The organism is Vibrio sp. 10N.286.51.E5 (assembly GCF_041469125.1).
Taxonomy (GTDB): Bacteria; Pseudomonadota; Gammaproteobacteria; order Enterobacterales; family Vibrionaceae; genus Vibrio; species Vibrio crassostreae_C.
In genome coordinates, this window is the sequence record NZ_JBFRJZ010000021.1 from 57,672 (window position 1) to 115,342 (window position 57,671).

The window sequence follows — 57,671 nt, forward strand, 5'->3', positions numbered from 1 at the left end:
GTTGCTTAATTTATAAAGCACCTCTGCACCTGTCACGTTAAGTTCAACTTCGTGATCATCGATGTTCTCATCCTTGTTTCTGAACATCAGCAGGTGGTTAGCGATTCGAGCGATATCTAAGTAAGAGACTTCACGCTGTTCGTGGTTATTGATGGTATTGCTGCACACATCAATAAAGTCGCTGTCGAAGCCCCAACGGTTAAGCACCAATTTACTGGTAGCAGAACATTGGCCTTGGAAGATTTGTAGAGCGATGTCGTGATCTAGGTAATTGCCATTTTCGAGGTAGAGGTGGTATTCGCTAACCAAACAGAACAAACCAATATCAGCCAGTAATCCAACAAGCAGCGATTTTTCATGCTCAAGGTAACGGTATTCAGTAGGGGAGAGCTCTTTGAAGCTGTTGGTAACAAGCACCATAGTAGCGCCCAGCTCTTTTGATACAGAAGCGCTCTGAACCAATACCTTATTACATTCTTTACTGAGGTTGACTGAGTGTTTGAGTTGCTCAATAGCCTGAGCCGTCACGATGTCACGTACTCTTAATATGCCAAGGCGCGACACCGCCGTCATAATATCAACACAAGTAATATTACGTCGGTTAAAGACCACAGAGTTAGCCACACGAATGACAATAGCAGCGAGGCCTGGGTCTTCGAGTAAGCACTCGGCAACGTCAGCAATCCCAGTTGATTCAAGGGTACAAAGCGATTGAATCTTCAGTACAACGTTAGGGATAGGAGGAAGTGTTATTTTTCCCGCTGAGATAGAATGTCCAACAAGTTGGGCAAACTCTGATTCTAGACCCTTTAAGAGAAGAGTCTTATTTTGAGGTAGCCAGAAAAACGATAAATGATTCATATAAAAAGTAAAAACAGGTCTGTCCTGCCATTTTACAAGCCACGATGCTGCGAGGCAATACTCACCCGTCTACATAACCTTTAATAATTTGAACCGGTGTATCACTAGGTGTCCAAATTCAAGCATGGTTTGATAGTTTACTGTGAAGTCAATCATGAAAAACCGGAATACTCAATTGATTGATGTGAACTAAGTCCAGACTTATTTTTCTTTTCGAAGTATCATTTATTTAAAGGTGGAAAACGAAACCATAATATTCACCTATAGAATAAAAAAATAGATTTAAAATTTTCGCATAACAAGCTGCTTGTCTGGTGATCAACCTAATCGGGGTAATTTGATTAAGGATCAACGGATATGACCGAGACAGCATTTATTAATTACGTGAATCAATTTGGTGAGCATCAAAAACGTTCTATGTTCGGAGGTATTGGCCTCTTTCAAAATGACGCTATGTTCGCTTTATTGAGTGAAGGTTGTTTATTCATTAGAGGTGGAAAATCATTAGATAAAAAACTGACCGATCTTGATTGTGAAAAGTATCGTCATGTAAAGAAGCAGACAACAGCAACCGTAAACTATTACGACATTACGGATCTGTTTACCTGTGAACATCCTGAATTGGATAGTATTATTCGTACTTCAATCGATAATTCAATTCAGCAGCGTAGCTTCAAGAAGTCATCAGCTAGCCGTAGATTAAGAGATCTACCAAACATGCAGCTTACGTTAGAGCGCATGGTTAAAAAGGCGGGTGTGGATGATGTTTCAATGTTTATGCAGTTGGGCGCACCTGAAGTGTTTAATAAGGTTCGCGAAGCGTACGGAAACGATGTTGACCTAAAACTACTTTGGAAATTTGCGGGTGCAATTGATGGTATTCACTGGAAACTATTACAAGAGCCACGCAAGCAGCAATTACTAAAGAGCTGCCACTAAAGAAGTTTACCTTATATGCTTAAGATTACTGTTAATAAATAAAAACCGAGGAATGTCCTCGGTTTTTTTGTTTCTGTCTTAGCCGGATTTCTTAAAAGACTAAGTATCAAAAGGCTAAGTGCTCATAGAGAGCTTATTTGCTAGGGCTTGAGCTTTAAGTATTAGTACTTGAAGCGAACAGTGAACATAAGTTGGTCACCGTAGAAGTCGTTAATACGAGCTTCAGCACCTAAAGAGAAAAGCTCTGTAGAGTGGAAACGCGCGTAAACAGAACCTGTCCAATCATCGTTGTCATCGATAGAAACGTAACCACCTTTACCACCAACTTCTAGTTGTGGACCAAGCCATTGGCGAACACCAATGTTGATTTCCATACCGATATCAGTAGAGCTTGAGTTCTCAGGTTGAACGATACGAGCTAGCATTTCACCTGTTAGGTCTGCCCAGTTGTTTAATGGAGCGTGGAAACCAAGACCTACAGCTGAGTCGTAATCGCTTTCAAATTCTGAATCGATACGTGCTATAGCGTGAGCGTTCGGGTGAATGGACTTACTGAACGCACCACCAAATGTTACTGGGCTAGCACCGATACGTGCTTCAAAGTAATCATAGTTAAAGTTGCTCATTACCTGTGGTTGTTCATCAACAGCTAGTGCTTGACCAGAAGCCAATAGCATAGCGGTAGTAAGTAGAATTTTGCGCATAACGACCGTAAACCTATATTAGTGTTAATTCCTTTGGTTTGAGACAAATCGGCAAACCATAAACATTGAGACAGTTTAATCTAACTCACGGAAAAGTAATCCTTTAAAATGTAAAACCTTACTCATTTAGTTAAAAAACAAGCAAATTAAGGATCAGTATGTAACGGAGATCTCATGTTTAGGGCGAATGAGAAAAATAGACGAGCGAATTATCCAAAATTTGTATACATTCGGAAGGTTTTTATATCGGATGACGCTATTCTCAGTATCCATTAACCAATCAGTGCTATTCACCAAAACTGGTGCGTTTATCCGCCATTGAAGTCAGTATGCGCTCGGTATCTAAGATGGAAATCCAGTTTAGCAATTGCTTGTCGTTGGCAATGACATAGTCAGTCAATTGTTGAGTAATCGTGTCTCTCAGTTGGTCGCCTTGCCAAGGTTTTGAAATATAGAAATCAAGTGCTGCGTTGTTAATGGCTGTGACGGTATCTTCTAGCCCAGCTTGCCCGGTGAGCAACAGCTTACGCGTTGGTTTAGTAGCGTCGTGTTGGTTGAGTTCGATCAGAAAATCAATGCCGGTTTCTTCTGGCATGATGTGGTCGCATAAGATTAACGCGAGCTTAATACCATCTTGTCCCATTTCTTTGATTACTTGCTTGGCTTCATCGACCGACTCTGCACCTTCAACCAGAAAGTTCTCTTCAAATATCGCCAAGTCCTGAAGGACACTATTGAGAACTTCAGGTTCATCATCGACACATAAAATTAGGTACTTATTCATGAGGTGCTCCTTATTGTTTGAATGGAAGCCACACTTGCATGTTTGTATGGCTGCCTACCTCTGACTCCACCAAAATAAACCCTTGATGAGCCGAAACGATTTGTTGAGAAATGGATAACCCAATCCCTAAACCAAAGTTGCCTTCTTTTTTAGTCGTGAAATTTGGGTTGAAAATGGTGTTGATGTCTTCTTTGGCAATGCCGTGGCCAGTATCGGAGATTTGCACCACAAGAAACGCGTCGTCGCCTTTTGTCTGTTGAGAAGTGGTGATGGTCACTTTTCCTCGTTCAGATAGGGCATCGAGCGCATTGGAGATAAGGTTGGTCCACACTTGTTGCAGCGAGAGCGACTGGCACAATAAAGGCGGTAAGTCGGTATCGTAATGCTTTTCGAGTTGGTGGTGTTTAAGCCTGTTTTCGAAGATCACTAAGGTATCTTCAAGCCCTTCGTGGATATCTGTGTAGTGGCGAACTTCTTCATCTTCTCTAGCATAGCTTTTTAAGCTTTTGACCATATCGGCAATACGCTTGCTGCACACTTGAATTGAGCGGATAGAGTTTCCAACATAATGGTAATGCTCTAAGTCATTGAGCAGCTCTTTGCCTGCGACAGGGGACGCCTTTAATGTGTTTAGAACCGTAGAGTCTTGGCTTAGGTTTAGTCTCACGGCTTTTTTTGCTAAAGCACGGTCATTAATCGTCGACGTAAGATGCTTTACGAGCTGTCTTTCTTGGGCTGTTGATAGTGGCTTAGCTAACTTTGAATGTGCCAGTACGTCAGTCCCTTTATTGGACTCTGGAACGGATAGGTTTGCCAATATTTGGTCGAGATGGTCTGACAGAGTTTCGATGCTTCTTAATATGGCAGCAATCGGGTTATTCAGCTCATGTGCGACTCCCGCGACTAGCTGCCCGAGCATCGCCATTTTCTCTTTCTCGATCAGTTGTTGATGTGCAGACTCTAATGATTCTAGTGTCTGCTGCAGTTTGATCTTATTGGTGATGCTGCGTTGCAAACGTCGATTAAAATGACGGAGCAATAGATTGGTAAATAAAGGCAGCAGGGTATTGTTTGAATGCATCACCTGAGCAAAGCTATCTTTATCCAGTTTGATAACGCGAGTCTGCGTTAGGGTGATCGCCGTAGAAAACGAAGGCTCGCCTGTTACAAATGACATCCCGCCAACAATGTTCCCTTTGGAGTGACGTACCACTTCCCGCTGTTGCCCAAGTTCATCTTTCTTATAAAGAGCTGCTTCACCCTCAATGATCAGCCATAAAAAGCGATTGTCTTCGCCTTCCACAGTGAGTAGATGCTCGGGGGAATAGTCACGAATGGCCTTAGTTTTGTCATCTTTTGAAAACACATCTTGTAAGGCACTGACGACACGTTCTGCAAGGGCATTATCAGAAAGCTGGTGGTAGTCGTGAATGAAACCCGATTGGAAAGAGTGAATCTTTTGCTCAATGTGCGCTCTGAGTAAGCGTTGTTGATCCAATGCATCGCTGTAAGAGAGCAGGTTTTCTGAGTCGTATTGGATAACAAAAGAGGTCAGCTCTTTTTGCGCTGATTTGAACAGAACCTGATCTTGAACCGGTTTGGTTAAACAGTGGTTGAGCCTACCTTCATTCACAGCGGTTAAAATGGATTGAATGTCTGACGAAGCGCTGACTAATATCGTTCTTGCGGTATTACTATGGGGCAGCTGTTGAAGTTCAATCAGGAATTGCACGCCATTAAATTCAGAATGATGATGAGTGATCACCAAGGCAACGGTTTGGTTGTGATCATGAATATCTTCTAATGCGTGATGTGCGTCTTCTATGTTCTCGGCAGTATAAATATCGAATACAGAAGCCAACGGAGCCAGCTCCGAACGTATTCTTTCAATGCTAACCGGATTATTGTCCAAACAGATAACAGCGTATTGATTCACAGCTCAACCTTAATAGTAGCGACGTCTTTAGCCTAGCAAGAACCGCCGAATAAGGATGAGAGCTAGCCGTTAATTTATTGAGGCAATTGAAGTATCGAGCAATAGACTGATTTAACTCAATGTTTCTTGTTTGCTACTGATGGGTTAGACTAAAAAAAACAGACACGTGTAGAAAGAGAACTCATGGAACAGTTAAGAAAAATTGGTGCAATTGGCGGAGCAATCTCACTGGCACTTTGTTGGCCGCTAGCGGTTGGGCAAATTGGACAAAATGCGATTACCGATGGCGTTGCAAAGCTTAACAATTCAAGCATTCAAGCTGAGATCGTGGAATACGATAGAGGTTACTTGTCTTCCAACGTAACCACTCGTTTAACTGTGACGGATGAAAACCTGAAAGAGCAACTTGCGATTGATGGGTTGCCGAGTGAGTTTGTCATAAATAGTGCGGTTAGCCATGGTTTGGTGAGTCTAAATGCACTGTCGACGTTTGAGAATACCGATATTCTGCCTTTAACTCTGACCACTAGTACTGAGCTAAACGGCAACACTGACTTTAACTTTGAGTTAAGCCAGTTCAATCACCAAGGTTCTGATGAGAATGGGACTTCGGTCTCGATCACTAAATCGAATCTTTCTGGCCATGCGACTGTTTTAGGCCAAGTTGATTACGAGCTTTCAATCCCTTCAGTTCAAATTGATTTTGAAACCGGTGAAGAGGTAACGCTGTCTAATCTGAAAGGTGTGGGTTCAGGCCAACAAGCGAAAGGCTACTGGTTAGGTACTCAGAATTTTACTATCGATAGCTTCTTGGTTTCAGATTCTGCAATGCAGCCTTTCATGACCATTGAAAATTCTAAGTACGATTTTGAATCACATCTAGATGAAGCAACTAAGCGTCTGCGCAGCAACCTCAAGCTGGATATCGCAAACATCGAGACCAGTGAAGGCCAGTTGAACAACCTAAACGTCGATTTTGAAATGTCGAAGTTGGATAGCGAGTCGTTTGAGAAAATCTTTGAGATTTACCAATCTAATCCTGTGATGACGCAAGAAGACGTTGCAGAGATCATTCCATTTATCGATATCCTGTTTGCTAAAGGTTTCGACCTTTCAATGAACAACATGTCGTTAGAGTTAGGTAAGGGACAGTTCGAATCTAAGTGGTTGGTGAGCGTGCCGGAAGGGACCGAAAACATCAGCAGCAACCCTTCGATGATCATGCCTGCATTAACGGGCAACGTTCACTCTAGCTTCTCAAATGAACTTGTTGAAGAATACCCATTCATCCGTGAAGGTATCGATGAATTGCTTGTGATGGAAATGATCAAGGAAACAGACAGTGGTTATGAAATCAGCGCTGACTTAGAAAATGGAAACCTAGTGTTCGAAAATGGACAAGAAATTCCATTAATCGCTCTACTTATGCCGGTTTTGGTTCAATAAACAGAGCAGGCGTGAATACTGATAGGGTGATTTAGCAGGTTAAGCTTAAACATTTTATACGGTACAAAACAAAAGAGGTCTTAAGACCTCTTTTGTTGTTTTTATGTTGGGTAAAACATGGTATTACTTGCATAGTTATTATTTAGCAGGAGCAATCATCCCCATGGAACTTACATTAGATAACGTATTCAACTTCAGTGCTGGCCCAGCTGCACTGCCTAAACCGGTAATGAAACAAGCGCAAGCGGACTTTATTGATTGGAATGGTTTAGGGACTTCCGTGATGGAAATCAGCCATCGCAGCAAGGAATTTATTCAAGTTGCTGACGAGTCCGAACAGGACCTACGTGATCTTCTGAACATCCCAGACAACTACAAAGTTCTTTTCTGTCAGGGGGGCGCTCGTGCTCAATTCGCTGCTGTTCCTCTAAACCTTTTAGGTGATGCGACGAAAGCGACTTACATTGATGCGGGTTACTGGGCAGAAAGTGCAGTGACTGAAGCGAGCAAATATTGCGAAATCGATGTATTCAACGCGAAGACGTCAATTGATGGTAAAGCAGCGGTTGTTCCAGCTAAAGATTGGAAAATTGACCCGGAAGCTGCGTATGTACATTTCTGTCCGAATGAAACCATCGATGGTATTGAAATCAGCGAGCTTCCTCAAACGGATAAGCCAATCGTAGCGGATATGTCATCTAACATTCTGTCTCGTAAGATTGATGTGTCTCAGTACGGTGTTATCTACGCGGGCGCGCAAAAGAATATCGGCCCTGCGGGTATCTGCATTGCAATCGTACGTGATGATCTACTCGAACTCGCAAACGACGTGTTGCCGAGTATTCTGAACTACAAAGTACTTGCTGAAAAAGACTCAATGTTCAACACACCACCAACGTACGCTTGGTACCTATCAGGCCTTGTGTTCAAGTGGCTGAAAGCTCAAGGTGGCGTTGAAGCGATGGAGTTGGTGAACAAAGAGAAAGCAGCGCTGCTTTACGATGCAATCGATAGCTCAGCTTTCTACAAAAACGATGTTCACACTGCAAACCGTTCTAGAATGAACGTGCCGTTCCAACTGGCGAAACCTGAGTTAGATGGCAAGTTCCTAGAATTGGCTGATGCTGCAGGTCTGAAATCACTGAAAGGGCATAGAGCAGTAGGTGGAATGAGAGCTTCACTTTACAACGCAATGTCTCTGGAAGGCGTTCAAGCGCTGGTTAGCTTCATGAAAGATTTCGAAGAGAAATACGCTTAATCGATGATAGGGCTTTGACTGATAAATTGCTTATTTGATTTTTATTGTGTCGAATGCACCGAACGAGATAGATGCCGCTTTTGCGGCATTTTTTTTGTCGTTAATAATAAAGGGTATGGTATGTTGATTTATTGTAAGAACAGTCATCCAGAGATATGACGGATGTATCAGAATGAGCAGACCTTTCTCTTAAAGCGAGAGTATCAACTGTTATTTAGGCACTTTTTACTATATAACGTGTCGCCCAAAGCTAGGTCTCTAATCATGAGCAGTGAGCGATAAGCCGCATCGCCCGGTTTATTGATGGGCGATTAAAATCCAACGTCTAATTTTTACCACAAGGAACCAAGTGTGAGGTTATTGAGTCTATTTGCGATGCTATTTCCGGCCGTTGCTTGTTCGTCCACACTTGAAATATGGGCTGGTATTAATTATGAAACGGCCGATTATGTAAAAGAACATATCGAAGCGATGACTGATCATCGTGTAGAAATTCGTTCGTTTGACGTCAACAGTATTCGTTCTGAACTGCTTGTTGCTGATCCTAGAGACAATACCTTTCCCGACGCCATCTGGGTTCCTTCTGACTTCTTAGGTCTAACTGAATATATCGATTTAGCGACGCTTCCTGATGCTTGGGTCGATACCCAACGCTATGAGAAAAAAGCGCTCGATGCAGTGGTCATCAACGGTGAGCTTAAGGCGTTACCGGTTGGTATTGGAAACCAAGTCGTTCTGTATTCGAGCAAGCCTCAAGCGCAAGTCGTGACATGGGAGAGCCTAATTGAACGCTCTGCTCAGTCCGATCAAGTGAGCGTGCTTTTTCCCAATCCAAACATGTACTTCTATCTAGCTTTCTATCAGCTTTTTTCTGAAGACTTATTATCGTCGAAGAATGTTAATGGTGAAGGGTTAGTTGCTATCTTTGATTTCATCGACATGTTGCAGCAGAAAAAAGTCATCGAATCATCGTGCAGCGATATTTGCGCGAGGCAGAGGTTCATCAATGGGGAAGTCGAGTTTTTGATTGACGGTGATTGGGCGTTCAGCGAACTCGATGCCGCCTTTGGTCGAGATTTGTACATCAATTCGTTGCCGACCTATCGTGGTGAAAGTATGTCTTCATTTAGTGGCGCAAAGGTTTTTGCTTTCACGGAAAAAGGCATGCAAAACCCAGATAAGAAATTGGCTTTGAAAGAAGTCGTTCAATACCTGCAATCAAACAGTTTCACCTATTTAGCTCACTCGAGTGCCATGGTTTCGCCGTTTTATGAGGTTAATCAACGCCGTGTTGAGGAAGGTAACCAGACACTTTCAAATATGTACGATGAGTTTCAAGCATCGCAAATGATGTCGAGTGACTACAAGATGGCGATCGTTTGGGAGGCATCGGCTCGGGCGTATCAGCGTTACAAGTCAGGGATGCCAAAGAGTGAACTGCATAAGTTTTACAATGATTTTGTTCAATATTACTCGGCGAATATGAGGGTAAGAGATTGAAGCTATCATTAAAATACACCATGGGCTTGGTGTTGCTGGCTTGCTCAATGCTTCCTGTTTACCTAGCGGGACAGTTGATTCTCAATAAACAAAACCAAAGTTCTTTAGAGCAAAAAGAAACCAAGCTGGACAACTCTACGACCGGTATTCGTCAAACCGTACAAGAGCAAATTAAGCTGACGGCGAGCCTAACTCAATGGTATTCGCATGACCGATCATTGATTAAAGCGGGTGGTAATATCTTTTTCTCGAGTGTTGTTTGGGACAAGATGGATAGCTTCAATGCGCTAGCGGAGAGTGTGTCCGCGACTTATATTCTGGACCAAAACTGGAAGCCCATTTATGACAGCCAAGGCAGCTTGTACCATTTTGAGCAGAGCCAGTTATTAGAAAGCTTGAAGCGTCCTCAATCGGTTTATGGGCAAGGGAAATTGTTCCACACCGAGTTTACCGAAACTGAAGTGGCGGATAATGCCGCTGCAGGTATCGCTTTTGTCGCGCCGATTTTACCTTATCGTTTGATAGAAGGTTCTACATACACGCCGCAGGGTTATCTTGTGGTTCTTATGGGGTATGACAGACTTAAGACTAAAGTGACGCCTTTCCTTTATCAAAATGAGTCGGTTGAGTTTAACTATATTGATTCAACGGATGCTCAATCTTCTGAACAAAGTGCGAACATTATCTCTATCGACAGCACATTCTTTACCGACAAATTGGTACTGAACGTCAAACATCATATTTCCGACAGTGAGCGTTTATTAGAGATGCAACAAGCTCAGGTGGTCTTTGTCAGAATATTGGTGGCGACGCTTGCCATCTCGATTGTGTTTGCTCTGTTCCTAAGCCGCTGGTTCTCAGGGCAGTTAAACTTGTTGGCTGAATCTGTTACGTCGTATTCGCACAACCAGTCACCGACTCATAGTGTGGATGAACATCGTTTTACAGAGTTCGTCACGCTGAGTCGTTTATTGGAAACCTTGTGGGGTCGCATACAATACCAAGTCCGTGAGCTTACCGAAAGTAACGATAAACTCGAAAGATTTAATGTTCAGCTAGAGGACTTAGTCGAAGAGAAAACCAGCAAGTTAACTAATTCGCTCGCGCGTGAAGAATCCCAGAAGCATCGTATTTTGAAGATCGTTCAGTTTGCATCATCAAGACACGCGGCTGAATATCGGTTGATTCCTCAAATGGTCGATCAAGAGTTAAAGACATTACTTGTTCAACATTCGATTCAGTTTCATTTTAACCGGACTGGCGAGGCTGACCTGATACTCTGTGACTCACAGGGGACGGCGATCGGGTATTTTTGTTCAAGTTCATTTGATGTCCTCAGTGAAGAAGATCTTCTGATTTTTGACATGTACCAAAAACAGTTAGCTGGTTGGCTAGAGCTCGAAAATATTACACGGATTAACATGCCGACTGGCTGTTTGAATCGTAAAGCTTTTAATGAAGATCTCGAATTCAGTAAACGCAGCATTAACGACAATCAAAATCAGATTTCTTTGATCATTATTGATATCAATGGCTTGAAAACGACCAATGATGTTCATGGGCATGAGATCGGGGATGAGCTGATACAGCGCTGCGTAGACGTAATCAGCCACGAATTGACACCTGCCAGTAATCTATACCGTTTGGGTGGAGATGAATTTGCGGTGCTTACCTTAACGTCTGGTGAGTCGAGTTCGCTCAATGTCGCAAAGATGACTGAGCAGTTGTGCATTGCTCAGGAGCAACAGGCAATCGAGACTAAAGCGGGTATCTCTATTCCTGTCAGATTCTCGATTGGTGCAGCCTCTAGTAATTCAACAGACGTTGAGCAATTGTTCTCAGTCGCTGATGAGAATATGTATCAGCAAAAGCGTCTTTATTACCAAACGTTGTCTGTGGTTGGGAAGTAATAATGCCAATCACGCTGACAAATAGCGATCACGATTTTCGACGTCCATTAGAGCGGAACTGCTGCGGTGTGACGTTATAATATGTTTAAACGCTTATGGGAAATGCGCTTAGTCGGGCCAACCGTTGCTTAAACACAGACGATAAAAATGAAAAAGCCCACCAATGGAAAGTTGATGGGCTTTGTGTTTGTATTTAGCTTACGTAACTCAGCTAGAACCAGAAACTCTTCAGAGGCATCTCAGAGTCAAAGTGATGAGCAATTTGCGCTTGGAGTAGCTCAGCGGTCGCAATAGCGTCAGTTAATGCATGATGCGGCGTGTAGTCGGGCAGATGGTATCGACGACGACTCTGACCCAGTCTCACTGAAGCTGGCTTCTTACCTTTCAGCTTGTTCCACAAGCCGCCAGCCAGTTTATTTTGGATCTGAGATTCAATCTCCAGCGTGTCGAGGACTGGGAACTCAATGCCTTCACCGAGTCGCACTTTCAATGCATTGTCCAAAAAGTCACGTTCGATACGACGATAGTGAACCACAGGGATATGTCCCGCCATTGATTCTAAGATCTCGCCCAACACTTCGCTAAGGTCTGGCGCATCAATGATGTCATTGTGAGTGATGCCATGAATCACGACAGACTCTTCTTCAAGTTTCTGTTTTGGTCTTAGAGTCCAGTGTTTGGCTTGTCGCAAGTAGATGCGATTGAGCGTAAATGGCACTAAACCAATGGTAATGATGCCGTCTTTGTTTGGGTTTAACCCCGTTGTCTCAAAGTCGACAGCCAAAAACATCACTTCTGAAAGTGGCGTATCAGGCGCAGGAAGAGGCTGGCTATAAAAGTGCTTTAAGCGCTCGTCTCTCGCTCGTTCAAGCTTCTGAGCAAACTTAAATGGCCAATCGACCGCAGGTGATCTGAATAGTTTGTTCATAGGCCCTACTTAAACTTGTTGCTGGCTTGATAACGGAACTTAAGGAAGTTTTGCGCATTACTTAATATTTGGAATGCATCCTTTAGGTTACGTCGTTCGAAGTCAGACAGGTTCTCTGGCTCGATGTTGTTATCAGGCTCGATGTTGTTGTCGACATCGTGTGCTTGGTGGCGAATACGAACCAGAGAGATAAACTCCATCGCATCTTTCAAATCTTGAGCTCGGCCTTTTGGCAGAATACCGGCGTCAATAATGTCATCTAAGCGTTCGAACGAGTTCTTAGAGCGAGACGCTACCGCGAGCGAGTGAACACGAATCAAATCGGCGAGTGGCGCAGTACCACGACGCTTAAGGTTGATAGAGTTGTTGTGACGGCCATCTTTCTCCATCACGAAATCTTTGAAGAAGCCGAGCGGAGGTGTACGGTTGAGTGCGTTACGTGCAAGGCACGCCAAGAAGCGATTGTTCTTACGTGCGCGTCGAACAATAAAGCTGTTCAATTGCTCGGCCCATTTCAGACGACCATAAACGCCATCTAAGTCGAAGAAGATTGAAGCATTTAACAGTGCTTTCGGGTTTGGATCATCAATCCAATCGGCAAAGCACTCTTCCCATTGTCGACGAGTCATACGCCACGTTGGGTTAGTCGCCATGATGTCGCCAGTACAGTACACATAACCACACTGATCTAAGCCATCACAAATGAAGGTCGACAGCTCTTCAAAGTATTTACCGTGTTTTGCTTCGTCGTAGGTATCATCAAGAATGATTGCGTTATCTTGGTCTGTAACCAGCAGCTGCTCATCACGCCCCATAGAGCCGAGTGCGAGGAAACAGTAAGGAATAGGCGCCTTGCCCAATTTCTCTTCGCCCAGTTCGATAATACGTTGCTTAAAGCTACGGCCAATTACCGACATTGCAGTACCCACCATGTGGGCATTCGCATCTTCGTTAACTAAGCGCACAAAGCTGTCTTTCACTTGCTCGGATAGTACCTTCAGGTCTTCAATACTTTGTTGCTGGAAGATACTACTTACCAATAGCAGTGAGTTTTGAGATTCGTAACGAACAATATCGGTCGCTTCGATAATGCCAATCGGCTTCTTATCTTTAAGCACTGGCAAGTGGTGCACGTTGTAACGAAGCATGGTCATCATGGCTTCGTAAACATAAGCATTGTGGTCGAGTGAGATAACCTCTGGTGTCATTACGCTAGAGACTTCATCCGACGGGTCTAAGCCTTCAGCGAGTACACGAGTACATAAATCTCGGTCGGTGATGATGCCAATCACGGGTGTTGAGTCATCTTCATCATCTTCAACGATATCTGGGTCGATGATCAACAAAGAGGAAACATTATCCTGTGCCATCATGGTCGCAGCTTGCTGAATCGTGCGCGTTTTTTCGATCATTGGTGCTTCGCTGGTCAGCAGCGTTTTAACCTTGGATGTCGTTAAGTCGTTAGCGTCGTTGCTGTCTGAGTTGGCTTGGCGCAGTCGCGCGTTATCTTCTACTTCTACGAAATCGGCAAAGGAGTCGTAGTTGTCGTAGAGCTCTTGGAAGATAGGCTCAGGAATACAGTAGAGTAGGGTGTCTTCAGTCGCTTTAACTGGAAAACGCACCTTGTTGTTGGTCAGTAGGCCCATTTGACCGAACAAGTGGCCTTCATCCAGGCGGTTATAGAGTTCGCCTTTACGGCGGTAGACTTCGACTTCGCCACTTCGAACGATGTATAAGTCATGAATTTGATCACCAAAGTGAATGATAGGGGTATCTTGGCGGTAATAAGAAATTTCCACGCTACTGGTCACTTTCGCCAACATCTCCTCAGGGAGTTCTGTGAAAGGGGGGTATTGTGCCAGAAAGTTTTGAATCTCTAATAACTCAGCATCCATAATGATCATCCATTGGTTTGTATGATTTCATGGTACAACATTTGATAATATTTTGCCGTCACAAATCAATCTGTGAGCTAAAACCTTTTTAAAGTCTTATGGATAGACTAACCTTTCAATTAATGGAGTGACAGTTTAAGGATGATAAGAATGTCGAAGTGGAAGCTTAGTTTTGTATCTGCGGTTTTTATGTTTTCTCCAAGTTTGTGGGCGGACACTAACGCGGTGGATATTTTAGATTACGACCATATTTATGCCACGGCGCATTCGGGCAGTTTAAATGAAGATGCAGGCAGTAATAACAATGCCTCGTCTTATGGATTAGGCGTCAGTTACGCGATGACGGATGATTGGTTGCTGCTGGGAGACTACAGCGCACGCTTCATTCACCCTGATGACACCACAACTCGAATTGATACGCTGATGCCAGGTGTTGGTTACCGTTACAGCATTAAGAAAGATTTAGATATAGTGGCTTACTACCTGCTTGGTATCACGAAAGGTAAGGTTGAAGATAATGACACCAACCGAACTGAATCTTCAGACACCGAGTTCATCCAAGGGGTAAAAGCTGAGCTTAACTATGGATTTGCGAAACGTTGGATAGCTAACGGGAGTGTGCAAGTGAATCGAAGTGACCTGTTTGATGAACAGATCTATCACTTAGGTTTACGTTATCTAGTGACCAACAAGTTTGCGATTGGTGGGTCATACCAACATCGAGATGGTGAAGGTAAAATTCGTAGCGAACGTACTAACGAGCTAGGTGTGGAATTTTTCCTAGAGTATTAACTTACAAAGTATCTAAACCTGAAAGTGGAGACACAAAAAAGCCAGCTTAATTGCTGGCTTTTACACATCTATTGGTCTGTAAGTGCAAGCTTGTGGTCTGCAAATACAGGTTTCGCTTTTCGATTAAAGAACCGCAGCGATACCTTTACATAGAGGACCCATGTTTGACTTAGTCATACCAGCAACACTGATACGGCCAGAACCAACAATGTAGATTGCGAATTCGTCTTTTAGGCGAGTTACTTGCTCTTTGCTTAGACCTGAGAACGAGAACATGCCGTTTTGACGTTCGATGAATGTGAAGTCTGCATCAACACCTTCTGATTTCAGTGTCGTTACGAATAGTTCACGCATCTCTTGGATACGGTCACGCATTTCTGCCACTTCTGCTTCCCATTCAGCACGTAGATCAGCATCACCAAGGATGTGAGTAACGACAGCACTGCCGTGGGCTGGTGGGTTAGAGTAGATAGAGCGGATAATGCTCTTAACTTGAGAGAATGCTGTCGTTGCTACGTCTGCTGATTCAGCAACCAGAGTGAATGCACCAACACGCTCGTTGTACAAGCCGAAGTTCTTAGAGAACGAGCTAGCAACAAGGATCTCTTTGTTGTATTGAGCAAAAATACGTAGGCCAGCAGCATCTTCTTCAACGCCTTTTGCAAAACCTTGGTAAGCAAAATCGAATAGAGGAAGCAGTTTCTTCTCAGCAACCAGTTTAGCAAGAACTTCCCACTCTTCAGTTGTTGGGTCGATACCTGTTGGGTTGTGACAGCAGCCGTGAAGAAGAACGATATCGCCTTCAGAAGCTTTCTCTAGGTCAGCAACCATGCCAGCGAAGTCTTTGTCTTTAGTTTCAGCGTTGTAGTAGCTGTATTGAGCAGTTTCGATACCCGCAGCTGCGAAAACGCCGTTGTGGTTAGCCCAAGTTGGGTTACTGATCCAGATTTTCACTTCGCCCAGTTGGCGCTTGATGAATTCACCCGCTACGCGAAGTGCACCTGTACCACCTGGAGCTTGTGCTGTTTTAGCGCGTTGAGATGCAACGATCTCTGCGTCTGAACCGAAAAGAAGTTTCTGAACCGCTAGACCGTATTCAGCTGTACCTTCAATCGTTAGGTAAGATTTGGTTTTTTCGTTTTCAAGAAGTGCAGCTTCTGCTTTCTTTACTGTTTTAAGTACTGGTGTTTGACCATCTTCATTTTTGTAGATGCCAACGCCAAGGTTGATTTTCTCTGCACGAGAGTCTTTTTTAAACTCTTCAGTAAGGCCGAGGATAGGATCGGCGGGAGCAGCTAACACTTTTTCAAACATAATCTTCATCCATGTCAATTGAGAGGGGATAGTATCTATGGGTAGTTATACCTGTATGGAATTTTTAAGACAATACGAAGTGAACAGAAAGACCAAAAAAAATCCATTTCAATCAGATTTATTGACTAAAGAGGATATTTGATAACAAAACACCCTACGGATTAACCTATAGGGTGCAAGAAGTTAGTGGATTTTGAATAGATTACGCTGGTTGAGCAATAAAGCTTTCGCGCTCGAGTTCACTCGCTACATTTTTGCCATCTTTGTAGGTCGCAGCAATTGAAACAAACGCTTGTTCTACGACCAGAAAAGCTTGGACAACTTGCGGATCAAAATGCGTCCCATTGCCCTCTAAGATGATCTGTTTAGCTTGTTCATGAGTAAAGGGTGGCTTGTAGACTCGCTTCGAGATGAGCGCATCATAAACATCAGCTAATGCCATTAAACGGCCAGATAACGGGATATCTTCACCAGACAACTGATTAGGATAACCACTGCCATTCCATTTCTCGTGGTGAGTCAGAGATATCTCCTTTGCGACTCTTAAGAAAGAGCTACTTCCCAACTGCTTTTCTGCAATAGATAACGCTTCAGCCCCAATCGCGGGGTGACCTTTCATTATCTCAAACTCTTCGTCCGTCAATTTGCCCGGCTTCAATAACACACTATCAGGAACACCTACTTTGCCCACGTCGTGCAAAGGCGCAGATTTGTAGAGCAACTCGATGTAGTTTGGAGTTAACAAGCTTGAGTGGGTTTCTGATTTGCTGAGCTCTTGTGCGAGTACCTTGACGTACTCTTGAGTTCTTAGGATATGTGCGCCCGTTTCATTGTCTCGAGATTCAGCCAATGCCGATAAGCTCACAATGGCCACGTCACGTGTGGTTTTCACTTCGTTTTGCGCGGTTTCAAGGCTATCAAGCATGGTATTGGTCATAGATGCCATTGATCCAAGCTCGTTGTAGCCGAAAATAGGTAAGCGAACGCCTTGCTCGCCATTGGTGACTTTGTTTAATGCGTGCTCTTGGCTTAGGAGAATACGCTTAATTAGCTTACTCCAAAGCGTCATGATGGTTATCGCGTAGCCACCCAGTACCACAGCCAAATAAATAAACTCTTTGATCACGCTGATCTTGCCGGTGCCATCCAATAAGCGGTCAGGGTTGTGTTCTAGCCAGAAGATGTCTTTAACGGCAATCATCGTCAACATAGTCGTCAGTGTTACCAGAAGCACGATAACCAAGCCTATCATCTGCTTGACCAGTGAACTTCTTTCACCAACCAGTTGGAAGTCGAATTGTCCAGTCGTCTCCATTTTATCCATTTGGCTGAGCTTGGCATTCAATTGAAGAATGGTTCCGGTAAAGAAGCCGAATAGACTCATGCCAAACAGCACCTTCAAATTACTATCTATGGTGAATTCATAGCTTAAGTTGTAGTAGAGCGCGAAAGGCACACTTGCAGCAAAAAATAGCAGGGTATCGAGTTGCGTGAATCGGCCTTGCTTGACCAAGGTATGTTGCGCCAATGGGTAACGACGTGCGAGCCATAATAAGATAAACACAATACTGACTTGTGTGAAAATCTCTAACGTCGTTAAGCTATCGAGCATAGGGCACACCCGACTGCCATAGGTGCCAAACAGCACGCCAGCAATGACGTATAACTTAGTCGTTAGCGATTGATTGTAATTTGAAGTATCCATCGGTAAGCCTTTGTTCTCATTCTTATTAGATTTACGCATTCATTGATTCACGACTTTAGAATTGCGAATAATTAGCATAACTGACGTGAATAAGACCGGAGATTCTATCGATAGCTTTCGTGGATTGATACAAGAAACTGGTTTGTGTTAGAGATTTGTTAGCTAGGTGGGGGTTATTGCAGCATTTTTATGAAGATACTTGAATAGCCTCGGTCGAGGTTCGAGGCTATTCAGTCTGTGTATTGGGTTAGAATCGCGCGTGATTGAGTTTGCTATCTACTTTACCCCGTTACTTTTTGAGATTGATTTCAGCTTCGATTGAGCCGGTTTCAATCTCAGGGTGAGACGCTAGTTTGTCTGCAGCCCATTGGTTGATGTGTTTCAGAATAGCAGACACCGCGTGTTTTTCCGTTGGTGCTTGGTCTTGTTCGACATCGATCTTTTGCTTTGGATGTGAGCCTGTCGCATCTTCAGCAATATGGAGCCAATCTGGGTGCCAGTAATATGGCTGACCGCTCGGTGTTGTCCAACTGTGAACACCGTTTGACTCTCCTTTATAACTTAATTGGTCTGCTTCTATTTTTTTCATTGTTATCTCGCATGTTTTTGGGTTACATCAAATTATTGAGGTAGAAAGCCAACTTAGCTCCTACCTTGGGTACAAACTTAGCAAAGCTTACAAAGTTATCTGTGAATTAATTCACACTATTGTGGAAATTAGGTGCGATCATATGGATAGCAGCAATAGTTGTTGGCGTAAGTGATAAAATCACCGGCTCACAGAATTTCTCTAGGTAGTACAATTAGATGGCGCGTTATGAAGAGCTTGCAAAGGATATTCGAACTCAGATAGCCAACAATACGTGGCGATCCGGAGAGAAGATCCCTTCGGTACGCATGAGTTGTCGAAATTACAACGTCAGCAATAGTACTGTCTTACAAGCCTACCAGTTGCTAGAAAGCGAAGGGTGGATCATCGCTAAACCTCAGTCGGGCTACTTTGTAGCGCCAAGGCTGGACGGCGTTGACTACGCACAGCCACTCGTTAGTGAAAAGAAAGCCATTAATGACCGCTTATTTGATTTCTTGAAGTCGAGTTCAGCCGAAGGTGTGATTCCTTTCGGCTCTGCATTCCCAGATCCCGACCTTTTCCCGTTACCTACCTTGACTCGAAACCTTGCCAGCGCGGGTAGGAAGATGACTGGCGCGAGTGTGATAAATAATTTACCACCGGGCAGTGAGTCCTTGAGAAGGCAAATCGCACAGCGTTATCTGCAGCAAGGGATCACGGTTAATCATCAAGACATCGTGATTACGTCGGGTGCTATGGAGGCGCTCAACTTGAGCCTGCAAACGGTCACCAAGTCGGGTGATAACGTCGTGATTGAGTCTCCCGCATTCTATGGTGCTCTGCAGGCTGTCGAGAGGCTCGGGCTTAACCCGATCGAAGTGGACGTTTGCCCAATCAATGGGTTGAATATAGAGCAGTTTGAAAACGCGCTACAAAACCAAGATGTTAAAGCGTGTTGGCTGATGACGACTTTTCAAAACCCAACGGGAACCAGTTTGTCGGAACAGGCAAAGCGCCGTGTGGTAGAGATTGCAGAACAGCATGGAACCTACATTATTGAAGATGACGTGTATGGCGATCTTTATTACGAAGGGCATAAGCCGAAGCCACTAAAGGCCTTCGATAAGACCGATTCCGTCTTGCTTTGTGGGTCGTATTCAAAAAGTTTGTGTCCTGGTTATCGAGTAGGGTGGGTTGTGAACACGCGTTTTAACGACGCGATTCAAAAGTTACAGCTTCTTTCTACGTTATCGAGTAGCGCTCCTGTTCAACTTGGTGTCGCTCATTTCTTAACGCATGAAAGCTACGACAATCACCTTCGTAAACTGCGTAAAAACCTTGTCGTCAGGAAAGAGCGATTTATCGATGTCATTAAGCAGTGCTTTCCGCATTCAATAGAGATTGAAGAGCCGGCTGGTGGCTACTTGATATGGATTCGCTTTTCTGAAAAATTCGACAGCCAACAGTTTCATCAACTGGCTATCGAGCAAGGCATTAGCGTTGCATCTGGCGATCTGTTTAGTGAGCATGGCAGAGTGGATAACGCGATACGATTGAACTTCTCTTATGAACTGACAGAAGAGAAAGAACAGGCGCTCATCTGGCTTGGCAAACTGGCACATCAACTTACGCACTCGTAAAACCTTAAGTCCCTCATAAAAAAGACAATCATTCCAACTGTACGGGTTGTTTGTGGGGTAACTGTACGCCTAATTGACCAAAGAGTTGTGATTCAATAACGGTAGACCAAATATTGGAGATACCGTTATGTTGAAAATGACTATGGGAAATGAAGTTAAGCTGATTATTGTCGCTATTGTGTGTGCGCTTCTGCTTATTCTCGGCCACGTACTGCTGGCAAAAGCATTCGCTGATATGGCGTGGGCGGAATACACCACTGCCGCGATCCCATTCGTTATGATGGCAATCTGCGGTCTTGCAATAAAATACGCTATCGACCAAGATGTGGATTAGCTTTTGAAATAATGAGTCTCAGATAGTGGCACGCAGAAGCATCTGGACTCGTTTTATTCCGAACATAAAAAAACCTCCGCAAGTGCGGAGGTTTTTGTTTGTTCTTAACTTTTAATATCGAATAGGTTTCGAATTAGAAGTTTGCAGAGCGTGGTGTACGTGGGAATGGAATCACGTCACGAACGTTACCCATACCTGTTACGTAAGATACTAGACGCTCGAAACCAAGACCGAAACCAGCGTGTGGCACTGTACCGTATTTACGTAGGTCGCGGTACCAGCTCATGTGCTCAGGGTCGATACCCATAGCAATCATACGCTCGTCTAGAATGTCTAGACGCTCTTCACGTTGTGCACCACCGATGATTTCACCGATGCCTGGTGCAAGTACGTCCATTGCTGCAACTGTTTTGCCGTCGTCGTTTAAGCGCATGTAGAAAGCTTTGATGTCTTTCGGGTAGTTCTTAACGATAACAGGTGCTTTGAAGTGCTCTTCAGCTAGGTAACGCTCATGCTCAGAAGACATGTCGATGCCCCACTCAACGTCAAACTCAAATTTCTTACCAGAGTCTAGTAGGATTTGGATTGCGTCAGTGTAGTCAACTTGTGCGAAGTCAGCGTCAACGAATTGCTCTAGACGAGTAATTGCTTGCTTGTCGATGCGAGAAGCGAAGAATTCAAGGTCGTCGCGGCGCTCTTCAAGAACAGCAGCGAAAACGTACTTAAGCATGTCTTCAGCCAGTTTCGCTACATCGTTAAGGTCTGCAAACGCAACTTCAGGCTCAACCATCCAGAACTCAGCTAGGTGGCGGCTTGTGTTTGAGTTTTCAGCACGGAACGTAGGACCGAACGTGTAAACCTTGCTTAGTGCACAAGCATAAGCTTCAGCATTAAGTTGGCCAGATACTGTTAGGAACGTCTCTTTACCGAAAAAATCTTCGTTGAAGTCTACGTCGCCTTTTTCAGTGCGTGGTAGGTTTTCCATGTCTAGCGTAGAAACACGGAACATTTCACCAGCGCCTTCTGCATCAGATGCAGTAATAAGCGGAGCAGAAGTCCAGAAGAAACCTTGCTCGTGGTAGAAACGGTGAATCGCTTGAGATAGACAGTTACGTACACGTGCTACTGCGCCAATCACGTTTGTACGTGGACGTAGGTGAGCAACTTCACGAAGGTACTCGATAGAGTGACGCGTCTTAGCCATTGGGTAAGTGTCAGCGTCTTCAACCCAGCCTACAACTTTAACGTCAGTTGCTGCTAGTTCGAAGTCTTGACCTTTCGCAGGAGACTCAACAATCTTACCCGTTACTTCAACAGAGCAGCCAGTTGTTAGCTTTAATACTTCGTTTTCGTAATTATTAAGATTATTAGGAACCACGGCCTGAATCGGGTCGAAACAAGAGCCGTCATAAATGGCAAGGAAAGAGATTCCAGCTTTGGAATCACGACGTGAACGGATCCAGCCGCGAACAGTTACTTCACTGTCTACCGCTAGCTTGCCGCCAAGTACGTCTGTTACAGGCGCGTAAGTCATGTTGATTTCATTCTCCATTGAGGGACAAATTCAACTCAAAGTCTCTGGCATTGCTGCAAATAAATATACATTTGCACAATAATTAGCCGAAACATCAAGTTGTATAAACTTTTTAAATCGATTGAACATATTACCTGTCATACCGACAGCTTCAACCTTTATTCTTGCTTGGTGAAAGAAATATTGTGTCTACTGACGATAAATAGGTTTGAGGGTGTGTTTTTTGTTCGATCTTAGCGTCAGCCTTACCTTTCACCCTATGTGAGCTGCTGAACGAGCATGGCGTAATCGAAACCTTTGTTTTCAATAATGGGAGTGTGATTGTGTTGAGACTCACTCTATATTGGCGCGGATTCAGTCATTTTGGACTTGATCACCTTCTTAATTTCCCACTAAAGTACAAGAGGAGTTTAATATCTACGTGTTAATTACGCCGCCTTAACCCCTGCATTCTCTCTACACCCGCACTTTTCGAGCGCTCGCTCATTCAAGAAAAACAGTCGATCAAATTATGTCTCAACAAGGCAGGACTGGCTGTACAAGTAAAAGAGAATTACATGCTTAATTATTTAAAAAAACACTGGTTATCAAACGTTAAAGGAGATTCATTATCTGGGATTGTGGTTGCACTCGCATTGATCCCTGAAGCCATCGCATTTTCAATTATTGCAGGCGTTGACCCTAAAGTAGGGCTCTATGCCTCGTTCTGTATTTGTGTCGTCACTGCTTTGGTTGGCAGTCGTCCGGGAATGATTTCCGGTGCAACAGGCGCTATGGCGCTACTAATGGTCACTTTAGTGAGAGAGCACGGACTAGAATATCTACTCGCCGCTTCATTTCTAGCTGGCGTCATTCAGATCGCAGCTGGTTATCTCAAGCTTGGTAACCTGATGAATTTCGTTTCCAAATCGGTGATTACTGGATTTGTTAACGCGCTCGCCATTCTAATTTTCATGGCCCAACTTCCTGAATTAATCAACGTCCCTTCAAGCGTTTACGTGTTAGTCGCTTTGGGTTTGGCGATCATTTATCTGCTTCCTTATTTCCCCAAGTTTGGTCGCGCAATACCTTCTCCACTGGTCGCGATTGTTACCCTGACAATCATTAGTTTGCTCTTCGGCTTAGATGTGAGAACGATTGGCGATATGGGCAAGCTTCCCGATTCACTGCCTGTGTTCTTGATTCCTAATATTCCATTCACGTTTGAGACGCTTGCAACCATCCTGCCATATTCGATTGCTCTGTCTCTGGTTGGCTTGTTGGAATCCTTGATGACAGCGACCATAGTCGATGACCTGACTGATACTGAAAGCAATAAAAACAATGAGTGTAAAGGGCAGGGCGTTGCGAACATCGTGGCTTCCCTTTTTGGTGGAATGGCGGGCTGCGCAATGATCGGTCAGTCGATCATTAACATCAAATCAGGTGGCTTAACCCGATTGTCCAGCATGATCGCTGGGGTGGTTTTGTTGCTAATGGTGGTGTTTGTTTCTGATTGGTTGAAGCTGATACCGATGGCCGCTTTAGTGTCTGTGATGATCATGGTTTCTATCGGCACATTCTCATGGCGTTCCATTGTTGAGCTTAAAGATCACACACTGCCAACCAATGTAACCATGCTAGCAACCGTGGCGGTGGTGGTGTTTACTCATAATTTAGCAATAGGTGTTGCGGTTGGCGTGGTGCTGTCGGCTCTGTTTTATGCACATGCCAGCAAATCCATGGTGTTTATATCCGATGAAGTCGTGACAAACGAAATGCACACCATTCACCGAGTAAAAGGCCATGTCTTCTTTGCTTCGTCAGATGCGTTTGTCGACTTATTTGATTATGACAACGCGACCTCTTTAGTGACCATCGATATATCGGATGCGTCATTCTTAGATAATACCTCGGTCGAGGCGCTTGATAAGGTTGTGTTCAAGTTCCGTAAAAAAGGGGCTAACGTTGAAGTGTCAGGAATGGATAGCGTGAGTGCGAACCTGATAGTCAAACACGCGATGTATCACAAGCATAAAGACTTAACCGCGGTTTCCATTACGCACTAATCTTGGTTTACGGTTCTTTTAAAGCCTGAAAGCCTGAAAGCCTGAATTAGACGTTGCTATGAAGATAAAGCGCTCATTGTTGAGCGCTTTTTTGTTGGCGATCTATGACTTCTTCTTTGTACTCGACAAAGTAAACTGATTAATCAGTGACTCAAGGTGATCAGACAGCTCTTCTAAGTCATTGCTGATGTTGCGAGTTTCAGCCGCAGATTGCGACGTGTTGTTGGCGTGAGAGGTGATGGTCTCAACCTTTTGTTGAACATCTTGAGTCGCTTGTGTGGTGGATTGTGTTTGCTGCTGAATATTCTGTGCGTGAGCCAAGACTTGTTTCATCTCTTCGACCACACCATTCATTTCAATTGAAAGTGCGTCGATATCGGTTGAGCTTTGATGAGCTTGTTCGCAAACGCGATCGGCAGAAGTTAGCGACTCTTCACTGCCTTGCTGGAATTGATGAATGATTGACTCAATGCTGCCTGTTGCTTCTGCGGTTCGCGATGCAAGGTGGCGAACTTCATCTGCCACTACCGCAAACCCACGACCTTGTTCTCCCGCACGAGCTGCTTCAATCGCTGCATTCAAGGCCAGAAGATTGGTTTGGTCAGCAATGCCACGAATCACACTCAATATTGAAGAGACCTCTCCGGTTTGCTCATTGAGTGTCAGTATTTTGTGTTTCACTTCTTCTATGCTGCTAACGAGGTTTTTTATCTCACTGCTTGCGTCGTGTGCTTGGTTGGCACTCTTACATGCCACATCGGCGGTGTGATTAATAAGCTCTGAAGCCGTTAAAGTCGCTTGTTCTACATTGACTTGCTGTGCCTGTATTCCTTCGACATTGTGTTGCACTTCTGCGGTTTCGCTTTGCTGGTCGCTGGCGGCTTGCTCGGTAATTTGCGCGACACTAGTCAGTTGGTTGGCAGACGCATTTAACTTGTGCGAGGTGCTTTGTACCTTTTCTAAGCTGTCAGATACGGTTCCCATGAACGAGTTGATGGAGTTAGCCAGCGTGCCAATCTCATCCTTGCTTTGTTCCGGCAGGCGAGTGGATAGGTTTTTATCGTTGCTGACTTGGGTCATAAAGCGAGAAGTCTGTTGCAGCGGGCGCACGATAATCTTACGAATTAATCCCATCGTAAGGACAAATCCGGCAAACGAGATCACTGCCATAATGCCAATAGCAGCCATGGTTTGAGTGTTAATCAGCGAGTTAACATGGTTAAGGTTATATTCGAGACGAATCGCACCCAAGACTTCACCTTCTGGTGCCATATGACAGGCGACACAATTGGTTCCTCGGTAATCTTCACTCGACTTCATTGGCAGAGCAATAACCAAGCCTTTGCCCCAATCAGCAGAAAAAGGTTCGATAACGGTTTCGCCCGCTAGCGCTCGTTTATCAATATCGTCAACCGGTGTTTGGTTGTCATTACCTGGGCCATATAACTTGCTGACAGCGTCGGCGCGTAAAACACGAACGTCTTCAATGCCTTCTTGAGCCAGTGCTTTCTGACGAAGGGTCTCTTTTTGTGCCATGGTGCCGGTGAGCATCATCAGATTGAGGCTATCGAAGTAGTTACTTGCTTTGTCGTGAAGCTGCTCACTTAACACTGAGTTTACAAGTTGCTTTTGTTGCGAATATTGGAAATAGGTCGATATTGCCAGCAAAAAGGTGAACACGATGGCGAGGGCCACTAGGATTTTAAAGGTGATTGTTGAGCGCATAAGGTGTTTGTTTTTATTAATTATAATGACGCAAATACTGTACTAGTAAGAATTCCTACCACCTATGGGGTATAACGAATTGTGTGACCACACTCCGGTTATGTTTCTGTGATGTAGCGAGTTTGTGTCGTGTCTGATGTTGAAATGGAACGCGCGTCAAGCTCCTCGCTGTTCTTAAAACAGACTGTTGTTTTGGGAAAGTTGAAGTGCAGCATCGAGTTTTGATTGTGCTGATAATTAGAAAAGCCTAGGTTGTTAATTAGCTCGATGTATTTGTCCGCTTGTCTTTTATCAATAAAGACTATTGTTTTAGACGACTTAGTGGTCAATTTATATCCAAATGGTTGTTTTGTTCAATTTAATAGCAAAAATTGTGGTCATAGCGTTGTGTTTCGAGGCTCATTCGATAAGATGAAAAGACCTCTATGATAGAGGTAGGGCAGCAACGGATACGCTGCTTCAAATACTATGGAATGTGACTTATTGGACACATACATGAAATTCAAGATTACATCACCGATTATTGAACCTACGGAAGGTTCACCACATCAGTTAATGCTTACTCACGCTTCTCGTTTTACCTCTTTTAAGACAAGCTCCCCTTTGAACGCCCTGTTCGACAACGTCTCTGCACGCTTCTTTACCGCTTATCGCTCCTATTGTTATTCGTTTTATAACTTTATTTCTATCTGAACTCCTTTGTCATCCGCTCGATGAACGAAGACTCACATCTATAAAAACTAAACAAATAAGTTAAAAACAATGAATATTAAAATGATGGGTAGCTCCCTAATTATCGCTGGTACCGCTCTCGGTGCTGGTATGCTTGCGATCCCAATGGTATTAGCTCAATTCGGATTGCTTTACGGCACACTGCTTATGGTACTGATCTGCTTCGGTACGACTTACGCAGCATTACTACTTCTAGAAGCGACCATCAAAGCGGGTGGCGGTCTAGGATTAAACTCTATTGCCCGAAAAACCTTGGGTAAACAAGGTCAGTTGCTTACCAACGGCTTGCTATACGCGTTGTTGATTTGCCTATTAATGGCTTACATTCTGGGCGCAGGTGACTTGCTGAGTAAGTTACTGTCTAACTTTGGCGTCGAAATTACCGCGACTACCAGTCAAACCGTGTTTACCTTGCTTGCTGGCGCAGTAGTCGCAAGTGGTACTGGTGTGATTGATAAGCTCAATCGAGCATTGTTCTTCGTGATGCTTGCTAGTTTGTTTGCAACCATGGCCTTCTTAGCGCCGAGCATGACTCAAGAAAACTTGATGCAGGTAACCAGCCATGACCACGTTGACCTAATCAAAACCAGTGCCATCCTGTTTACGAGCTTTGGCTTTATGGTGGTGATTCCAACCTTGGTTTCTTACAACCACGAAGCGACAGACAAACAGCTGCGTAACATGGTGATCATCGGTTCTCTGATCCCATTAGTGTGTTACTTGTGTTGGTTGTTTGCGGTAGTGGGTAACTTGAGTGAAGAGCAATTCCGTAGCTTTGAGAACGTATCAGATTTGATGGCGGCGTTTGAGGCTCAGTCTCCTTGGGTGGGTAACGTTCTGTCTACCTTCACTGGCTTGGCGTTGTTGACTTCTTTCTTTGGCGTAGCAATGGCGTTGTTCAACCAGAACAAAGACATGTTCAACCAAAATACAGCGGTAACGTACTGCATTAGCTTTATCTTGCCGTTGGCGGGTTCATTGCTTGCTGCAGACAAGTTCCTACAAGTGCTGAATTACGCAGGCATCATCTTGGTGTTCCTAGCGGTGTTTGTTCCTCTGGTTATGGTTCACAAGCAGCGCTTCATGAAAGTTGCTGATGACCGATACCGAGCAGAAGGTGGCAGCGCAATGATGTTGTTCTCACTGCTGTTTGGTTGTTTCCTGCTTATCTCGCAAGTGATTTAACAAAACAATTTGGTCGGTTGAATCAATCAGTCACCAAGCTTTAGCTCCAAAAGCTTCAGATACAAAAAAGGAACGCCGCGGCGTTCCTTTTTTGTTATCGGTTTATTAATTCAGAATGATTAACAAACAACCTTAACAGCCAAACCACCTTGAGATGTCTCACGGTATTTAGCGTTCATGTCTTTACCTGTTTCTAGCATTGTTTCGATAACTTTATCTAGAGAAACAGTAGGAGCAGAAGAGCGACGAAGCGCCATACGAGTCGAGTTGATTGCTTTAACTGCAGCAATACCGTTACGCTCGATACATGGTACTTGTACTTGGCCAGCAACTGGGTCACATGTTAGACCTAGGTTGTGCTCCATGCCGATTTCTGCAGCCATACATACTTGCTCAGGGCTACCACCCATAAGCTCAGCAAGACCAGCAGCAGCCATAGAGCATGCCACACCAACTTCACCCTGACAGCCAACTTCAGCACCAGAGATTGAAGCGTTACGCTTGTAAAGACCACCGATCGCGCCAGAAGCTGCGAAGTAACGGATGTAATCTTTCTCTGTCACTGTTTGGATGAACTTATCGTAGTAAGCCAATACAGCAGGGATGATGCCACATGCGCCGTTTGTTGGTGCCGTTACTACACGGCCGCCAGCTGCATTTTCTTCGTTTACTGCGAAAGCAAACATGTTTACCCAGTCAACAACCGACATTGGATCATTGGTTGTTTTTTCTGAAGTCATTAGCTGTTGGCGAAGTGCTGCTGCACGGCGAGGAACACGTAGTGGACCAGGCAGGATACCTTCAGTATTCATACCGCGATCCATACACTCACGCATCGTTTTCCAGATGTTAGCGAAGTAAGTGCGAGACTCTTCGTCTGAGTGGAACGCTGCTTGGTTTTTCATAACCAGTGTACTGATAGAAAGACCGCTTTCTTTGCACTGATTAACCAGCTCTTCAGCTGTTGTGAATTCGTAAGGTGCTTTGATTGGGTTTTCTTCTTCTTTGCCGAAGTTCTCTTCGTCAACGATGAAACCGCCGCCAATTGAGTAGTACGTTTTTGAGTATGCAACTTCGTCACCAACCCATGCATGAATGCTCATGCCGTTCTCGTGTAGAGAAAGGTTGCTAGTGTGGAAGTTCATACCGCCATCGCGTGGGAACGATACTGTATGACAGTGCATGCCAACAGGAAGGCGCTCAGTTTCTTCTACGCGAGCAATGAAGCCAGCAATAGAATCGATATCAACACGCTCAGGAGTATTGCCAGCAAGACCCATGATGATTGCGATATCTGTGTGGTGACCTTTCCCTGTCAGTGATAGTGATCCATATACGTCCACGGTGATTTTAGTGATGTCGCGCAATTTTCCCATTGAACGTAGGTCATCAATAAATTCTTTACCCGCTTTCATTGGTCCAACTGTGTGTGAGCTCGATGGACCAACACCGATTTTATAGATATCAAATACACTAATCATAGCGATTACCTCAAAAAGAGAGCCTCTCAAGGGGAGTAGGGAGGCTCATTTATTATCATTATATTTTTTGTCTAATCTCGTGATATAAGATGGATGCCATCTTATAAAAAGGGCTTGAGATTAAAGAGCGCCGTAGATTACAGAGCTAATAGCCGCTAGACCACATAAAGCTGTAAAGATTTGTACAGGTGCTGAAGTTTTGTACTTAGCCATTGCTGGTACTTTCTGCATCGCGAACACAGGCATTAGGAACAGGATAGCTGCAATCATTGGAGCACCCATTGTTTCAATCATACCTAGGATACTTGGGTTAACTACCGCAACAATCCAAGTTGTAACAACGATGAACGCTAGAGATGCTTTTTCGATAGTGCTTACTGAAGAACCAGAGCGAGACTTGATTAGACCAACAAGACCTTCGTGAGCACCTAGGAAGTGACCGAAGTAGCTAGAAGTAATCGCTGCGAATGCTACAAGAGGACCCATGTAAGAGATAAGTGGAGACTCGTGAACGTTAGCTAGGTAAGAAAGAACAGAGATGTTCTGTGCTTGCGCTGTTGCTAGTTGCTCTGGAGATAGAGAAAGCACTACAGAGAATACGAAGAACATTACAAAACCCATCAGCATCATTGCTGCGCCACCAGTGATCGCGTCAGTTTTCTTAACTGCGTCATCACCGTATACACGACGTTGCTCTTTAGAGAACTGTGAAATGATTGGGCTGTGGTTGAAAGAGAACACGATGATTGGAATAGCAAGCCAGATAATAGAAGGCATTGTTGACCATTCTGGGCTTACGTCCATCATTGAAGTGTTCCAATCAGGAACTAGGTAAAAAGATAGCGCTAGTAGGATGAATACTAGTGGGTAAACCATTGCTGAAGTTGCTTTAAGCATCAGCTCTTTACCGAATACAACACCTGCTGTCATAGCAAGGATAAGTGCACCAGAAAGAAGAGGACGAGGAATAGATTCCATACCCATTTGGTTTACTAGGAAAGAATCAACTGTGTTTGTGATACCAACACCGTAGATAAGAACGATCGGGTAGATAGCGAAGAAGTAAGCAAAAGTAATAATGTTTGCGCCAGTCTTACCGAAGTGCTCTTCAACTGTGTCTGTAATATCAGCTTCAGGGTTTTTAGCAGACAGTACGAAACGAGCTAGAGATTTGTGTGCGAACCAAGTCATTGGTGCCGCAATTAGAGCTAGGATAACTAATGGCCAAAAACCACCCGCACCAGCTTTGATTGGAAGGAATAGTACGCCAGCACCAACTGCTGTACCGAATAGTGATAAACACCAGGTAAAATCTTTATAGTTAAACTTGCTTGAATCTTTAACGGCATTTGCCGAAGAAGTTGTTGTGTTCATGTTAAATTACTCATTTTTTGGGAACAGGAAATAAGTCGGGGATAATTCTGCAGAATTTTCTTCTGCAAAAAATAGATCTAAATCATGTAATGAAACGGCGTGTCACATGATATGCGAAAAACGAATTTTTGATCACGAAAATAGCGTGCTACATGTGATTTATGTTTATGTCTGGTATTAGTTTTATTTATGCGAAAGGCGGGGTTGTATAGATTTATACCAGGGAAACGTTTGCGTAAAATTGCATTAATAAATCTGTTCCATAGAAAGTCTGGATTTTGTTAACAGAGATTAAACAAAACGTAGTTGCTATGTGATTCGTTGCAGTACGTGTTGCTGCAGCGATTGGATAATTTGCGCCGTAACGCCCCAAATTAGGTGCTCTTGGAAGGGCATAGCAAAAACCCGATGCTTGATTTGTTTAAAGTTAACAGTGTGGCTGTGTAACTTGGCTTGGTCTAAAACATAGGTAGCGGGTACCTCAAAAATTGAGGCAACTTCGTTCTCATCAATGATGGCTTCATAGTCAGGATCGACCATGGCAATAATCGGCGTCACAGAAAATTTACTAATAGTACTCAATGCTGGTAATTGCCCAATAATTTTAACTTGATCCGATCGAATTCCCACCTCCTCATGGAGCTCTCTGAGTGCAGTGAATTGCATAGAAGGGTCAGAAAGTTCGTGTTTACCACCAGGAAAGCTGACTTGGCCGGGGTGATGCTTTAAATGAGCCGCTCTTTTAGTAAAAATGACATGTAAACCATCTTCTCTTTCAACTAAACCTACCACCACTGCCGCTTTACGTAATTGCTCGCCACTGATGTGCGAAACACGCTCTACTGACTCAGGATGATAGCCAACGGTAGGGTTAAGTTGGAATTGCTGAAGGAAGTTTTCTTTATTCATATCAAGCCAATATATTGATTATTATGATTTTAAGTATAGACATAACCGTGGGTTGATTACCAATATCGAGTTTTTCTTCATTCAATTTCCCTCTTTTAGCTATTAATTGGGCGTCATGAGGGGCTGTTTACCGATGAATCTCCTCAAAATGACGATTTTTGCTATATTCAATATGTGCATACAGGCGAGTAAGCGTTACCCATGTCATAAAATTGGGTGACGAAACGTAGATTTTTTGTTTAAGAATTTGATAACAATAACTTAGTGGACCATTCTAAAAAGAAATAGAAGAAAAGGTATGAGATGAAAGGAATCATATTCACCGAATTTTTAGAGCTTGTTGAAGACAAGTTTGGGCTAGAGCTTTTGGAAGAAGTTCTAGAAATGTCAGAAGATGAAGGAATCTATACGTCGGTCGGCAGTTACGACCACAAAGACCTTGTCAGGTTGATTATCAACTTGAGTAAGAAAACCGATATTGATGCGGCAAGCTTGCAACGCGTGTTTGGGCAGTCTGTATTTAAGAACTTACTGGCCTCATTACCGAATAAAGCGAGCCTTGCTCACAGCAATACCACCTTTCAATTTATTCAGCACGTAGAGCGTTACATTCATGTTGAAGTGAAGAAGCTCTATCCGGATGCTGAGCCACCTGAATTCAGTTTTATCACCACGACCGAAGCACAACTTGTTTTTGACTACAAAAGCGCAAGGTGTATGTCTCATGTTTGCTTAGGGCTTATTGAAGGATGTGCTGAATACCACGGTGAATCTATCGCGGTGGAGATGACGCCACAAAATGATGACCAAAGCGTGGTTAGGTTTAATCTCAAAGTAGAAAAGTAATATGGATCTGGCATCTGCCCTAGAGAAGAAGCTTAAGCGTCAAATCGCGGCAAGAAAAGCGGCTGAAGGATTGTTGGAACAGAAGAGCCTCGAACTGTTCGAGGCTAACCAACAACTTGAGCTTGCTTTGCGTCAGTTAGAAAAGCGCTCCAACGCGAATATACGCCGCATTGAATTCCAAGAACAAATCGACAACCTGTTGATTGATTTTGGGCGCGCGTTTCTAAGAAATGATCTCGATGATGTCATGCTATCTGAACTAACGACCAACGTGACTAACAGTTACTTAATCGAAGCCAGTCGTTTGATTCTACCTCCCAAGCTCATCCCTCAGTTACAGACCTATGATTATGGCGATGAGACTGTCGAGGTGTTAGAGCAAGACATTCAAGAACCTCATTGGCAAGACAACCTACTGACCGTGCCCTTAGAGGTTGAAAAAGTCATAGTTGGTGCGTTAATCGTCAGAGTCAGGTTGTTAGACCAAGACTACGAGTTTATCCAAAGCCAACTGTTGTTGGTCACGGACCTTATCTGCAGTGCCTTAACCCATCAACTAGCAATCAACCGAAATATTGAATCACGTAAACGAGCGGAAGAGTCCGAAAGGGCAACTCGTGATTTTGTGGCGATGATTAACCATGAGTTAAGAACACCGCTTAATGGCCTGCTAGGCAGTGCCGAGTTGATCAGTGATACGGAACTGAACAGCTCTCAGCGTGAGATAGTGAACAACCTGAGCCAATCTGGAGAGTTTCTCCGAACCATCATTAATGATCTATTGGATTACAGCAAAATCAATGCAGGGATGTTGGAGCTTATTCCAAAGAAATTTGCCCTACGTGATTTGAGAAACACGATTGAAAGCATCTTCGTCAATCGAGCAATTGAGAAGCAGCTCGAATTCAATATCAGTGTTACGTCAAACGTTCCCTCCCATTTCCAAGGCGATTTAGAGCGCATCACACAACTGTTTGTGAACTTAATAGGTAATGCGATTAAATTTACAGAAGAAGGGCATGTGAATGTTGATATTGAGTGGGACAAAAACCAATTTGTTTTCTCTGTAGAAGATACCGGAGTCGGAATTGCTGAATCAGCACATAAGACGCTATTTGAACCTTTTACACAGGCAGATAACTCAAGTAGCCGAAACTATGAGGGCACCGGGCTTGGCTTAGCGATTTGTCGCAAACTGGTGGCTCTGATGAATGGCGATATTGGGGTGACCAGTGTTGTTGGCTCAGGCACGACCTTTACCATCTCGATTCCTCTTCAAGTTGTCGATGTTCCGGCAGAGAGTGATAGTGTCGCCAAGGGCTTTGAGTCTGAAGCGGAATTGTCACTACTTAAAGTGCTGGTGGTTGATGATATTAAGATGAACCAGATCATCATCCAGCAAATGCTTCGTAAACATGAGATTGAACCTGCTATCGCAAGCAATGGTGTCGAAGGGTTTGAACTCGCGTCAGACAATGAATACGATATTGTATTCATGGATTGCAGAATGCCTGTTATGGACGGGTTTGAAGCAACAGAGAAGCTAAGAGAGAAGGGTTACGTTAAATCTATTGTGGCTCTGACCGCCGGAACGACATTGGAAGAACGCGAACGTTGTATTCAGTGTGGGATGGATGACATTTTGAGTAAACCTTACACCGCCAACGATCTGAAAGAGATGCTTAAGAAGTGGGGGGTCTCTGCGGTGAAGGTCGCTTAAACACGCGAATAAAGCGTTGTGAGTTATGTACTCTAACTTACAGACTAAAAAACCGAAGTGATCTTACGATCCTTCGGTTTCTTTTTATATCGAACTTTTGCTAGCCGTTAAGCTACGGAACTCGCAGTTAATGACACTAGGTTTAGCAATCTTCAAGTACCGGTAGAATTCGACTCAGCTTATCCAGTGTTTCTTGGTATTCAGAAGCACAATCACTATCAAATACCACACCACCGCCAGCCCAAGCATAAAGCGTGTTGTTCTCGGCGACTAATGTACGAATGGTAATACTGGTATCCATTCTGCCATTTCGGCTGATGTAGCCAATACTGCCGCAGTACGCTGAACGTCGATGCGGTTCTAACTCTTCAATGATCTGCATCGCGCGAACTTTTGGTGCGCCAGTAATCGAGCCTCCAGGGAAACAGGCTCTCAGAAGGTCAGTTGCAGAGTATTGGTCATCAAGGTCCGCTCGTATCGTGCTCACTAAGTGGTGCACGGCAGGGAAGCTTTCAATATCGAAGAGCTTTGGTACATGCACTGTGCCCGGTTTTGCTACTCGGCCAATGTCATTACGAAGTAGGTCGACGATCATCAAGTTTTCCGCCTGATCTTTATCGGCGCTTGCTAGGTCTTGCGCGTTGGCATTATCAATCATCGGGTCCTCAGAACGAGGTCGTGTGCCTTTGATTGGCTTGGTTTCAATGACGTTGTCTTTGAGTTCTAAGAAACGCTCTGGCGAAACACTGATGATTGCGCAGTCGGCCAAACGGATAAAACCCGAAAAGGGCGCTGAGTTGTACTGTTCTAACTTGTCATAAGCCAGCCATTCACTACCTTGGTATTGGGCATTGAAGCGCTGAGCTAAGTTAATCTGATAGCAGTCCCCGGATAACAGGTACTCTTGAACACTATCGAACTTAGTGGCGTAGCTCTCTTCGCTCATATTGGATTGCCACGGTGTGGTTAACCCAAAGGGCGCATGTGATAGGTGTGATTGAGCCATCTGCTGCATTAGCCAATCATGATGTTCATCGATATTGCTACCGACAATACACGCCGTTTTCAATTGGTGGTCAACGATAACAGCCCATTCATACAAGCCAACTGCCATGTCAGGTGCTTCAATATCACGCTTTGCGAGTGATGGAAGTGTCTCGACTCTGCGCCCTAAATCATAGCTAAAATAGCCTAAAGCGCCGCCAACGAATGGCAACTGAGTGTGCTCTTTAGTCGCAGGCAATAATTGTTGCTGATATTGGTCGAGTAGTTCGAAAGGATCAGAGTCTGAAACCTCGCACGTCTCATTAACATTAACGGTCGTTTCTGCACCGATTGTCTCGAAGGTGGCGATGGGTTGAGCAACTAAAATATCGTATCGACTATCAACGTGGCTTTCTGAAGCGGAGCGTAATAGCATTGCCCACGGCAGGTTTTCAATATGGGAAAACAGCTGTTTAGCTAAAGTTGATTGATATTCAAGCGGCTGGATTTGGATAGAGCGAAATTCGTTGTTATTCATTTGTTTAATTTGTGACAAAGAGTTCGATCACTGCATGGCGTGTGAGAGGAAGCAAGAGTATCATAAATTGAAAATAAAATGGGTTCTTGATTAGAACGGAGTAATCCAAGTGGTTTAGTTTAAAGCTATGCAAGCGATTGCTAAAGCAACTAAATACAGCTCAACACAATAAAAAGCTAAACCACCTAATTCGATTTGGCACATATAGTCAAACTGTGAACCCATATGGAACCAGAACAATAAAGAGGCATGCAATGACGGTTATTCGTAAGCAAGATGTGATCAGCAGTGTCGCTGACGCACTTCAGTACATTTCTTATTATCACCCTTTAGACTTTGTCCAAGCCCTAGAAAAAGCGTACGAGAAAGAAGAGAGCCAAGCAGCTAAAGATGCGATCGCTCAGATTCTTATCAACTCGCGCATGTCTGCGGAAGGCCATCGTCCAATTTGTCAGGATACGGGTATTGTTACTTGTTTCGTGAACATCGGTATGGATGTTAGGTGGGAAACGGATCAAACAGTACAACAGATGGTTGATGAAGGCGTTCGTCAAGCTTACAACAACCCAGATAACCCATTGCGTGCATCTGTCCTAATGGACCCTGCAGGTAAGCGTATTAATACCAAAGACAACACACCAGCGGTTGTCCACATTAATATGATTCCAGGCAACAAAGTTGAAATTCAAATCGCGGCTAAGGGCGGCGGTTCTGAGAACAAAACCAAGATGGTTATGCTGAACCCTTCTGATGATATTGCAGAATGGGTAGAGAAGACGTTACCAACAATGGGTGCAGGCTGGTGTCCACCGGGTATGCTAGGTATAGGCATTGGCGGTACGGCTGAGAAAGCAGCTGTGCTAGCGAAAGAATCTTTGATGGAACACATCGATATTCAAGAGCTTATCGAAAAAGGCCCTGAGAACGCAGAAGAAGAGCTTCGCCTAGACATCTTCAACCGTGTAAACAAGCTAGGTATTGGTGCACAAGGTCTTGGCGGTCTAACGACTGTGGTTGACGTAAAAATCAAAACAGCACCAACACACGCAGCATCTAAGCCAGTTTGCTTGATCCCGAACTGTGCAGCAACGCGTCACGTTCACTTCACGCTAGATGGCAGCGGCCCAGCAGAGCTAACGCCACCTAAGTTAGAAGAGTGGCCAGACATCACTTGGGAAGCGGGCGCAAATACACGCCGTGTTAACCTTGATGAAGTGACTAAAGAAGACGTACAAGAGTGGAAGACCGGCGAAACGGTTCTTCTGTCAGGTAAGATCTTAACCGGTCGTGATGCTGCTCATAAACGTATTCAAGGCATGCTAGAAAGCGGCGAAGGCTTACCAGCCGGCGTTGATTTCAAAGGCAAGTTCATTTACTACGTGGGTCCTGTTGATGCTGTAGGTGATGAAGCGGTAGGTCCTGCGGGCCCAACAACTTCAACACGTATGGATAAGTTCACTGAAATGATGCTGAACGAAACTGGCATTATGGGCATGATCGGTAAAGCGGAACGTGGCCCTGCAACGGTTGAATCAATCAAAGAGCACAAAGCGGTTTACCTAATGGCGGTTGGTGGTGCAGCTTATTTAGTCGCAAAAGCAATTAAAAAAGCACGCGTTGTTGCGTTTGAAGATCTCGGTATGGAAGCGATTTACGAGTTTGAAGTTGAAGATATGCCTGTAACGGTAGCGGTTGACTCTAACGGCGTGAACGCACACCAGATCGGCCCTGACACGTGGAAAGTGAAGATTGCTGAAGCTGAGAAAGCGTAATTAATCGATGCCAAAAAATCGTAATTGTCGCTAACTTCAGCGTTTGAATTGCAATTTTTGACAGAAAGTTAAAGACAAAAGTGCAGCATTATCTGCACTTTTGTCTTATTATCAATGATATAGTGATAAACACATAGTTTGATATAAGAACATAGGAGAGAGGAATGCCTCGTTTTATTCAGATCCTACAGATTATCTTGGCAGTGGTGATTGGTGCTTTTGTTGGCTACGACCTGATCTTGAAAGGGATCAGTATCTTTGATAATAAATACGTGACGATTACATGTGCGCTTTGGCTAATTGCAGAGATTGCACTGTTTGTTATCTACAAGTTGATTGAAGACGATTAGACGTCGGATATCGTGCAAAAATTCTAAAGCCCCTGATTATAAATGTAGTCAGGGGCTTTTATTCATCTAGCATTAAGAATGTGTATTGCATACTCATCAACATCAACATCAACATCAACATCAACATCAACATAAGCAAAAGCAAAAGCATACAAACTATCCCAATTGGGAAAGAACATAGGCTTGCCTTTCTATTATCATAACCAGCTAGCCTAACTATCACGGAGTCGTTCAAATGAAACACCTAACTCAAGAAATGAGTGACTTTATAAGCAGAGGAACGGATTCTCATATTCGAGTAGCGGTCACGGGGCTCTCTCGTGCGGGTAAGACAGCATTCATTACTTCGCTGGTTAATCAGCTTCTTCATACGTCTACCCACAAAAACTTGCCACTGCTTGCATCGGCGAGAGATGGAAGAATTATTGGCGCAAAGCGTATCCCGCAACACAACATGATGATTCCACGCTTCTCTTATGATGAAGCGATGGAGTCGTTGAATGCACAGCCACCAGAATGGCCAGTGCCAACGCGTGATGTCAGTGAGATTCGTCTAGCAATCAAATATAAGCCTGCGAAGGGCGCGAAAAAGCTACTGAGTAAAAACAGCACCCTTTATCTCGATATTGTCGATTATCCAGGTGAATGGCTGCTTGATTTGCCGTTACTGGATATGGACTTCGATACCTGGAGCCAATCTCAGTTTGCCGCATTGAAAGGTGACAGAGAAACCTACTCGCAACATTGGAACGCCATGCGTGGTGATATCGATTTGCTAGCAGAAGCAGACGAAAAAAAACTGGTCGCGATTGCCGATAGTTACACCAAGTACCTTCATACTTGTAAAAGTAACGGACTGCATTGGGTACAACCGGGTCGATTCGTATTACCGGGTGAGCTTGAAGGCGCGCCTGTGTTGCAATTCTTCCCGTGTCTCGCACCTGAGGGTAAGTTCTCAAAAACAAGTAACTATGCGGTACTGAAAGCGCGTTATGAAGAGTATCAACAGAAGGTCGTGAAAGCGTTCTACAAGAATCACTTCGCGACGTTCGACAGACAAATCGTGTTGGTGGATTGCTTACAGCCACTTAATGCGGGCTATGACTCTTTCATGGATATGCGTGGCGCGTTAGAACAGTTACTTAAGAGCTTTAAGTACGGTCGAAGCAATATCTTAAGACGTTTATTTGCGCCGAAGATCGACAAGATCTTGTTTGCAGCCACCAAGGCTGACCACGTGACACCGGATCAACATCCGAACTTGGTGTCACTGTTACAACAGATGGTACATCCGGCTTGGCAGCAGGCGGCGTTTGAACACATCGACATGAGTTGTATGAGTATCGCGTCTATTCAAGCGACCAGCGCGGGTTATATCTCGTCTGGCTCAGACAATGTTCCGGCGTTGCAAGGTGTGACTTTGGATAATGTCCCTCAAACCATGTATCCGGGAGAGGTGCCGCGTAAGTTGCCCAACAAACAGTATTGGGAAACCAACCAGTTTGATTTCACGAGCTTTAGACCGATGGAGCAACATTCCGATGAGCCTTGCCAACATCTAAGAGTCGACAAGGTTTTAGAGTATCTCATTGGCGACAAGTTGAAGTAATTGAGGCAATCAAAATGAGTGAATTAAAAACAAAGCAGGTCTTTAATGAACCGTTGAAGACCTCTTTTGATGAGCAAGACAAGACCGACGTTGGCCCGGATTTAGGTGCTCAACAACTGTTCACAGAGCAAGAGAAATTTGTCCCTGTCGCACCGCAAGTGGAAGCCGAACTTGATGGTGAAGCTGAGCAGCAATTGGAACAAGTGATTCGACCGAGCAAAAAGAAGAAGTGGTTTGGAACGGGTTTATTGGTCGCTTTTTCTGGCCTAGTTGGATGGCAAGCAATTGAATCGGTCATTACCGCAATTCAAACTGCTGATTGGCTTGCGTTAGGTTGGGCAGGCTTTATTGCTGCCATTGCTTCATTGGGTTTAGGCGCAATAGGCAAAGAGCTGTGGAAACTGCGTTCACTTAAAGATCACTTTAGTGTGCAAGAGCAGAGTGAAGAGCTACTCCAAAGTCAAAGTGTCGGCAAGGGCAAAGCGTTCTGTGAAAACATCGCCAAGCAAGGTGGCATTATCGCTGAGTCTCCTTCGTACGATAAGTGGCGAAACAGCATTAACCCAGCACACAGTGATGCAGAAGTGTTGGATATGTACGATGCGTTAGTCGTGAGTCAACAAGACAAAGTAGCGACTCAAATCGTCACTAAGTTTTCGACCGAATCGGCGGCTTTGGTTGCAGTGAGTCCATTGGCGGCGGCTGATATGTTGCTGGTGGCTTGGCGAAATTTCACCATGATCGACAAGCTTGCTGATGTGTATGGCATTGAGCTTGGCTACTGGTCTAGGATTAAGCTATTTAAATTGGTGTTAATCAACATGGCAGCAGCGGGAGCCAGTGAACTCGCAATTGATGCAAGTATGGATCTCGTCTCGATGGATCTTGCAGGCAAAGTCTCAGCTCGAGCAGGGCAGGGGCTAGGTGTTGGTATTCTTACTGCAAGACTGGGTCTAAAAGCCATGACATTGCTTCGACCTATGCCTTGGCATAACGAGAGAAAAGTAAAACTGGCAGACCTCCGCAAAGCTGTCCTTTCAGAAATAAAGCGTATCACTCTCAAATAAAGCATTTAAAGCTCAATAGTTTGAGAAGAAGAGTAAACATATGTTTACTCTTCTTCTTGACTGAACTCAGAGCTTAATCCACACTACTGTCAACTTATCCTGACACCTATAATAGGACTATTTGTGCGTCTTGAAGTATTGTGTGAAGACAGACTCGGCTTAACACGTGAGTTGCTCGATATCTTGGCCTCAAAAAGCATTGATTTAAGAGGAATCGAAATTGATGTTAAAGGTATTATTTACCTAAACTGCCCTGATATCGATTTTGATGCTTTTAGTGAACTTATGGCTGAAATTCGCCGAATTTCAGGTGTGAAGGATGTACGTAAAATCCAATTTATGCCAAGCGAAAGGCATAACACAGAGCTGATTGCTCTGCTGGCAAACCTACCTGATCCTGTGATTGCGATTGACCTTAAAGGCTCAGTCGATATGGCTAACCACGCCGCATTGAGCCTCTTCAACAAACAAGAAGATGAAGTCATCGGTGAACCGCTCGCGACGTTTGTTCCTAGTTTTAACTTTGCTCGTTGGATCGAAGGCGATGTAACGCGCCATCGTGAAGTTGTCGTGTTGGATGGCTTAGATTTCTCTATTGAGATCCTGCCGATTTACCTTGGTTGTGATGTCAACGAAGCGGTACTGGCAAGCGCAGTAATGACGATTCGTTCTTGTAATCAAGAGATGAACTCGCCAGATTCAATCCCAGAACAGAACAACCTGGGTTTTGAACACTTTGTTGGTGTCTCTAATCGCCATAAAGCCTTGATCAGCCAAGCTAAGAAATTGGCTATGCTGGATCAGCCTCTATTAATTGAAGGCGATACAGGTACGGGTAAAGAGATGTTGGCAAAAGCGTGTCATAACCGTTCAAATCGATCGTCTTTCCCATTCTTGATTCTAAGCTGTGCATCGATGCCTGATGACGTAGCGGAAACGGAATTGTTTGGTCATGCGCCGGGTTCATTCAACCATGAGCAAGGTCATAAAGGTATTTTCGAACAAGCGAATGGCGGTACCGTATTTTTAGATGAAATTGGCGAGATGAGCCCGCATCTACAAATCAAGCTGCTGCGTTTCCTACAAGATGGTTCATTCCGTCGTGTTGGTGAAGAAGAAGAGATGCACGCTGATGTTCGTATTATTGCATCAACGCGCCACCGTCTTTCTGAATTAGCCGACTCGGGTTCGTTCCGTGAAGATTTGTTTTACCGCTTGAATGTACTGACTCTGTCTATCCCTGCATTGCGTGAACGCTCAAACGACGTAGCGCCACTGTTGGAACTGTTCGTTGCAAAGTACGCGCAGCAGTTAGGTATGTTAAAACCAAAACTGACTCAAGAGTTAGTCGACCAGCTTGGTAATTACCAATGGCCGGGCAACATTCGTCAGTTAGACAACATGGTTCTACGCGCACTAACAGAGTTGGATTCAGACACGCTAACGGTTGAGCAATTCCACTTGCCACAGCTTGAAACAATGACGGCTGGAATGGCGAACCTGAGCTTAGACGGCTCGCTCGATGAGATCATGAAAGACTATGAATCTCAGATTCTAGAGAAGCTTTATCAGTCTTTCCCATCAAGCCGTAAGCTAGCAAAACGTTTGAATGTTTCTCATACCTCAATTGCGAATAAGCTTCGTGATTACGGTATCAGAAAGAACTGATCGAATAAGAACAAGATTATGGAAGATTTGAGTACACCAGAGCGCATTTATAAGCATGATGGTAATCTGATTCTACGCACGGCTGAAATCGATGATGCTGGCATGATCAGCGAGTACTTTCAGGTTAACAGAGAGTATCTGAAACCTTGGGAACCGATTCGCGAAGACGCGTTCTTTGATAGAGCGAGTTGGGCGCAGCGACTGATCAAGTTAAACGAGCTTCATAAAATGGGGCTAGGCTATTACTGTTTACTGATTAACGCTGACTCTAATGAAATGTTAGGCACCATATCGTTCAGTAATTTGTCTCGTTTCCCGTTCTACGCTTGTAATGTCGGTTACTCATTGGCGCAAAGTGCACAGGGCCACGGTTACATGCGCAGAGGTTTGAACATGGCCAAAGACTACATGTTTGATGTGCAGAACATTCACCGCTTAATGGCGGGCTACATGCCTCACAACGAACGCAGTGCTGGCGTATTAGAACATCTTGGTTTTGTCCGAGAAGGTTTTGCTAAAGACTACCTACAGATTAACGGTAAATGGGAAGACCATATACTGACAGCATTAGTTAACCCAAATTGGGAAGATAGACGCGTTATTTAGCAGCAATATTGCTAAGACGTAGTACTAGTTAAAGGCAAATAGCTTTTAAACGTAAACAAAATTTAGACGCAGCGTATATCAAGCTTTGCTAATCGCCGCTGCATCAAAAAGAACAGATAGGCATGGTAAATCCATCAGCCTGAGCAGATATTTGAGGAATTTTGATGTCATACACAACTTTGGACGAATACCAAAGAAAATGGATTTTCACTCACCAGTCAATGCCGCTTCCGGCAGAGGACTTGGAAAAGATTAAGCCAATGACACAGGCGAGAGCATCTCAGTTCTGGAAAGAGAACGTGAGCCCTCAAAGCCCAGACGCAGAACGACTGAGCTCGCAAGACTGGCCAAGCAAAGCATCGAACTGGAATGAAGAGATCAGTTGGATGGCGCATTGGGAAGCGGATGAGCCTGAAATGCCAGAAGAGATTCTTAACTTTATTGATTGGCAAGATGACGTAACTGTTTATTTTTGTTACGAAAAGTACAATGTTCTTGAAACCAAATGGGCGATTTTCAAGAAGCATTGGAAGAACTTCTTGTTCTACGATGATGGCCCGATTCTAATCGGTCGTCGTCGTTCAGAAGCCCTTTGGTTTGCTACCAATGGCAAGGTGAAAATTGGTAACCGTGCTTAACCTCGGTGTGATTTAATCGAGCTAGTGCTGGTAATCCGAGCAACAGATAGATAAACAAAAAGCGAGCATCGAGCTCGCTTTTTTTGTGCCTAATGATCTTCGAAGATCATGGGGAAAGACCCACTATTTGAGCCCAACTAAAGGTGACCATATCCACTCATTTAAAGCGAGTGAATTACGAAATTGAGATCGCTATCTCATTGGGTTAGTTGAAGTTTCATGGGGTTGAGCTATCTTTATATTACTGCCTTAGTGGAGGTGAAGTATTATGATTTGGGATACTCTCGAACGTGTAAATAAACTTCGCAAGGAAGCAATGGAGGATCCAGAGTTTTTGGATTCAGCAAAAATGCATGAGGAATGGCTTTTAAGCGAAACTCATAATCAATCGAACAAAGGAGCAAAAGAGAATAAACCGAAAAAACTATCTGACATTTATGAAAATACGGATTTTCCTATCAACCCAACTGGAACCAAACATTAACAATGATGAACTGCAACACGGCTAAGGCTCTTAACCAAAAAGCTATAAGTCGATTACACATACCAGCCTTAAGCCACCAATAAAAAAGCCACTTTCAACGAATCGAAAGTGGCTTTTTCTTTTCTTGCTAGCTTCTTTACCATTAGCAACGAAAGCTAATCGTTTTCAAACCTAGTTATTGATTAGGCTTAATCCGCTTGGTAACGCATCACCAAACACACGCTTAGATTCACTCTCAGAAAGCTCAGTCACTTCACTCACTAGTGTTAACCATGAGTCAGGTACCTTGCTTTGCTTAAGCTTCTCAATCACTTGATTGCGATAGTCGTCAGAGATATCAAACTGACGGTCACCGGTTTTTCGACAAATCATCACCGCTGCGAAGGCGATCATCTGCTCTTTCTGCCAGTTCTGTTCAAGCAGTTTTGGTAACCACTGTTCAGCTTGCTCTCTAGGAATTACGCTGTGTTGGCTGCCATACAAAGGCGTTCTTGATGCTAATCGTCCTAGCGCCCACCAGTGAGCCTGTTCAAATTGGTTATGGTTGATCGCTTTGCTTAAGAACCAACTTGCCAGCAGCACTTTGTCTTCAACCTCAAGTTGCTCAAGTGACGCCGCTAAACGGACCATGGCTTCATAACCATTATCTTGCGCATCTTTGGCTGTCTTAGGGTTCTTCATTGCACCTGGGTGAAGGTATTTAGCGATGTCAGCCAAGATACTCTCTTGCTGCTCTTGGTTTAGCCCACCAGCGACACGACGCCAGAATACCCACCAGTCTGTCCAGCCTTGGTGGTTCTTGAACTGAATGTTCTGTTGGTAAAGGCCCCAAATCTGTTCGATACGCCATGAGTCAGTCGGATCGCCAAAGCCAGGACGTAGCGAGTATCCCGCCAAACGTAGCCAGTTCTTCTCGTGTGCTTCTGAGCGGCGACGACGTTTACGACCTAATGAGAAGGTATCAAATAGATGACGAAGGGTCGTGAAGTCCCATTCATCGCGTTTACCTAGTCGCTTCTCAAGATCTTTCGATAGTGTTTTGATCTCTTTCGATTCAGCACTCTTCTTGTTGCCGCTGTACAGACGAGAAATCAACTCCTTACACTCTTCCAATCTTGGGTGAAGCGCGGAGGTATCAGATTCATCGCCTTGCTTGTTTCTTACTTCAAACTCAAGCAACCAACGCTTAGAGTCATCTTCTATACTCACACACTCCATTTTCAATGTGCCGACTTCGGTTAACTGACAAGCGAGCAGTACTTCAACACGCTCTTTTTGGTTGGCTTGAAGTTCTGCAGTACCTGAGCCTTCCAGCGTAGAAATATACGGTGGGAGAGGGGAGAACAAGTCGGCATCCACATTGACCATCACACCGTTTTGAATGGCGGTGTCATGAGCAATTTGATCGTGTGTTGAAGTCAGAAGATTAAATCGTACTGGCTCACCTAAAGTCAGCGAGAAACGACGGCTGTTCAAGCGTACCTCTTGGCCTTCTTCGGTTCCTTTGGCAAGCAGACAAAGCGCTTTACCCATCTTGTTTTTCTCTTGCAGATGCAAGAAGTAAGAACGGGCAGCACCGCCACCGATTTTCAGCTGTGCACCGCGGCGTGCTTTACCAAAGGCAACCGCGCCAAGGGCAACAGACCAATCTGGATGAGGGTTATCAAGCACTGTGATAGGAGAACCGTTCCAGTTGCCCAGTAGCTGAGTAATTCGCTCTGTTACCAGTTCACTGTTAAACACACCACCATTGAGCAGCACGCCAACTGGAATTGCAGGTTTGGTGTCATCGAACTCAATAGAGTCTGAGTTTTCCAATGCGGCTTTAGACACTTGTTGGTGCGTTGCTAGGAATTCTGCAACGTGCTTACTCACCGCAGGGTCAGCCACGTAAGGCAGACCAAACTCAACCACAGCACTGCGGCGTTTGTCGGGTGTTTCAGTAAACTCAGAAAGCGGGAAGAAACCTTCCAATGCGATTTGATGGACTTCTTGTTTAGTTAAACCAATACTCTTAGTACCGCCAAGCAGTTTTGAACCGCTGCCCAGCATGGTGATCTTTACATCATCGGGCGCATTGGCAGAAAGCAGGCTCTCTTTTGCGGCGCGAGTCTGTTGAATCAGTTTGGTTAGGCTAGAGGCATTGAGCTTTTTGTTTTGATTGAAGCGTTGCTCAGCGAGGTGAGCAAGCGCTAAATCGAGGTTGTCACCACCGAGCATCAAGTGTTCACCAACACCAATACGGTCGAGTGCGAGCTCGTTATTACCGTCGCTGTTCGCATCGAATTTGGCTTCAATTAAGCTTAAATCGGTGGTACCACCTCCAACATCACACACTAGAATCAGTGGGATTTGTTGAAGTTCATCTGCTGCGGTTTGTTGGTGACGGGCATACCAGTCATAACAAACGGCTTGCGGCTCTTCGAGTAATAGAATCTTACCTAAGCCCGCCAGTTCTGCGGCTTCGAGTGTTAGCTTACGTGCTGTCTCATCGAAGGAAGCAGGAACGGTAACCACAACATCTTGGTCTTCCAGCTTGTTGCTCGGGTTACGGTAGTTCCATGCTTGGCGAATGTGGTTGAGGTAGCTTGCACTCGCCACAACTGGCGAGACTTTATCGACATCAGCTGCGCCAGCCCAAGGCAGAATGTCGGAGTTACGATCAACCGCTTGGTGTGATAGCCAACTCTTAGCACTCGATACTTGGCGGCCTTCAACCTTAGCGCCTAATTCACGAGCCCATTCACCGACGATAACGTTCTTAATATCGCCTTCAACGGGGCTTGGTTCCCACGGCATCGTCAGGTCAGAAGGGGAGATTTGACCTTGTGCTGGGTGGTAACGAAAGGATGGAAGTAGGGGCTTGCGAACCACTTCACCGGGGCCGATGAGTTGGTCAATATCGAAAAGAGAAACGGGAGCATGTTGTAGGTCGTCGTTGATTTCACAGTAAGCGACAACCGTATTGGTTGTACCTAAGTCAATGCCGACTAAAAAACGAGGAGTTGCCATACAAAACCTTATTCTTCCAGAGTGATGACCAGTTTTTTGATAGCTTTGGTCTTATTGTTGTTATTCGTAAACGTCATTCCTGAGAAACAGGCAGGACTAGATTGAGAAATGCATTGATAAAGTAACGGCACCCGCTAAGGTGCCGTTGATTCATTATGCTTGTTCGTTTGAGTCGTTATTCGAGTCTTCACGAACATCGAACTCAACGTGCCACTTCTGACCGTTGTCAGTAGCAATCGCTTCTAGGTGTAAGGTGCCTAGCTCAGTAACGCGAGAAGCCAAAGTCACTGGAACCACTTCACCTTCGCGACGGCCTTCAGAAACCGGCAATGTCACTTGGATTTCAGGAAGCTCATCAAGCTCTTCAGGCGCCCAGTGATCAAGGTGCGTACCCGCTTCATCTTCACGACGAATGGTTGAACCGAAGAACTGGAAGTGTACTGGCTGACCAATCACTAGACCGAATTCTTGGCTAGGTACTTGTACGCTTGAACCTTCTTCCATACCAAATGGTGCAACACACAAAGCTTCCATCGGAGGAGCCATACCTGGGATAGCTGGCATCGCGCTTTCAATTCCTACGTAGTAAGAAGAAGCGATACCACCGCGGATACGAACGCCTTGGCCACGACGAACTGCGCCGTAGTATGAAGCGCCACTTGCAACCGCTAGGTCTAAATCTAAACCTGAAAGCTGTTTTGCGAACTCTTCGTCAGCATTGATCAACCATTCGTTGATCGTATCTGAAAGACGATCAGCAAGTAGGTTCGATTTTAGAACACCACCATTGAACAGGATTGCTGTTGGCTTGATGAAGTCTGCCGCTGGCGCTTCTGACCCTTGCGTACCGGGCATACCGGGCATGTTTGCAAACGGGTTGAAATCTTGCTGAGCCGTTTCGCTATTTCCAGAAAGCGCGTTCGCTTGCTTAGAAAGGAATGCGGCAATGTGACGAGTGATACCTGCGTCTTGAGCGTAAGGCAGACCCATTTGAGTCAGTGCGCCACGTGTCTTTTGTACTGGATGCTCAGTCACGGCTACTTTCGGGAAGAAGCCATCAACCAATGTTTGTTGTACTTCTTGCTGAGTCAGTTCTGTTTTCAGTGTTGCGCCAAGCAGTTTAGAACCACGGCTTGGAACAACGATAGGCACAGATTGCAGTTCAGCATCGTTAAGCAGTGCTTCTTTCGCATCACGACATGCGTGAGTCATCGCTTGAACCTGCCAAGGAGCCAGTTCTTTGCCTTCTTGCGCCAGTTTCATTTTCAGACGGTAAGCCAGTGCTAAGTCCATGTTGTCGCCGCCAAGTAGGATGTGTTCACCTACTGCGATACGGTTCAGGCTTAGGTTACCGTCATCTTGTGTTACTTCAACTAACGAAAGGTCGGTTGTACCACCACCGATATCGACAACAAGAACGATGTCACCAACGTTTACTTCATCACGCCATGTGTCGTTGCTGTTATCAATCCAGCTGTAAAGAGCCGCTTGTGGCTCTTCAAGAAGCGTTAGGTGAGTGAAACCGACATTACGTGCAGCTTCTGCTGTTAGGTCACGAGCCGCAGGATCAAACGAAGCTGGAACCGTGATCGTTACATCTTGGTCTGCCAGTTTGTGTTCTGGGTTTGCGTGGTTCCAAGCATCTTTAAGGTGCTCAAGGTACAACTCAGTGGTCTTAAGCGGAGATACCTTTTCAACTTCTTCAGGGCTGCCTGCAGGAAGGAACGCATCACGACGGTTCACACCACCGTGGCATAGCCAAGATTTTGCACTTGCTACCAAACGGATAGGGGTTTTCGAACCTAGGTTACGAGCAATCGCACCGACTAGCGCTTTTGGCTCTGAAGACCAAGGAAGAACGCGAGAGCCCGCATTCATTTCATGTTCGTGCGGCTGGTATAGGAACGAGCCAAGTTGGCTGCGAGTTTCTACTGTACCTGGAGCCGTCAATTGAGGGATTGGCATCACCTCAACGCGAGCGTCTTCATTTGTTGTGTCGATGAAAGACAAAACGCAGTGTGTTGTACCTAAATCGATACCAACACTGAACTTAGGCGCCTGATGTTGCTCTTGAGAAGATAGCTCTTGTGAATGCATCTGCGGCGTATGTTCTTGAGAAGAAGACTCGTGCGATGATGGCTGAGTTTGGTGTTCCATTATAGCTCTACCTCTGCCGGTGCAATTACAGATGCATCGTAGTTTTCAGCAAGCTTAGGCAGGTTCATGTCAGTTGCTTTCCAACCTTTGTGAACTAGTGTGCCGTTGAATGGTGCATTGCCCGTTACGTTGCCAGTTAGGCGAATTTCTTGAGGGTTGAAACCTTCAGCGATAGTGATACGTGTTTCTTCATCTTCAGTGCGGATGTGAGAAAGCGTTACGTAATCGGCTAATACTTTTTGACCGCCAGTGTGAATAACACGAGCTGCCGCGCCAACTTCTTCATCAGAGAATGATGTTAGGTCTTCTTTTAGGAAGTCAATTAAACGAGCTTCTTGCTGCATGATAGACAGTAGCTGCATTGCAGAATCTGTTGGTGCTGTTGCCAGCTTAGATTCAACTTCTACTACTTTTTCGATCACACGTTCAACTTCAACAACTTTCTCTACTTCGACAATTTTCTCAACTGGCTTTTCAACTTCAACGATCTTTTCTACTGGTTTTTCTACGACTTTCTCAACCACTTTGGTTTTACGAGAAACGGCAATTAACAGTAGTAAAACGCTTGATGCAGTTAGGCCTGCGTGAAGCATATCAAACGTTTGTGGGATTAGGTTCAAATCAACGATCATAGTGATTTTCTCTTTAAATTGATTTAACGGTATATTCATTGGTTAAGTTGAACATACGGGTTGGAAAGAAAACTCTGTCGCACTCAGGCAAAACGGTATCTTTCAAGCTATAAATATGGATGGATACTAGCATATTCAAGGCTTAAGGGCTGTATTTAATGTTTTTATTCAAGTGGGTTTTTAGTGTGTTAGCGTGAAAATTAGTCGAGATTTGTTTGAATAATAGCCTTTGATGTAAGGGGAAGGTAAACATTGCCCATTTTGTGTCAGATTTAGGACTAAACATGAATGGAGCAGGGTTCCTTAACGTTATATACTTATGACTTTATATAATCCGACATGAGATATGTATGCCGCATACAATCGACCCGTTGACAGGGTTGAAGAGAAGAACCTTGCCAGTAGTTGCTTTTTTGGTCACCTTTCTGATTGCGGTGTTATGCTTTGTGTTGGTGGCTCTTAACCAAAATCGTGCCTTGAACATGAATTTGGAGAGCTTTGCTAAAAACCAAACTCTAAGCCTAAAAGCGTTTATTGATAACGATGTTGCTTACATTGGTTCTGGTGCTAATTTTTTCTACGCAAATGATCCTGAAAACTGGGATAAGTTTGATCGTTTTGCGCAACAAACGATTAATGTTTCAAAAAGTCTAATTGGCTTGCAATGGATGCAAAAAGTGACAGCCGATGAGATTGAAGAACACACTGCTCGGATGGAAGAAAAGTACCCATCATATAAGTTATTCACTATTCCAAAACATGAATCAAAAGCTTTTGGTTACATCTTAGATGGTGAGCCAGCCTTTGTTGCGACTGATATCTACCCAAATACCGAACCTAATAACAGAGTTCTTGGTTTCTACTCTTCTCGTGAACGATTTAAGCGCGTTTTAGACAATATTAAACAGACACGCCAAGCGAATATTTCAGACAAAGTTCGTTTAATACAAGATGGTTTAGACCCACAAACACCGAAAAGTGGCATGTTGGTGTATCACCCTGTATTTGAGGGTGAAAGTGACAATTTGCTCGGTGTTGTGATTGGTGTGGTTCGTACGACTTATTATTTTGAGAACTTACTGGCATCCACTGCGGGTGATATGAATGTATATGTGCGAGTGACCGATACCGGTTTTGAAGCAGAAGATTCTCCCATTTTGTTTGAAACTGAAGGTTTTGAAGGCGTAACTGGGCACCTTATTACCAAAACCATTAGCCTAACCAACCGAGATTGGAAAATTGATTACAAGATAGGTTCATGCATCTCATTTTCCGGCTACTTGGTACTCGCCGGCATTGCTTTAGTTGGGACCACTATCTCTTTATTGCTGGCCTACATAGTTAATCTACAAATTCGTGAGAAACAACGTTTGTACCAAATGCTATATGAGAGGACGGAAGAGCTGCGCTTTTTAGCCAATCATGACAGCTTAACCGAGGTCTACAACCGACGAGCGTTTAATAAGAAATTAGACAAAGCGATCGACCGCGATAAACCATTTAGCCTTATTGGTTTTGATATCGATAAGTTCAAAAACATCAACGATCAATTTGGTCATCCAGCGGGTGATGCATTGCTGATTCACGTCGTCAAACTGATCTCTGTTAATTTGAAAGATGGTGATGACCTGTTCCGTTTAGGAGGTGATGAATTTTGCATCATTTCGAGTATCTCAGATCACGAAGCGTTGGAGCGTTATTTAGAATGTATCCTAAATACTGTTAGCCGCTCTCATTGTGAGCACAAAGGTCGCCAATTGAGTTGTACGCTTAGTATTGGCGCTTCTATTCGTAGCAATGAAAATACCGAAGAAATTCAGCAGCGAACCGACAGCATCTTGTATCAAAGTAAACTAAACGGTCGAAATCGAGTCACAATTGCAGGCTAAATGAGCACTTGATGTAACAAGGGTCGAGTTCCTGACTGTGCTCATGTACAATTTCACGAAATTTTTGACGAGAGAATTAGGCGACGTATGAATCACAATCGAGTGGTGTGTTTCGATTTGGAAATGTGCTGTTGGAGCGAAAATGGTGTAGGAACAACAGGGGAGATCATTGAAGTGGGTCTTGCTGAGATTGATCTAGCATCTGGTACTATCGTGAAGCGAGCGCAATACTACGTTAAGCCAGAGAAAGACGAAGTCTCTCTGTTCTGCGCCGAGTTAACGGGCATTACACCTCGTAAAATCGAAAAACAGGGGCGCCCATTAGAGTCTGTTATCAAGTCGATGATTAAGAACTTCGGTGGCCCAAAGAAAATCTATGCAGCGTGGGGACGAGATGATCTGATCTTACATAAAGAGTGTAAAGATAAAGGCATAGAACCTCCGTTTAGCGAGTTTATAAATATCGCAACACTTTATCGAATTCAGAATCGTTTGAAAGAAAAACGCATTGGTCACCGCGCGGCTCAAGAAGCGAAAAATATTGAGTGGGAAGGCCGTCAGCACTCTGGGTATGTCGATGCGTATAACCTCGCGAAGTTGGCGTTAACGATGCTCTAGATAGCAGCAGTGAACACCCGAACATAGAAAAGCCATCTACTTGTAGATGGCTTTTTGGTTTAATTTTTATCGATATTTCTAAAGATTAACTCATTTTTTAATGACCAAGCTCGAGTTACTTACCATACCTTCGACCCTGTCGGTGATGTGAACCAGTCCGTTTGAAGTGTACCGCCAGACTCTGCCCACGTGGTTAGATGTTCATATGCTTCACAAGTATCAATACGTTCGTATGGGTGAGACCATTGGCCTGGGATATCTAGAGCCCATGGGTGGCCAGTCGTGTTTTGATAGTATTCACCTTCACTTGTTACTGTATCATCATCACCAGCACCGAATATTGCGGTATCTGCTACATCTGTATTTGGATAGTTCATCAAGTGAATCTCTCTACCTCTCGCGTTGGCTTTGTAAATGAACGGGTTAAAATCCGTATTGCTTAGCGCAGGAATTGAACCATCAATCACCAGCGAGACACTGTAATCGATTAAGCTTCGTGCATCACCCGACTCTGTGTTGTAAAAGCTATAAGTGCTTGTACTTGGCAGCATCGCCGCGACACTATCAATCACAACAAATACCAACTCGCCTGAGTGACCGGCCTCTGGTGTTAACGCTACGGTAGAGCCGTTGTATGTTTTGGTCAGTGAAGTGACATCCGTGTCTTCAAGCCCTGCTAACGAAATAGCGAAACCATTGTCTTCAGCCGCTCCACGAGCAATAGCTTGGCCGTAGTAATCAAAACGAGTTATTTGGTTATTCGCGTTTGTATAAACACCTAATGCGTAGTGGCTAACAAAGTCATTCAGATCGTAGTCACCCTCATTTGGCCATAAATCTTCGTAGGCTAATGTGTACCATCCACTGGTTGGTGTTCGGCTATAGAAAGCGATTGTCGGATCGTTTGGTGCGTAGTCGTTTGCATCTGATACACCATCACCGTCACTATCCCCAATTGAAGGCCATGCAATCTCAGCGATTTCACTGATCAGTCCATTCTGGTCAATAGCGATGACCTGAACCTTCCAAAGTTCTCCAACTTCAGTTTCACTGGCCGGCAACGTGGCATTACTGTTGTCATTTTTTCCGACAAACTCATCATCCACATAGAACCCTTGACCTACATCGACAAACCAACGGTAGCTATAAGTTACAGAATCACCGTCTGGGTCTTCCGGTGTTGGACCGGTTACTGTCACAACCAAGTCGTCATTATCACCGAGTCCAGTGCTGCGACTTAGAGTTGGTGTAGAAGGAGGGGTATTAGCAATGGTGACATAAGTAACACTGATAAGGCTGTAATCCAGCGTGGTTAGCCAACCGTCGTTATTCACATCAATATCTAGGTCTACATTCACAAGACTGTCGTCAAGTGAAGCGATAGGGAGGTCAAAAACGGTTGTCGACCAGTTATTGTTGGTACCTTGTAAGAACCCGGGAGTAAGTAAAGAACCGTCAACAGCGATACTGTCGTATTCTCCGTTTTCTCCGTGGTGTGCTTCTGAATCAACATCATAAGCGTAAATAGTGAGTGTCGCTGCGGTAATCTGTGCGCCATCAGGGACCGTTAAATTATGTTGCCAAGAGTAGTCTTCGTTTGCTCGGCTGTAGATGTCGAAACCATAACCAGAAGGCGCGATGTAATGTGGTGAGGTACTACTTGCATCGATCTTTTGAGTCACTGTTATTGAGCCATCACCGTTAGTGGTTGTTGTGTTTTCTGTTGCAGCTGCAAACGTCTGTTGCGAGAAAGAACACATAGCGACTGAACCCATCACCATTAGAGATTTTTTAATATTTTTCATGGCAGCTATCCTTAGTCAGAATCCAGAACAATGTCGCAAGAAACTAGCAAATCAGTAGTGACGTTATCTAGGTCAACAGTACTTCTACACTCTTGACCACGCACCTGAGCAACGATTTCCAATCCTTCCCAGTTGGTTGGAATGCTAAAGTCACTCACTAATTCACCATCGCGGTTCGACATACCAGAGTAGAAGGCTTGAGAATCTGTTTGGTCTGAGGTCACGCTGTATAGTTTGATGATGTGGGAACCGCGAATTGGAGCCGGCTCACCGTCTTTGTATGAAAAACTACTGACGACAATGACGCTCATTGTTCGCGAAGCCGTTCCACGCCACTCAAAACTGTCCGGTACAGCAATATCAACAAAAGTCGTATTGGCAGCTGTTGCGGCAGGACTCGCAGCGCTGTCAGTTGAGCCGCTTGCACCACCTCCGCCACCAGAACTGCCGGACCCGCCACCACCACCGCCGCAGGCGATGAGAGACATTGATGTGAGCGATGTTAAGAGGAGTGTTTTTAATTTCATCATCATAATCTTCCGTAATTAATTGAGGCCGTGTAAAACTTAAAGAGCAATGACTGTGCCAGTTTTTATGTTTTTGATAAAAAAGGAAAAATTTGATTTTTTGATGTGGTTTAAAATTAATTGTATATCAGCATCTCAATTAGAGAATCAATCTGACGATAACGAATAAGTGACGGCCTGATAATGAGATTTGATAGGGAATTGGATTCAGTTTTCACGAATGCTGAGTGAGGAAAGTTGAATCTGTAATAAGAGACATTTGACTGGTATTTCTCTTGTTCAATAGGTGGTGGGTATCGGTTTTTACATCAACACAAACAGAATGAAAAGAATGTTAATTCTTAATAAATGTCAGAAGCGCTTTAATTAATATTAAATCGCAGGTTTCGACCTTGATTGGGCAGAGCTAGATGGTAGCGTTAGTTCACCCAAAACAAATAGCACAAGAGAAGCCAAACCAAAAAGCGATGATCAGGCCTGTCTATTCCATGGCAAGTTTAGAGTTAAACCTTGGCTATGTTTAAAGGTGAGTGAGTTTACGTGACTGACTCACCTTGTCGTTATTTCATCTTGTTACTCGTCGAACTTATATTTGACTGAATTATTGGTTAAACTTCGCGCCACTCTTTTCTATGTATAGCTTGGCATTAGAATAACCAAGCAAACACCTTTTTGATGACCTTTTTATTTATGAACACCTCGCCGAAATGAACGCCAGTAGCCCTGAAAAAATCATCTTAGACGCTTCGGGTATCGAGATGATTAACAACACACTCATTGATTCGAACTTGGACAAGCGGGTGACTTTGTCTCCCTCAGAAGCCTTGATTCTTGAGTTCCTAGTGAAGAACAGCCCAAAGCTGTGGGTCGTGACTTCTTGCTTGAGCATTGTTGGCCGGGCAGGGTGGTGACGGGCAGTTCGCTTAATGTTGCAGTTAAGAACATTCGTACAGCATTAGGTTCGCTTCAGTGTGATTGCAAAATCTTAACGGTGCAAAAGGAAGGGTACAGTTTTAGCAGACCTCAACAGCTTGGTGGCTACCTATCAACACCCACCTCGGCTATTCAAGTTGAAGTACCTCAATATGAATCGCCTCGAGTTGAAGCGCTTAAAGAACCCTTAGTATCAAAGAGCTCGAGTACTGAGCGTGGTGACAATGAACGTGAGTCAGCCTTAACGAAGCAACCAGACTCGTATAAACAGCGTCAGGTGCAGCATTTTGTCGCGCGTCATCGATCTCGTATCTCAGGAATATTAGTCAGCGGATTTCTTCTCATGCTGTTTTATCAGTTTGCTTTTTTTATGGATAAGACGAGCTATCGCGGTATGGATGTTTATCACGACAGTTTGAATTTTGATCAAGAGCTCTTAACCGAGTTGAATACTGTGTCAGAGCTCGGTGTTGAGTCACTCTACCTGCATCGCATTGGTGTTGGGTGTCAAAATATCCAAGCCGTCGCCTTGATAAATGGACATTGGAAAGAGATAAGCCATCAGTTTAAAACTGTCTCTTGCGAAGTCGACAATAACAATGAGCGAGGGCAATAAGTATGAATCGTAAGTTTTGGATGCCTATCTTATTGACGCTGTTTGTGATTCTAAATGTAGGCTTAATCTCTGGGCTCGCAACCAAAAGTACCTATCGATTTTCTGCGGAATACCCGATGGTCGGGAGGGAGAGAATCTCGCTCCGATTGGAAAATGGTCGAGTCAAAATGCAGTACATTGGCTATGACATGGATGGGAATGTCGCTCAAACCAAGCAAATGTTTGGTGTGTTCTTGCGCTGGGGGAATCATTACTACCTTTATCAATTAGACCAGGATCAGGCCCAAGATAAGCAGACATTCAATATCAAGCATTTATACATTCAACAAACACAAGGCAAGCGCAGTGTGTTGGTATCGAATCAGCGCGGCCTTTATGTCACTAAGAAGGGCACGCCGTTAGAGCTCAAAGGCATCATGCATGGCGACCGCTTACGCTAATACAGAGGCTTAATGCTAGTAGAGAGCCTTTGGTTAGCTTTTACCGAGTACGTTCAGCTTAGTCTTGATAAAGTCACTGTGGTCAACGTAGAGCAGCTCCGCTGTTTTACGGATCACAGAATCTTCGATAGGGTCAATTTCCCCGTCGGCATGCGCTACTTCCCACATCGCTTTGATTAAGTCGATTCGCACTGGCTGAGATAGGTCTCTGAGTTGCGATGTAAAGTCATACAGCGATACTGATTGCTCTACTTTCGGCTCTGCTTGCGCGAGCAGTACCTTTGCTTGTTCTTCATCTAAATCCAGCAAACGCTGCAGAAGCTGTAGCTTAGCGACTCTTTCTGATTCATTGATCTGATGGTCGGCACCCGCGACTTCACACAACAAACTCGCGATGGCGATATTAGGTGATGTGCCTTGGTTTTTGCTTAGGTCCTGGCCTTCAATCAATTGTTTAAACATTGATGTGAGAGAATTGAACATAACGAGCTCCAGTTAAAATTTGTATCGAGTTCCGTAACGCTGATAGCTATCAACTATAACCATAAGCATAACTATTGGGTCTACAGAGTGTGATCGCAAGCGTCTTTACTAAAAACTGACATTACGGATACGCGAGCGATAAGGAGCATTTTATCAATCGGGCTCTGGGAAACGGGTAATTTTACCGTCGCCACTGAGTGTCGTGATCGATTGCGGTTTCCCATCAGTGTCTAGCCTCAATTCTCCAATCGCACTGCGGTTTGAAAGGCGATAGAAGGTCTGATTGTCTGGGCTTCGCTTTTCGATCTTCAAGCGTTTACGCTTAGTGAAGTAGTTCAAAACTGAGCGAGGGCTGTATAACAGGCGGTCCCATACATCGCAGAATTTAAGCAGCGGAGCAGGGAACTGATTTTTAATACCACTACAGGTGATTTGATAGATGTTCGGGCTGTTGCGACGATACCTAAGCTTGATGTCATAAGCGAAGGAGTAGTGAACGTCACCAGAAAGTACCACGAAGTTGGTCGGTGTTTTGGTGTGGGTGAAGATGCTGATCAGCGTATTAGCACTGCCCGGATGTGCCATCCAGTTTTCAGCGTCAATCACTAATGGCTTGCCGATTGTGGTCGCCATCTTTTGCAGTGTTTCAATAAACTTCACGCCAAACATCGGTGCAGCAGAAACGATCACCACTTTATCTTGATTCATTAACTGATGTTGAAACTCAATCAAGGCTTCCCAGTCCATTAAACCTGAAGGCTTGTTCATGCGT

The 57,671-nt window shown here is 44.4% G+C and carries 46 protein-coding genes (2 of these 46 cut by a window edge); 24 read left to right on the top strand and 22 right to left on the bottom strand.

Features of this window, described 5'->3' with window-relative positions:
* Positions 1-861: the 5' portion of an HDOD domain-containing protein gene (locus tag AB4161_RS07500; RefSeq protein WP_017066065.1), read on the bottom strand. 60 nt of this gene lie to the left of the window's left edge; the window shows 861 of its 921 coding nt (coding positions 1-861); it begins with the start codon at positions 859-861; its stop codon lies beyond the left edge, outside the window.
* Between the two features lie 357 nt (positions 862-1,218).
* Between AB4161_RS07500 and AB4161_RS07505 the strand changes: the two genes are divergently transcribed.
* A complete protein-coding gene (locus tag AB4161_RS07505) occupies positions 1,219-1,800 on the top strand; it encodes a TfoX/Sxy family DNA transformation protein (protein ID WP_017060401.1) in 582 nt (193 codons plus the stop codon).
* A 161-nt stretch (positions 1,801-1,961) separates the two neighbouring features.
* Here AB4161_RS07505 and AB4161_RS07510 read toward each other — a convergent pair whose 3' ends face one another.
* The 3 genes from AB4161_RS07510 to AB4161_RS07520 all read right to left on the bottom strand — a co-directional run bounded on the left by AB4161_RS07510 (position 1,962) and on the right by AB4161_RS07520 (position 5,224).
* Positions 1,962-2,504, bottom strand: a complete 543-nt coding sequence (locus AB4161_RS07510; protein WP_372083110.1) for a hypothetical protein — start codon at positions 2,502-2,504, stop codon at positions 1,962-1,964.
* Between the two features lie 286 nt (positions 2,505-2,790).
* Complete coding sequence (locus AB4161_RS07515) at positions 2,791-3,288, bottom strand: response regulator (RefSeq protein ID WP_372083111.1); 498 nt, start codon at positions 3,286-3,288, stop codon at positions 2,791-2,793.
* A 10-nt stretch (positions 3,289-3,298) separates the two neighbouring features.
* Positions 3,299-5,224 carry an ATP-binding protein gene (locus AB4161_RS07520; RefSeq protein ID WP_372083112.1) on the bottom strand — a complete coding sequence of 642 codons (1,926 nt, stop codon included), beginning with the start codon at positions 5,222-5,224 and terminating at the stop codon, positions 3,299-3,301.
* A 183-nt stretch (positions 5,225-5,407) separates the two neighbouring features.
* Between AB4161_RS07520 and AB4161_RS07525 the strand changes: the two genes are divergently transcribed.
* The 4 genes from AB4161_RS07525 to AB4161_RS07540 all read left to right on the top strand — a co-directional run bounded on the left by AB4161_RS07525 (position 5,408) and on the right by AB4161_RS07540 (position 11,338).
* Complete coding sequence (locus tag AB4161_RS07525) at positions 5,408-6,670, top strand: DUF945 family protein (protein ID WP_017068763.1); 1,263 nt, start codon at positions 5,408-5,410, stop codon at positions 6,668-6,670.
* 163 nt (positions 6,671-6,833) lie between these two features.
* Positions 6,834-7,928 (top strand): 3-phosphoserine/phosphohydroxythreonine transaminase, encoded by a 1,095-nt coding sequence (serC, locus tag AB4161_RS07530; protein ID WP_017065411.1) that lies wholly within the window; start codon positions 6,834-6,836, stop codon positions 7,926-7,928.
* A gap of 351 nt (positions 7,929-8,279) precedes the next feature.
* Entirely contained in the window at positions 8,280-9,428 is a 1,149-nt protein-coding gene (locus tag AB4161_RS07535) for an extracellular solute-binding protein (RefSeq protein ID WP_372083113.1), read from the top strand.
* Between the two features lie 20 nt (positions 9,429-9,448).
* Positions 9,449-11,338 (top strand): GGDEF domain-containing protein, encoded by a 1,890-nt coding sequence (locus AB4161_RS07540; RefSeq protein ID WP_372083152.1) that lies wholly within the window; start codon positions 9,449-9,451, stop codon positions 11,336-11,338.
* 211 nt (positions 11,339-11,549) lie between these two features.
* On the opposite strand, the gene AB4161_RS07545 is transcribed toward AB4161_RS07540, so the two are convergent.
* Together AB4161_RS07545 and AB4161_RS07550 are read right to left on the bottom strand one after the other, a co-directional pair.
* A complete protein-coding gene (locus AB4161_RS07545) occupies positions 11,550-12,266 on the bottom strand; it encodes a 3'-5' exonuclease (RefSeq protein WP_372083114.1) in 717 nt (238 codons plus the stop codon).
* A gap of 5 nt (positions 12,267-12,271) precedes the next feature.
* Positions 12,272-14,161, bottom strand: a complete 1,890-nt coding sequence (locus tag AB4161_RS07550) for a DUF294 nucleotidyltransferase-like domain-containing protein (RefSeq protein WP_017068767.1) — start codon at positions 14,159-14,161, stop codon at positions 12,272-12,274.
* Positions 14,162-14,311: 150 nt separating this feature from the next.
* On the opposite strand from AB4161_RS07550, the gene AB4161_RS07555 reads away from it, so the two are divergent.
* Entirely contained in the window at positions 14,312-14,953 is a 642-nt protein-coding gene (locus tag AB4161_RS07555; protein WP_102333202.1) for an outer membrane beta-barrel protein, read from the top strand.
* 123 nt (positions 14,954-15,076) lie between these two features.
* On the opposite strand, the gene AB4161_RS07560 is transcribed toward AB4161_RS07555, so the two are convergent.
* The 3 genes from AB4161_RS07560 to AB4161_RS07570 all read right to left on the bottom strand — a co-directional run bounded on the left by AB4161_RS07560 (position 15,077) and on the right by AB4161_RS07570 (position 18,561).
* The gene (locus AB4161_RS07560) at positions 15,077-16,267 is read right to left on the bottom strand and encodes an amino acid aminotransferase (protein WP_017065416.1); all 1,191 of its coding nucleotides are present in this window, start codon (positions 16,265-16,267) and stop codon (positions 15,077-15,079) included.
* A gap of 202 nt (positions 16,268-16,469) precedes the next feature.
* The gene (locus tag AB4161_RS07565; protein ID WP_017071957.1) at positions 16,470-18,011 is read right to left on the bottom strand and encodes an HD-GYP domain-containing protein; all 1,542 of its coding nucleotides are present in this window, start codon (positions 18,009-18,011) and stop codon (positions 16,470-16,472) included.
* Positions 18,012-18,261: 250 nt separating this feature from the next.
* On the bottom strand, positions 18,262-18,561 hold the full coding sequence (locus tag AB4161_RS07570) for a hypothetical protein (protein WP_017060414.1): 300 nt from the start codon (positions 18,559-18,561) through the stop codon (positions 18,262-18,264).
* Between the two features lie 218 nt (positions 18,562-18,779).
* Between AB4161_RS07570 and AB4161_RS07575 the strand changes: the two genes are divergently transcribed.
* Both AB4161_RS07575 and AB4161_RS07580 read left to right on the top strand, forming a co-directional pair.
* Positions 18,780-20,183 carry a PLP-dependent aminotransferase family protein gene (locus AB4161_RS07575; protein ID WP_372083115.1) on the top strand — a complete coding sequence of 468 codons (1,404 nt, stop codon included), beginning with the start codon at positions 18,780-18,782 and terminating at the stop codon, positions 20,181-20,183.
* A gap of 127 nt (positions 20,184-20,310) precedes the next feature.
* Positions 20,311-20,517: a hypothetical protein gene (locus AB4161_RS07580; protein WP_004734707.1), complete on the top strand. Its 207-nt coding sequence runs from the start codon at positions 20,311-20,313 to the stop codon at positions 20,515-20,517.
* Between the two features lie 133 nt (positions 20,518-20,650).
* On the opposite strand, the gene asnS is transcribed toward AB4161_RS07580, so the two are convergent.
* Positions 20,651-22,051, bottom strand: coding sequence for an asparagine--tRNA ligase (gene asnS / locus AB4161_RS07585; RefSeq protein WP_017060416.1), 1,401 nt, complete (start codon positions 22,049-22,051; stop codon positions 20,651-20,653).
* A 557-nt stretch (positions 22,052-22,608) separates the two neighbouring features.
* On the opposite strand from asnS, the gene AB4161_RS07590 reads away from it, so the two are divergent.
* A complete protein-coding gene (locus AB4161_RS07590; protein ID WP_372083116.1) occupies positions 22,609-24,099 on the top strand; it encodes a SulP family inorganic anion transporter in 1,491 nt (496 codons plus the stop codon).
* A 102-nt stretch (positions 24,100-24,201) separates the two neighbouring features.
* Here AB4161_RS07590 and AB4161_RS07595 read toward each other — a convergent pair whose 3' ends face one another.
* On the bottom strand, positions 24,202-25,824 hold the full coding sequence (locus AB4161_RS07595; RefSeq protein WP_372083117.1) for a methyl-accepting chemotaxis protein: 1,623 nt from the start codon (positions 25,822-25,824) through the stop codon (positions 24,202-24,204).
* 774 nt (positions 25,825-26,598) lie between these two features.
* On the opposite strand from AB4161_RS07595, the gene AB4161_RS07600 reads away from it, so the two are divergent.
* On the top strand, positions 26,599-27,741 hold the full coding sequence (locus tag AB4161_RS07600; RefSeq protein ID WP_017060419.1) for an amino acid permease: 1,143 nt from the start codon (positions 26,599-26,601) through the stop codon (positions 27,739-27,741).
* Between the two features lie 119 nt (positions 27,742-27,860).
* Here AB4161_RS07600 and AB4161_RS07605 read toward each other — a convergent pair whose 3' ends face one another.
* The 3 genes from AB4161_RS07605 to AB4161_RS07615 all read right to left on the bottom strand — a co-directional run bounded on the left by AB4161_RS07605 (position 27,861) and on the right by AB4161_RS07615 (position 31,505).
* Entirely contained in the window at positions 27,861-29,222 is a 1,362-nt protein-coding gene (locus AB4161_RS07605) for an L-serine ammonia-lyase (protein ID WP_017060420.1), read from the bottom strand.
* 120 nt (positions 29,223-29,342) lie between these two features.
* Positions 29,343-30,596: an aromatic amino acid transport family protein gene (locus AB4161_RS07610; RefSeq protein ID WP_102320452.1), complete on the bottom strand. Its 1,254-nt coding sequence runs from the start codon at positions 30,594-30,596 to the stop codon at positions 29,343-29,345.
* A 309-nt stretch (positions 30,597-30,905) separates the two neighbouring features.
* Complete coding sequence (locus tag AB4161_RS07615) at positions 30,906-31,505, bottom strand: CoA pyrophosphatase (RefSeq protein WP_102320451.1); 600 nt, start codon at positions 31,503-31,505, stop codon at positions 30,906-30,908.
* Positions 31,506-31,808: 303 nt separating this feature from the next.
* Here AB4161_RS07615 and AB4161_RS07620 point away from each other — a divergent pair, with 303 nt between their 5' ends.
* Positions 31,809-32,351 carry a heme NO-binding domain-containing protein gene (locus AB4161_RS07620; protein ID WP_017060423.1) on the top strand — a complete coding sequence of 181 codons (543 nt, stop codon included), beginning with the start codon at positions 31,809-31,811 and terminating at the stop codon, positions 32,349-32,351.
* 1 nt (position 32,352) lies between these two features.
* Positions 32,353-34,071: an ATP-binding protein gene (locus AB4161_RS07625; RefSeq protein WP_017065652.1), complete on the top strand. Its 1,719-nt coding sequence runs from the start codon at positions 32,353-32,355 to the stop codon at positions 34,069-34,071.
* Between the two features lie 142 nt (positions 34,072-34,213).
* Here the strand turns inward: AB4161_RS07625 and pabB are convergent, their stop codons facing one another.
* Complete coding sequence (gene pabB, locus AB4161_RS07630) at positions 34,214-35,593, bottom strand: aminodeoxychorismate synthase component I (RefSeq protein WP_372083118.1); 1,380 nt, start codon at positions 35,591-35,593, stop codon at positions 34,214-34,216.
* A 254-nt stretch (positions 35,594-35,847) separates the two neighbouring features.
* Here pabB and AB4161_RS07635 point away from each other — a divergent pair, with 254 nt between their 5' ends.
* From AB4161_RS07635 to AB4161_RS07670, 8 genes are all read left to right on the top strand, one after another.
* Positions 35,848-37,365 (top strand): fumarate hydratase, encoded by a 1,518-nt coding sequence (locus tag AB4161_RS07635; RefSeq protein ID WP_372083119.1) that lies wholly within the window; start codon positions 35,848-35,850, stop codon positions 37,363-37,365.
* 164 nt (positions 37,366-37,529) lie between these two features.
* Positions 37,530-37,715: a hypothetical protein gene (locus AB4161_RS07640; RefSeq protein WP_004734731.1), complete on the top strand. Its 186-nt coding sequence runs from the start codon at positions 37,530-37,532 to the stop codon at positions 37,713-37,715.
* A gap of 235 nt (positions 37,716-37,950) precedes the next feature.
* Complete coding sequence (locus AB4161_RS07645; protein WP_102320447.1) at positions 37,951-39,324, top strand: YcjX family protein; 1,374 nt, start codon at positions 37,951-37,953, stop codon at positions 39,322-39,324.
* A gap of 14 nt (positions 39,325-39,338) precedes the next feature.
* Complete coding sequence (locus AB4161_RS07650) at positions 39,339-40,391, top strand: YcjF family protein (protein ID WP_017068778.1); 1,053 nt, start codon at positions 39,339-39,341, stop codon at positions 40,389-40,391.
* 123 nt (positions 40,392-40,514) lie between these two features.
* Positions 40,515-42,059, top strand: coding sequence for a transcriptional regulator TyrR (gene tyrR, locus AB4161_RS07655; RefSeq protein WP_372083120.1), 1,545 nt, complete (start codon positions 40,515-40,517; stop codon positions 42,057-42,059).
* 18 nt (positions 42,060-42,077) lie between these two features.
* Positions 42,078-42,665, top strand: coding sequence for a ribosomal protein S5-alanine N-acetyltransferase (rimJ, locus tag AB4161_RS07660; RefSeq protein WP_372083121.1), 588 nt, complete (start codon positions 42,078-42,080; stop codon positions 42,663-42,665).
* Between the two features lie 164 nt (positions 42,666-42,829).
* Positions 42,830-43,303, top strand: coding sequence for a DUF2947 domain-containing protein (locus AB4161_RS07665; protein WP_017060433.1), 474 nt, complete (start codon positions 42,830-42,832; stop codon positions 43,301-43,303).
* Between the two features lie 268 nt (positions 43,304-43,571).
* A complete protein-coding gene (locus AB4161_RS07670; protein WP_017065431.1) occupies positions 43,572-43,787 on the top strand; it encodes a hypothetical protein in 216 nt (71 codons plus the stop codon).
* Between the two features lie 171 nt (positions 43,788-43,958).
* Here the strand turns inward: AB4161_RS07670 and AB4161_RS07675 are convergent, their stop codons facing one another.
* The 3 genes from AB4161_RS07675 to AB4161_RS07685 form a co-directional block, all read right to left on the bottom strand.
* Positions 43,959-46,799, bottom strand: a complete 2,841-nt coding sequence (locus AB4161_RS07675; protein ID WP_136982505.1) for an Hsp70 family protein — start codon at positions 46,797-46,799, stop codon at positions 43,959-43,961.
* A gap of 153 nt (positions 46,800-46,952) precedes the next feature.
* Positions 46,953-48,956 carry an Hsp70 family protein gene (locus AB4161_RS07680; RefSeq protein ID WP_372083122.1) on the bottom strand — a complete coding sequence of 668 codons (2,004 nt, stop codon included), beginning with the start codon at positions 48,954-48,956 and terminating at the stop codon, positions 46,953-46,955.
* Positions 48,956-49,588 carry a DUF2760 domain-containing protein gene (locus tag AB4161_RS07685; RefSeq protein WP_017091262.1) on the bottom strand — a complete coding sequence of 211 codons (633 nt, stop codon included), beginning with the start codon at positions 49,586-49,588 and terminating at the stop codon, positions 48,956-48,958. Before AB4161_RS07685 ends, AB4161_RS07680 begins: the two co-directional genes overlap by 1 nt.
* Positions 49,589-49,938: 350 nt before the next feature.
* Here AB4161_RS07685 and AB4161_RS07690 point away from each other — a divergent pair, with 350 nt between their 5' ends.
* Both AB4161_RS07690 and AB4161_RS07695 read left to right on the top strand, forming a co-directional pair.
* On the top strand, positions 49,939-51,477 hold the full coding sequence (locus tag AB4161_RS07690) for a diguanylate cyclase domain-containing protein (RefSeq protein ID WP_372083123.1): 1,539 nt from the start codon (positions 49,939-49,941) through the stop codon (positions 51,475-51,477).
* An 87-nt stretch (positions 51,478-51,564) separates the two neighbouring features.
* Positions 51,565-52,095, top strand: coding sequence for a 3'-5' exonuclease (locus AB4161_RS07695; RefSeq protein ID WP_102292241.1), 531 nt, complete (start codon positions 51,565-51,567; stop codon positions 52,093-52,095).
* A 119-nt stretch (positions 52,096-52,214) separates the two neighbouring features.
* Here AB4161_RS07695 and AB4161_RS07700 read toward each other — a convergent pair whose 3' ends face one another.
* Together AB4161_RS07700 and AB4161_RS07705 are read right to left on the bottom strand one after the other, a co-directional pair.
* Complete coding sequence (locus AB4161_RS07700) at positions 52,215-53,900, bottom strand: LruC domain-containing protein (RefSeq protein ID WP_016797392.1); 1,686 nt, start codon at positions 53,898-53,900, stop codon at positions 52,215-52,217.
* 11 nt (positions 53,901-53,911) lie between these two features.
* The gene (locus AB4161_RS07705) at positions 53,912-54,433 is read right to left on the bottom strand and encodes a hypothetical protein (RefSeq protein ID WP_372083124.1); all 522 of its coding nucleotides are present in this window, start codon (positions 54,431-54,433) and stop codon (positions 53,912-53,914) included.
* A gap of 871 nt (positions 54,434-55,304) precedes the next feature.
* Between AB4161_RS07705 and AB4161_RS07710 the strand changes: the two genes are divergently transcribed.
* Positions 55,305-55,976, top strand: coding sequence for a transcriptional regulator (locus tag AB4161_RS07710; RefSeq protein ID WP_372083125.1), 672 nt, complete (start codon positions 55,305-55,307; stop codon positions 55,974-55,976).
* A gap of 2 nt (positions 55,977-55,978) precedes the next feature.
* Positions 55,979-56,416: a hypothetical protein gene (locus AB4161_RS07715; RefSeq protein WP_372083126.1), complete on the top strand. Its 438-nt coding sequence runs from the start codon at positions 55,979-55,981 to the stop codon at positions 56,414-56,416.
* Positions 56,417-56,449: 33 nt separating this feature from the next.
* Here AB4161_RS07715 and AB4161_RS07720 read toward each other — a convergent pair whose 3' ends face one another.
* Together AB4161_RS07720 and AB4161_RS07725 are read right to left on the bottom strand one after the other, a co-directional pair.
* Positions 56,450-56,899 (bottom strand): TerB family tellurite resistance protein, encoded by a 450-nt coding sequence (locus tag AB4161_RS07720; RefSeq protein WP_048609171.1) that lies wholly within the window; start codon positions 56,897-56,899, stop codon positions 56,450-56,452.
* 153 nt (positions 56,900-57,052) lie between these two features.
* Positions 57,053-57,671: the 3' portion of an alkaline phosphatase family protein gene (locus AB4161_RS07725; protein ID WP_136975766.1), read on the bottom strand. The gene runs 1,409 nt beyond the window's last position; the window shows 619 of its 2,028 coding nt (coding positions 1,410-2,028); its start codon lies beyond the right edge, outside the window; it ends in the stop codon at positions 57,053-57,055.

What these genes read in the sequence shown, in the direction of transcription:
- AB4161_RS07610 (WP_102320452.1), bottom strand. Translation starts at nt 30,596, where the DNA reads ATGAACACAACAACTTCTTCGGCAAATGCCGTTAAAGATTCAAGCAAG.
- AB4161_RS07645 (WP_102320447.1), top strand. Translation starts at nt 37,951, where the DNA reads ATGAAACACCTAACTCAAGAAATGAGTGACTTTATAAGCAGAGGAACG.
- AB4161_RS07565 (WP_017071957.1), bottom strand. Translation starts at nt 18,011, where the DNA reads ATGCGTAAATCTAATAAGAATGAGAACAAAGGCTTACCGATGGATACT.
- AB4161_RS07715 (WP_372083126.1), top strand. Translation starts at nt 55,979, where the DNA reads ATGAATCGTAAGTTTTGGATGCCTATCTTATTGACGCTGTTTGTGATT.
- AB4161_RS07515 (WP_372083111.1), bottom strand. Translation starts at nt 3,288, where the DNA reads ATGAATAAGTACCTAATTTTATGTGTCGATGATGAACCTGAAGTTCTC.
- AB4161_RS07590 (WP_372083116.1), top strand. Translation starts at nt 22,609, where the DNA reads ATGCTTAATTATTTAAAAAAACACTGGTTATCAAACGTTAAAGGAGAT.
- AB4161_RS07570 (WP_017060414.1), bottom strand. Translation starts at nt 18,561, where the DNA reads ATGAAAAAAATAGAAGCAGACCAATTAAGTTATAAAGGAGAGTCAAAC.
- AB4161_RS07635 (WP_372083119.1), top strand. Translation starts at nt 35,848, where the DNA reads ATGACGGTTATTCGTAAGCAAGATGTGATCAGCAGTGTCGCTGACGCA.
- rimJ (WP_372083121.1), top strand. Translation starts at nt 42,078, where the DNA reads ATGGAAGATTTGAGTACACCAGAGCGCATTTATAAGCATGATGGTAAT.
- AB4161_RS07720 (WP_048609171.1), bottom strand. Translation starts at nt 56,899, where the DNA reads ATGTTCAATTCTCTCACATCAATGTTTAAACAATTGATTGAAGGCCAG.
- AB4161_RS07680 (WP_372083122.1), bottom strand. Translation starts at nt 48,956, where the DNA reads ATGGAACACCAAACTCAGCCATCATCGCACGAGTCTTCTTCTCAAGAA.
- AB4161_RS07550 (WP_017068767.1), bottom strand. Translation starts at nt 14,161, where the DNA reads ATGGATGCTGAGTTATTAGAGATTCAAAACTTTCTGGCACAATACCCC.
- AB4161_RS07575 (WP_372083115.1), top strand. Translation starts at nt 18,780, where the DNA reads ATGGCGCGTTATGAAGAGCTTGCAAAGGATATTCGAACTCAGATAGCC.
- AB4161_RS07665 (WP_017060433.1), top strand. Translation starts at nt 42,830, where the DNA reads ATGTCATACACAACTTTGGACGAATACCAAAGAAAATGGATTTTCACT.
- AB4161_RS07525 (WP_017068763.1), top strand. Translation starts at nt 5,408, where the DNA reads ATGGAACAGTTAAGAAAAATTGGTGCAATTGGCGGAGCAATCTCACTG.
- asnS (WP_017060416.1), bottom strand. Translation starts at nt 22,051, where the DNA reads ATGACTTACGCGCCTGTAACAGACGTACTTGGCGGCAAGCTAGCGGTA.
- AB4161_RS07540 (WP_372083152.1), top strand. Translation starts at nt 9,449, where the DNA reads ATGGGCTTGGTGTTGCTGGCTTGCTCAATGCTTCCTGTTTACCTAGCG.
- AB4161_RS07625 (WP_017065652.1), top strand. Translation starts at nt 32,353, where the DNA reads ATGGATCTGGCATCTGCCCTAGAGAAGAAGCTTAAGCGTCAAATCGCG.
- AB4161_RS07595 (WP_372083117.1), bottom strand. Translation starts at nt 25,824, where the DNA reads ATGCGCTCAACAATCACCTTTAAAATCCTAGTGGCCCTCGCCATCGTG.
- AB4161_RS07650 (WP_017068778.1), top strand. Translation starts at nt 39,339, where the DNA reads ATGAGTGAATTAAAAACAAAGCAGGTCTTTAATGAACCGTTGAAGACC.
- AB4161_RS07705 (WP_372083124.1), bottom strand. Translation starts at nt 54,433, where the DNA reads ATGATGATGAAATTAAAAACACTCCTCTTAACATCGCTCACATCAATG.
- AB4161_RS07620 (WP_017060423.1), top strand. Translation starts at nt 31,809, where the DNA reads ATGAAAGGAATCATATTCACCGAATTTTTAGAGCTTGTTGAAGACAAG.
- AB4161_RS07670 (WP_017065431.1), top strand. Translation starts at nt 43,572, where the DNA reads ATGATTTGGGATACTCTCGAACGTGTAAATAAACTTCGCAAGGAAGCA.
- AB4161_RS07505 (WP_017060401.1), top strand. Translation starts at nt 1,219, where the DNA reads ATGACCGAGACAGCATTTATTAATTACGTGAATCAATTTGGTGAGCAT.
- AB4161_RS07640 (WP_004734731.1), top strand. Translation starts at nt 37,530, where the DNA reads ATGCCTCGTTTTATTCAGATCCTACAGATTATCTTGGCAGTGGTGATT.
- pabB (WP_372083118.1), bottom strand. Translation starts at nt 35,593, where the DNA reads ATGAATAACAACGAATTTCGCTCTATCCAAATCCAGCCGCTTGAATAT.
- AB4161_RS07690 (WP_372083123.1), top strand. Translation starts at nt 49,939, where the DNA reads ATGCCGCATACAATCGACCCGTTGACAGGGTTGAAGAGAAGAACCTTG.
- serC (WP_017065411.1), top strand. Translation starts at nt 6,834, where the DNA reads ATGGAACTTACATTAGATAACGTATTCAACTTCAGTGCTGGCCCAGCT.
- AB4161_RS07615 (WP_102320451.1), bottom strand. Translation starts at nt 31,505, where the DNA reads ATGAATAAAGAAAACTTCCTTCAGCAATTCCAACTTAACCCTACCGTT.
- AB4161_RS07685 (WP_017091262.1), bottom strand. Translation starts at nt 49,588, where the DNA reads ATGATCGTTGATTTGAACCTAATCCCACAAACGTTTGATATGCTTCAC.
- AB4161_RS07580 (WP_004734707.1), top strand. Translation starts at nt 20,311, where the DNA reads ATGTTGAAAATGACTATGGGAAATGAAGTTAAGCTGATTATTGTCGCT.
- AB4161_RS07600 (WP_017060419.1), top strand. Translation starts at nt 26,599, where the DNA reads ATGATGGGTAGCTCCCTAATTATCGCTGGTACCGCTCTCGGTGCTGGT.
- AB4161_RS07555 (WP_102333202.1), top strand. Translation starts at nt 14,312, where the DNA reads ATGTCGAAGTGGAAGCTTAGTTTTGTATCTGCGGTTTTTATGTTTTCT.
- AB4161_RS07545 (WP_372083114.1), bottom strand. Translation starts at nt 12,266, where the DNA reads ATGAACAAACTATTCAGATCACCTGCGGTCGATTGGCCATTTAAGTTT.
- AB4161_RS07675 (WP_136982505.1), bottom strand. Translation starts at nt 46,799, where the DNA reads ATGGCAACTCCTCGTTTTTTAGTCGGCATTGACTTAGGTACAACCAAT.
- AB4161_RS07700 (WP_016797392.1), bottom strand. Translation starts at nt 53,900, where the DNA reads ATGAAAAATATTAAAAAATCTCTAATGGTGATGGGTTCAGTCGCTATG.
- AB4161_RS07560 (WP_017065416.1), bottom strand. Translation starts at nt 16,267, where the DNA reads ATGTTTGAAAAAGTGTTAGCTGCTCCCGCCGATCCTATCCTCGGCCTT.
- AB4161_RS07510 (WP_372083110.1), bottom strand. Translation starts at nt 2,504, where the DNA reads ATGCGCAAAATTCTACTTACTACCGCTATGCTATTGGCTTCTGGTCAA.
- AB4161_RS07605 (WP_017060420.1), bottom strand. Translation starts at nt 29,222, where the DNA reads ATGATTAGTGTATTTGATATCTATAAAATCGGTGTTGGTCCATCGAGC.
- AB4161_RS07695 (WP_102292241.1), top strand. Translation starts at nt 51,565, where the DNA reads ATGAATCACAATCGAGTGGTGTGTTTCGATTTGGAAATGTGCTGTTGG.